Below are 57,671 nucleotides of genomic sequence, written 5' to 3'. Positions count from 1 at the left end.
GCTGGAATTCTGGGCTTTTTCCATTCTCAATACCGTAAAATTTTCGGTTGACAGCGACTGGTGTCGTACCTATAATAGGGCTTATAGCAAATGTGTACCAATTTAGGGTACCAATAAACCATGCTATAAGAGAAGAGGTATTACGTATGTCTAATGATGTGAATCAAGACCAGGTTCGCGAACAAGCCCGTGAAATCATTCACGGCAACAAAGGCCACAAAAACAGCCGCCAGTTCGCTCTTTGGATGGGGGCCCTGGTCATCGGCGCTATTTTAGGATGGATGGGAATTCCGGCACTGAATCAGCTCTTCGACTTCATTGCCACTGTATTCACGCGCTTATTCCAATTTATAGCTGTTCCTACCATCGCTCTTGCCGTTATTACAACCTTATCCGCACTGGGAGCTAAAAAAGAAACGGGCCGTATCTTTGCTCACGCCGTGACGTACACACTGCTCACGACAATCTGTGCTGCCGCTATCGGCCTGGCACTCTATCTCTGGATTGCACCGGGCAACCTGCCTATGGACCTGATCAACCAGGGCACAGCCGCTGTACCGCAGAAACTCGAAAAGGTCACGTATTACGACCATTTTCTTTCGGTTATTCCGAACAACATCCTCCAGCCGTTCTTGTCGGGCAACGTCCTTTCCGTCATGCTTATCGCCGCAGCTGTTGGCTTGGCTCTGGCATTCATGCCAAAAACGGAAAACCGGGACGTACTCCTCAAAGGCATTCAAGGCCTGCAGGAAGTTCTCTTTACACTCATTCGCGCCCTCCTGTGGATCCTGCCTGTAGGCATTCTCGCCTTCGCAGCCCAGCTGTCTGCCCAGATTGAAGCCGGTGTTATCGTCGGCGCAATTGGCAAATACACCCTCGTCGTCCTAGCAGGCAACCTGATCCAGTTCTTTATCGTCATTCCGCTCTTCCTGGCAGCCCGCGGTATGAACCCGCTCTACGTCTTCCGTAAGATGGCCCCGGCCGTAGCTGTAGCCCTCTTCACTAAGAGCTCTGCCGGCACACTGCCTGTCACCTTGGCTTCGGCTGAACGGAACCTCAAAGTCCACACGCAGGTATCCCGCTTCGTCCTGCCTATCTGTACAACGATCAACATGAACGGCTGCGCCGCCTTTATATTGGTAACGTCCCTGTTTCTCATGCAGAACGGTGGTATGGAGCTGACTCTCGGTGAAATGATCGCCTGGCTCTTCGTAGCTGTCCTCGCCGCCGTCGGCAACGCCGGTGTCCCCATGGGCTGCTACTTCCTCACCTTGTCCCTCATGTCCTCCGTCGGTGCGCCCATTGGCATTATGGGTATTATCCTGCCAATCTACACCATCATCGACATGATCGAAACAGCAGAAAACGTTTGGTCCGACTCTGCCGTCTGTGCTATGACCGACCACGACCTGGCCGCCGAACTTGACAAAGAAGACCATGCCAAAGCTGCCCTTGAAGCATAATGGGCCTTGGCATCGTAACGAACCGTACGGGAAACTTCCTGTACGGTTCGTTTTTTAGGAACAAATCCTGTTTTCTTTTTGGGGTCACAAAAACCACGCAGCGTCGACGGCTGCGTGGTTTTCTTATACGGGCTTTCGTATTCGTTTAGAGTTCCTGAACGATGATGCGGGAAATGGCGTTGGCTGCTGTGCGTATAGAGCCGATTTCACTAAAGTAAAGGCCCAGGGGGATTTCTTGTTCCAGTTGCCTCACATGGGTGTTGATATTTTGACAGGCTGCTATCATAAGGGCTTGGCCGCGTTTGGTCGCCAAGGCACTCATAATCTGGTAAGTTTCACTTTCTATGCGATTGACACACATAAAGACAGGTGACGTGATGCTGATTTCTGAGGCTGCCATCAAGGCAGCTTTGAGGCCGGTCGTATAGGCCAGGATTTGCTGGCACAGGTCTTTTATGTCGTCACGATATTGCTGACCTGAAAAGGCCCGGGCTTTGCCGAAAAAGCTGAACATTGGGAATCCCCCCATTTCGATTAGTTATTAGGCTTGCAGATGCTAAAAGTATAGTACAGCCAGTATGCCTTATTCAAGTGATTTTGTTCGAAATTACATGCATTTTACATACCGGCATTCGTATAACGTTTAATTGCATAAGGCCCTGTCCCGACACAAAAAGGAGGCCCCGAAAGGTCTCCTTTTTGTGCTGCGTTTATTGTATTTGATAAACCTATGAATACTCCTTAGTAATCTGGCTACGTGAGGAGTTGAAGGAGTATCTTTTGAATTTCAAGAAACGCCTGGATTAGAAAAGAGAATTCGAATATGCGTATGAGATCTCTCCTCTAGTATGTATTTGTGGGAGGAAAAAGCCCATCTGAGCCTACTCAGACGGGCTTTTACATTGATAAAATTAAATAGTAAATCCTTTGATATTACATTACCCAGGGTAATAAGTTGATGAGATGTTATCACCATACCAATCATTACTGACAGGTTGTGTACCTTCAATTATTTTCCAGCTATTGTTTTCTCTGATTGCGGTTACCTGCTCTACAGAAACCAGATAGTAGTGGTTATATTTTTGATACAAAAAGCCGTCAATATAAATGATGGAGTGATCCGATTTGTCTTCTTCTTGGTAAATGGTTCTAAAACGAATTTCTTTAGATTTCAGTTCCGAGAAGTTGCTCTTGGTTTTTAGGGATAATTGATTATAGGATTTCTTCGTAAAATAATCCTTGTAGTCAAAATTTTCGTATCCCGATTCGCTGTGTATGGCAGCGTTTATATAATTGTCAGCATGGATGTATGGCTGATAGGTTTTATGAGAGATGATATAGGTATTTATCGTGCCTTCTAATACCGAAAAACATCCTTCGGAATAAAGAAATAAAAATAAAAGTATAGCGAGTACGATGCAAGGTAATTTGTGTCTTTTCATATAATGGTCCTTTGGGAGCAGAAAGGATGCTAATCAGGCCACAAGATGCCTGGAGGGCGGTTACGGTGCATTTTTCTCTTCTAAAACGCTCTACTGATCGTTGCATAATAGGTGGCACCGTGTTGTTTGCCTGCCCAGCCGGTGAACCGGAGGTCGATGCCCCACGGGTTGTTCTGGGTGATCTTGCTGCGCCAGCCCAGTTCCAGGAAGCCGCTCGATCCCTTGACAGTCGGGCTTTCTGTACGCCAGCCTTGGTACGTGGCGTTGGCCTCGCTATCGAATTCATAATCCCAGCCGAGTCCGGTATAGAAGGCTCTTCGTTCGTCAAAGTTTCTCGTCCAGCGCATTCCCAGACGCGTGCGGTACGAATTGATGGAATCGAGGTCGTAGTTGGCATCGCCGTAGACGCTGTGGACGGTGGTGGTATCACTGCCCAGGTGAGACCAGAAGAATTTGCCGTAATAATCGTACGTATCGCGGCCGTGACCGATAATCTTGCCGATACCGGCCTGCGCTGCCAGGTACGGGGCATTTGTGTTGTACGACGCATGAGCGTCGGCAATGATGCCGCGGAAGTCACCGGAAACACGGCCGGCACGCAGGGCGCCTTCGTAGTAAAGGCCATCTTTTAAGTCGCGCCGCATCAGAAGACCAGCGCCTGTATAGTGCTGCTTGCCGTCTCCTCTGGCACCGTTGTCGAGGTGGCTGTCGTAGTGGCTCATGCCGTATTCAAAGAAGGGCATAATCGTATCCGTATGGCCTGTGTGGGCAATGCGGCGGACGAAGCCGATATTTGTAGCCATACCGTCACTATCGACGTAGGAGCCTGTTTCATAGCGCAGGTTGTGACCGCCGAGTACTGCATAGGGCACGAATTTCGCTTCAACGGAGTGACCTTCTTCCCAGGCTGTGGCGGCGGAGCGGTAGGCTTCATCCGTCAGGAGGTCCGCTGCGTTTTTGAGCATGTTGATGCTGTGTTCCCGGTCTTCCGGAATCACCTTGGTGCCCGGATCGAGGCTGCCCTTGTCTTCTTTAGGAATCGTAAGGACGATGGTATTGGCATCCCATTTCTTAGTAATGACTTTATGATTTATGTAGCCCTGCGAGGTAACCGTATCCAGGCCTTTGAGGACACCATATTGGGTATTCTCTGTGTTGATGGCGTTGGTGTCGTAAATGAGGTTGATAACATCGCCAGGCTGCAGCTTGGTCGTTCGTTGGACACCGCCGAGAACGGTGGCATTGGAAACGTCCGCTGTATCGGTGACGGTGAGCATCGTTTCACCTGCTGTAGTAGCTTCAGGGACGTAGAAATTAAGGTTTTGGAAATAGTCCAAATTCTTTACCGTATTGGGTTTCGTGTACAGGTTGAGCGTATTGCCTGTACTTTCGTTATCGCTAAAACCACCGTAGAGGCTCATCATGGAGCCTAGTGTGCCACCAGTAATGGTGACGGTGTTGTCGTTAGCTGCGCCTTCTACCGAAGCACCACCAACAATGTAGTTCGTCTCTCCTGCCGTCGTGCCAATAGTACCACCTGAGATAGTCAGGGTGTTGCCGATAGCATCGCCACTGACCGTCGTGCCGGCAGCTACATTCTGTGCGACTGTACCACCGGAAATAGCGACACTATTATCTGAAACAGTGCTTACACCATCGGCTTCAGCACCTTCCCCGCCTATGACATAGTAGGTAACGGTACCGCCGCTAAGGGAAACGTGGTTTCCTGAAATGGTCCCTTCATCGCCTAGAATAGTAGCGCCGCCGACGAGCCTTGCTGCGGTGCCGCCGCTCATGGTGGCTGTATTATCCTTGACGTTTGCACCGCCGTAGCCGCCGACAGCCACGGTGAGGTCGCCATCATAGACGTAGAGGTGGTTGCCGATAGCGTCCCCTTTCGGGAGGTTGACTTCATTGCCTTCTGTGTCGGTATATATCAGTCCATTGGCCCGGCCGGCGGCTGCAGTAAAGATAGTGCCGCCTTTGACGATGAGTGTATTGCCTGTGGCGTCACCGTTTTCTGTCACGCCAGATACGGCTGCATTGATGGATTGGTATTCGTTGGCTGAGCCTGTGGCGCCGCCGAAGACATTGAAATAGGATCCCTGATCGACGGTCACGCTGTTGCCCGAGGCGGTGCCGATGAGGGCCCGGCCGCCGACGATTTCTTGCATCTGGTTTTCGGCAGTGGTATGGGTGAGGGAAACGGTGTTATCTGAGGCTGTGCCGCTTTCGGTGTAACCGCCGTAGGCGTTGCCGGAAAGGGTCACGTCAGAAATCTTGACAGTGTTTTGGGACGCGTTGCCTATGGATGCAGACACCGCAGGCGCAGGTCCATAGGAGTCAGCAAAAAGGCTTACATAACCGCCATATACGTTGCCGGAAACAGTAGCATTGCCACTGATTTCCACGCTGTTTCCGGTACTATTCAAAGGACTCACAGTCCCGTAAACGGAAGTGTAATTTATTACAGCGCCACCAGCTACCCTTCCTCCCACGGTGCCGCCGGAAATTTTGACGGTATTGTTGGTCGCTGTGCCCAGCAGGGATCCACCACCGTAGACGTTTCCGTTCGTTACCGATGCCGTGCCGCTGATTTCTACACTATTCTAGTCAGCGTTGCCAAAGGGAGCCCAGCCGCCGCTGGCAGCGGGGTATTGACTATCACTATACGTAATTTCGCCGCCGGTGAGGCTGACATGGTTATTGGAAGACGTTCCTCCATACCCATTGGCATAGCCGCCTACGAGCATATATTGATCAGTCCCGCCACTCATGATGACACGGTTATTTGCTGTGTTTTTGCCACTGCCGCCAATGGCTTGATTCACGGTGCCACTTTTGATTTCCACCGTGTTGTCATTGGCATCCCCTCTTCCCAGGCTGTTCCCACCATGGGTCATCCCGACAGTGCCGGCTGCTGTGTCAATAAGGACATAGTTTCCATTCGCGTCGCCTGCATCCGTAAAGCCGCCGGAGATATTGCCTGAAGAACCATACATTTCCACCCGGTTATTCGTAGCCGTATTGTTAGCACCACCTAAGACGGAGCCAACTTTACTTGTACTCTCTATGATGACTGTATTGCTGTCAGCCACTCCGGATGAGGATCCACCAATAATTTCGGTGCCTTGAATGTTGCTGTTCGAGACTGTTACTGTGTTGTTTGCTGAGCTGCCCGCTTGTTCATCGGCGGTCTTGCCGCCATAAATGGTTGCTTTATCAATGCCTTGCGTGGCATTGGTCACGTTCAATGTGTTGCTGCTGGCTGAACCAGTGTCACTGTTACCAGTAGTTTCTGCCTGGGTAATAGAACCGGTTACCGTTACTTCAGCAAAGGCCGGCAGTGTTACAGTGCCACAGAGCAAACAGGAAATGATTAAGGAACGTAATACATTTTTTCTTGTCGTCATAGTAGACCCCCACTTTCAAAACACATGACCTTCGGGATTGGCAGTCGCCGTCAGCAGGCCCTTAGGCAGAAAAAATAGTTAGTCCATATGGTATGTCTTCCCCACATAGCATACAGACGTTAGCAGGTTATTCTCTACGTTTTGCCAGCTTCTCTTAATAATGCCGGATCCCATTACATTTTTTCGTTTGTACATGGTATTTCTTTCATAAGAAAAAACCAGTAATCCAATTTTATTTTATAATTAATTGTTTTCCTTTGCAAGTGATATTGGTTATTTTATGGTAATTCTATCTTCTTTTGAAATAGTATTTACTGCACGACATTCGTATAACGTTTAATTTCCTGACAGTTCTATACCTGCAAAAAGGAGGCCCCGAAAGGTCTCCTTTTTGTATCGCTTATATATGAGTTGGACGTGATTAGAAAGCTCTGGAAATCGTGGCGTAATAGGTGGCGCCGTGTTGTTTGCCTGCCCAGCCGGTGAGCCGGAGGTCGACGCCCCACGGGTTGTCCTGGGTGATCTTACTGCGCCAGCCCAGTTCCAGGAAGCCGCTCGATCCCTTGACGGTCGGGCTTTCTGTGCGCCAGCCTTGGTACGTGGCGTTAGCTTCGCTATCAAATTCATAATCCCAGCCGAGGCCGGCGTAGAAGGCTCTTCGTGCGTCAAAGTTTCTCGTCCAGCGCATTCCCAGACGCGTGCGGTACGAATTGATAGAATCGAGGTCGTAGTTGGCATCGCCGTAGACGCTGTGGACGGTGGTGCTGTCACTGCCTAGGTGAGACCAGAAGAATTTGCCGTAGTAATCGTACGTGTCGCGGCCATGACCGATAATCTTGCCGATACCGGCCTGCGCTGCCATGTACGGCGCGTTCGTATTGTACGACGCATGAGCGTCGGCAATGATGCCGCGGAAGTCACCGGAAACACGGCCGGCACGGAGGGCGCCTTCATAATAGAGGCCGTCGGCTTGGTCGCGCCGCATCAGAAGGCCAGCACCTGTATAGTGCTGCTTGCCGTCACCTCTGGCACCGTTATCGAGGTGGCTGTCGTAATGGCTCATGCCGTATTCAAAGAAAGGCATGAGCGTATCCGTATGGCCTGTGTGGGCAATGCGGCGGACGAAGCCGATATTCGTAGCCATACCGTCACTATCGACATAGGAACCTGTTTCGTAGCGCAGGTTGTGGCCGCCGAGTACGGCGTAGGGTACGAATTTCGCTTCTACGGAATGACCTTCTTCCCAAGCCGTAGCAGCCGAGCGGTACGCTTCATCCGTCAGAAGATCGGCTGCGTTTTTGAGCATATTGATGCTGTGTTCCCGATCTTCCGGAATCACCTTGGTGTCCGGATCGAGGCTGCCCTTGTCCTCTTTCGGTATCGTGAGGATAATCGTGTTGGCATCCTTCTGTTTAACAATGGCTGTATGGTTGATGAAGCCTGCCGACGTGACGGTGTCTAATCCTTCTATGGTGCCGTAGGTGGTACCGTCTGTGGTGAGGCCGTTGGCGTTATAGAGGAGGTTGATTTCTTCGCCTGGGTTCAGTTTCGTCGTGCGCTGAACGCCGCCAAGGACGGTGGCATCGGTGAGGTCTGTCGTGCCATCTGTGGTGGTCTGGTTATTCACGGCGAGGAGGGTTGTCGCAGCAGCCGCTTCAGTGTCTGCATTTCCTGTGACGGTGAGCATGGTTTCACCGGCCGTCGTGTTTTCCGGGACGTAGAAATTCAGGTTTTGGAAGTAGGCGAAGTCTTTGACGGTTTGGCCTTTGGTGTACATGTTGTACGTGTTGTTTTTGCTTTCGGTTGTGCTGTAGCCGCCGTAGAGGCTCATTTCCGGATTAAGCGTGCCAGCAAGAATATTGACCGTGTTGTCATCGGCTGCACCGGCGTCAGATTTGCCGCCGTAGATGCCGGTGTCAAGCGTACCGCCGGAGAAATTGACCGTATTTCCATTGGCATTTCCTGAGGAAGAACCGCTGGTCATAGCATACCCGCCCATGACATCGTTCTTGATTTCACCGCCGGAAATAGTGACTGTATTGGAAATGGCATCATTCCCCAGTATTGTAACGCCGCCTGCCACGCCGAAATACGTACTGCCGGTTGTACCGCCGGAAATAACGACTTTATTCCCGGAAGCCTTGCCACTGGCCATGGCACCCATAACCATTCCCGCGTCCCCGCCTGTGACGGTTACGGTATTGCCGGTCGCTGCAACCCCGGAAACTCCGCCGATAGTCATTGTGACCGTGCCGCCATTGACTTCAACGGTATTATTGACAGCGCCCTGCTTGCCATCTGTATGGCCCACAACGTTTCCGCCATACAGTGTGCCTGCTGTGCCGCCATTGAAAATGACCTTATTGTCCTGCGCTGTGGTTCTGCCCTTGCCGCCATCTACCTCAGACAGTGTTCCCGTACCTGTGGCATCAATGGTGACTGTATTGCCGGAAGCTGAACCCATTTCGGAGTCACCGCCAAAGACTCTTCCGGCAGTGTTCCCGGATTCTATGGTAACCGTGTTGTTATCCGCCTTGCCTTCGCCATTTGTGTCGTCGCCTGCCTGGCCGCCGTAGATATCACCACTGACGTCACCGCCTTTGATCATAACGGTATTGGAGACGGCATCTCCGTTTTCCGACTTTCCACCAAAAACGGATTCTGTACCCCCTCCGACTGTTCCGCCGGAGATGGTCACCGTATTTCCAGAAGCTCCCGTACGGCCATAGCCGGCAATGACTTCCCATGCAGTTCCGCCAGTCATGGAGACTGTATTGCCTGTGGCGTTGCCGTCTCCGCTCTGAGCAGCTGCAACGAGCGTGGACGTACCGCCGCTCATTTCTACGGTATTATGCGAAGCATCGCCTGTCTCGGCATATCCTGCGGTAATCGACTGCGCCGTTCCGCTGGTCATGATGACTTTATTGTCACTGGCTCCCGTCTGGCCTCTGCCGCCAACGGCGCTTGTGATGGAAGCAGTACCTGTGAGAGCCACTTTCACAGTATTGCCCGTAGCCGTACTGCCATCCGAGAGGCCTCCGTAAGCATTCCCGGAAACAGAACCGGATTCCAGGGTCAGTATATTGTTATCCGCTGTGCCTGTGCCAGATGCATGGCCCGCTATAATCTGTCTATTTCCGGCAATGCTTCCTGAATCGGATATGATCACCTGGTTTCCAGAAGCAGAGCCTGAGCCAGTGGAAAGACCGCCCGTGACTTCCCCATCGACCGTGCCGCCGGAGATCTTCACGATATTTCCATTGGCCGTGCCAGTGCCCGTTCCGTCCTTGTTTGCACTATCAGCATAGCCGCCGATCACATTGGCCGAAGCACTCCCGCCAGTCATAGTGACGGTATTGTTATTGGCGCTGCCGGACACGGATTCCCCGCCAATGACCTTGGCGCTCGTCGTCCCGCCAGACATTTCAATCGTCCCGCCTTGGATCGTGACGGAGTTGCCATTGGCATCCCCTTTGGCCGTGCTGCCGCCGTAGACGTTATTATTGATCGTGCCGCTTTCGATGGTGACCGCGTTGCCCGTGGCGTCGCCTTTAGGTGTGTAGCCGCCGTAGACTTCGCCAGGAAGAGTCACATTGGAAATCTCCACGGTATTGGAAGAAACGTTGGAATTGCTGTCCATTTCATCAGCATATTTGCTGACCCAGCCGCCATACACATTGCCGCCCACCTGGCCGCCGGAGATTTTTACACCGTTGTTTTCAACTGTCCCGACAAAAGCAGCACCGCCAAAAACACCTCCTTCATTTCCTTCACTCATCGTACCAGAAAGACTTATAGAGGAATCGGTCTGTCCGCCCGACATGATGACCTTATTGTTGCTGATTGTACCAAAAGCACCATAACCACCATAGGCAGCTCCGATAGTTCCGTCATTGATTGTCAGCTTATTATCATTAATTGTCCCCTGCTGCGCAAATGCACCATACACGATATTGGCTTTGCCGCCGTCCATTTCGGCACTATTATTTTCTGTGAGGCCGTCGCCTTCATTGTATCCGCCTGCCAGACTGTATACGGTTCCACCGGACATGGTCACCTTGTTGCCCGTGACATCCCTCATGCCCTGACCGCCATATGCCGCATTGCTTTTGCCCGTAAAATTCTTGGTAATGGTAAGTGTATTGTCTTTAGCATCGCCATAGGTCGTTCCGCCGGTAATGACCGTAGCTGCTCCAGTTACTGCATCCAGGGTAACGGTATTTCCGGAAACTGCCCCTGCGCCATTTGCGCTGTAGCCGCCATGAATTTCATTGAAGGTTGTTCCCGCTTTGACATTGACAATATTGCCGGATGCCACGCCTGAACCCGTGCTGCCGCCAATGATATTATAAGCAGGCCCCCCGTCGAACTCGACCACGTTTCCTACGACATTTCCCGTTTCAGATGAACCGCCTCTGATACTGGAATTGGATTTTTCATCAGAGTTGGATACATATACTTTATTTCCCTCAGCCTGACCGTTTTTCGTGTTACCGCCAACTATTAAAATGGAAAGGTTGCTGTTCTTCAGTGTTACGGTATTATTGCTGGAGTCATCTGCGTCATTCACATATAAACCTCCATCCAATTCCTCCAGGCCGCTCGATGAAATGCCATCGCCAGTCACCGTATTCCCGCTTGGCGTCCCTGTGTCACTATTGCCGGTAACCGTTGCCTCCGAAACTAAACCCTCCAGCGTCACAGCCGTAGCAAAGGCTGGTACGGCTGCGGTGCCGCAGAGGAGACAGGAGATGATCAAAGAGCGTAGGATTGTTGTTCTTTTTGTCATAGTAGACCCCCACTTTCGAAATACAGAACCTCTGGGATGGGTGCTGGCCGTCAGCAGGCCTTTGCATAGGGACAACCGGTTATTCCAAACGGTACGACTTCCCCACGCGGCGTACGGTCTTTAGCAGGTTCTTCTCTCCGTTGTGCCAGCTTGGCGTCGTAGCGCCGATCCCATTACATTTTTTCGTTTGCACATGGCGTGCATTATGCAGACTTCTTCTTTTATAAGAAAAAAGCAATGATTCAATTTCATTTTATAATTAATTGTTCTTTCTTTCAAGTAATATTTTTTATTTTTTAGTAATTTTATTGTTTTCAGATATAGTATCTAATAGAATAATTACGTATTACGTTTCACTTCCTCAAAAACAGTCATACAAAAAAGAGACCCGTCAAGGTCTCCTTTTTGTATAGCTCCTATAAAGCTGTGGCTAACTATTTAGTAATGTGCGAACCATATACATCACGGTATTCATTTTGTGCTTTGTTGTCTTGGTCGTTGACCCGGACACGTTCCACCTTATTGCGGTCGTTATCTTGACCAGAGATACGGTCTACGCGGAAGCGGTCGATATTCTGTACTTTAACCAGTTCCGGTCCGAATTCGTCTACAGAGCGTGTCATATAGCCATCAGAAGGTGCGCCATTCTGCAGGGCTCTATAGATGATGGCTGCGTATTCGTAGCGTGTCATCGTGCGGTCGCCTTTGAATTCGCCATCAGGATAGCCTTTAAGATAGCCTCTTGCTGCCAAGGACTTCACATACTGGTACGCCCAATGATTTTCCGGCACATCCGGGAAGTTTACTGAGCCGGTTGCCGGTGCTGTAGCTTTGGCCGGCTGGCCTGTTTCATAGGCCGCTAATTTCTTCGTCAATACTTCAATCTGCTGCTTCATCGCCAGAAGATCTTTCGCCATGGAAACGCGTGACCGGGAGACGCGGTTCGTCTGGCCAAATTTCCAGCTGACACCGACGTTGACCATGTTTTCACCACCGGCGAAGGAACCGCCTACGCTAAACATGGTGTCTTCGTTGGGACGATAGTAGGCACCGATAGCTACGGCATTGGCATTCTTGTAGTTGCCATAACCGGCAGCAAAGTCCCACTTGTCGTCCGGATCAAAGTCCAGGGGATGGAGGGCAGATAAGGCAGCCGCACTGGCGCCGACGCGATTGATCTGCGTGCCCAGACGGGATTGCAGCCTATAGAGCTGACCGCCATTTACGGCATCCGTCGAGGTAGAAGAAATATCGCCATTCTTCAGGTTCGTAATTTTCGTGTCGCCCATGTCAATGCCCTGGTTGTTGATAGTGACCGTATCACCGGCGTGAATGGTGTCGCCGTTGATGATCGTAGAGGTAACGCTATTGAGGCCTGTCAGGTCTTTAGAGAGACGAACCTTGAGGTTGCTATTGCCGTCGGAGACAACGCCGATGTTATCTGCAGTAGTCAATTTGGCTTCGTCCGTAATGCCGCCTACGACGTTTACTTGTTCGTTCAGCTTCTTGTTAATGACGGTTCCTGTATCGCCACCGTATTTCATGCCATCATTTAAGGTAGCTACGGTCTGGGTATTGCCATTGTGGTCTTCGTAAACGATACGGTCGATGCCGTCCTTGCCGTTATAGCCGTCAGTACCATCGACACCGTTGGCACCTTTGACGACGTGAATATCTGCAGACGCACCGTCCTTGCCGTTGATGCCAATATGGCCGTCTGTACCGTCTTTGCCATCCTTGCCGGCGGAGGAAATGGTTACGCCATCCTTGCCGTCCTTGCCTTTTACGCCAATAGAACCGTCGACGCCGTCCTTACCGTCTGCCCCTTTGCCGCCAACGGTGAGGGAGTCGGCCTTGAGGTTCTTATCCATGGCGATGATCAAATCGCCCTGATCGACGATGGTTTTGATGTTTTCCGAGCTATAGGCGCTGTCTTCTTTTGTGCCCGTACCCTTGATGGTCATGGTTTCGTTCAGTTTTTTGGCTGCACTGCCGGTGTTGCCGGCAAACTTCAAGCCGTCGTCGAGGGTAGCTACCTGATGGTTCGTTTGGTTACCATCGACGTAGGTAATGCGGGTCAGGCCGTCTGTGCCCGTCACACCGGCTGCACCTTTATCGCTCTTCAGTGTCAAGGCATTGGCGCCGTTAGCACCGCTCAGGCCGATGGCACCGTCTTTGATGGAAACGGACGAACCGTCTTTGCTATGGACGTCGACGGAGCCGTCAATACCGCTCGTGCCTGTTTCGCCGAGGACCAGATTGTCATTGACGTTGACTTTGAAGGGATCTGCCGCCGTGCCTGTACCCGTGACGTTGGTATTCTTGCCATTGGCCATCTTCGTGGCGTTCTTGGCAATTTCGTCCTTGAGCTGGCTGACGTTGACGGCATCTGTACCGGCTGTACCGGCAGAGACGTTGTGAATCTGGTTGCCGCCGTTATCGAGGCCACTGCCGGTCAGGCTGACAGGCGTCTTCCCTGTGCCCGGATTCTTTGGCGTGATCGTTATGCCCTGGGCGTTGATGACGGTCTGATTTCCTGTTGTATCGGTCATGGTCGTGCCTGCGCCGGTCGTAACCGTCTTGTTGCCGGCAGCGTCGGTAGTCGTCACGCTGGTAACGGAAATGTCGTCATTCAGGGAAACTTCTACCTTGCCGTTATTGACCTTAGTGGAAATGTTTTTGCTGTCGCCGACGACTTCGACGTTTTCACCGAGGTTTTTGTGCACTGTATTGCCATCTTCTGCTGTCAGGCCAAAGCCCTTTGTCGTCAGCGTATTCGTAATATTGGTAGTGGCCGTATTGATGGCAGCCTTAATATCGCCGATGTTGGCGCCGTTCGAATCTACCGTGCCGCCACTGGCTACGTTAGTGATCTGCTTGCCACCTGCGTTGATACCGGTCTTGGTAATAGACGGGCCGCCCGTGATGGTCAGGCCATTCGTTGTCAGCTTCGTATCGCCTGTAGTGACGCTGGTAAGGCCGGTCAGGTCTTTGGCCAGTTTCACTGTCAGGGTATTATCCGACGTATTGGAAATGACGCCAATATTGTTGTCGCTCAGGTTGCTGACGCTGGCACCGCCGACGATAGACATGGCCTGGTTGGAAGCACGGTGGATGACATTCTGGTCTGCTTCAGCTGTAGCGCCGATGGTCGAGTTGTCCCCGGCAAAGCGCAGGGGCAACGTGCGCAGATAGAGCTGGCTGCCGTTGACGGCATCCGTACTGGTTTCGCTGACGAGACCGGAGGCCAGGTTTTGCAGGCGCCGTTCGTGGCCGACGCTGCCGATCGTAACGACACCATCGGCTTTCTTAGCGGCTACGCCGTAGACATCATTATAGGTACCTGCGCCTGCCGTTTGGGCCGTTGCGCCGGCTACGGCAGTGGAGCCTGTGCCCAGGTATACAGAATTACCCAGCGTGGCGGTTACGTTAGAGCCGAGGATCTGAATATTGGAGAGGGCTTTGGCATTTGGATCATGTTTTAAGGGCGGTGCTATCATATTGCCGTTCCCCATAATGGTCACGTCTTCGATAGGCAGGCCATTGTTGCTGAGAGTTACAGTGTTATTCGTACCAGTAATGTTGATTTTATCGATCTTAGCTGCATCGGCGGCACTGCTGTCATCAGAAATCCCTTGTACCGTATTGGTGTTACCACTGACGGTAACATTGGTAATCGACTGGGCATCGTTTCTGGTGATTTTGTTGCTGTTGCCGATGAGGCTGTTGTTGTTTACGGTGTCATCGTCCTTCCCATTGGTAACGGAACTGCCTGTGCCAAACACATTGGCATTGACCGCATTGGTAGCAGCCGAACCATTGCCGATGACGGCAGCGCTGCTGCCTTTTTCTACAGTGGCACTGGTGCCCATGGCGATGGAATTGGTAGAGAGCGCATCGACGGCTTTGGTGCCGATGGCAATGGAATCGATGCCCGATGCGTTTGCCCGGTCACCAATGGCATTGGCGCCTTTGGCTACACTCCTGGCTTCTGCCCCCATGGCGATTCCCCGCGTATCGGACGTTTCCGAAAGGTAGCCAATGGCAATGGATTCCTTACTGCTGTTGGCAGCCGAGCCGTTTTTCTGCTTAACGGCCGCACGCGTGCCGATAGAGAGGGAATTATCGCCGGCAGTCTGGGCACCGGCACCGATGGCCGTATTATACTGATAGCCCGTTTCTGCTTTCGTTTCGCTCATCGTACCGTCTGTATTCTTATAACCAACACCGACGGCAATGCTGCCATCGCTTTCGGCTGTGACATTATTGCCTACGGCCATGCTCCGTTCATTGGTCGCTTTGGCATTAACGCCCATGGCCAAAGAATCGGCCCCTACGGCACCATCATTGTTGTAGTTATTTTTTGGCGTCTGCGTATCATCCGTTTTTACGGAGTAGTAATGGACCTTGGCATTATCGACAGCCTTGTCCAACTGCCCCTTATTCACAGCATCGCCTGCATCGACGCCATCTTTTACATTTTGAATCTGTACGGCATTGCCATTCGTATCCTTGAGTTTGACATATTCATTATTGCTGCCAGAATAGGTCACAGCGTTGCCACTCGTCGTACTGGGATCGTGTTTCTGGATTTCTGTAAAGAAATTGGACTGTAAGGCTTTCAGCTGTTTTACCGTAACGGCATCCTGATCGGCAGCGCCGTCAGCTACGTTGACGATGCGGCGATACCCGTAATCGCTCATGGATGCACCATTGCCTACAGAAACGACCTGTGTCGCCGTCGTATTCGTCAGGAAGGCATTACCCGACGCCATAGCGGCTGTAGCCAGGGCACCACCGCCGATGGCTACATTGCCTGTACCACGGGCAATGGATTCTTCGCCAAGGGCCATAGATTTTTCCCCTTCTGCCAGGGACGTAAAGCCTACGGCCGTCGCTCCATTGGCAGTGGCTTTCGACGTAGCGCCTACAGCTGTACCGTGTGTTTTCGCTACCGTATTGGCACCTAAGGCTGTGGCTTCAGAAATTGCCGTGGCGGCACTATAGTTATTCGCATGATAGCCCAGGGACACGTTATAGCCAGCCAGGGAGTTATCTGTTGAGCCTGCCGTATTATCGCCCAGGAAGGTACCGGCTGCAGAACCGATGGCGATATTATAATTGCCTTTTACATTACTACCGGCATCGACGCCTAAGGCGATATCTTCAGAGCCGTTAATATTCTGGCCGGCCCGTCTGCCGATAACCACATGGGAACCATTGACGTGGTTGGGGTCACCTACCATGCCTGCGCCAGCCGTTTCCCCTATGGCTACTGAAAATTCCGCATCAGCAACGGCTGCATGGCCGATGGATACGACGTTATCTGCGTTAGCCGTCGTGCCACTGCCCAAGGCAATGGCCTGATTCCCTTTAGCGAGGGTATTTTTACCAACTGCAACGGTTTCAATATATGTCGATTTTGCTCCGGAACCGATGGCCAAACTATCGCCATAGGTCGCCTGTGCTTCAGAACCCAAAGCCAAGGCATTGGCTTTTTCTGCCAGAGCCTTGTTACCGATGGCCATGGCAGCCGGGCTGTTTCCTTTGACCTTCGCTTCGTTCCCCATGGCTACGCCGTTTTCCGAGACGGTCATGGTCTTCGTGCCGATGGCAATGCCATTATTGGTAATCTTGTTATTACCTAAGGCATCGTTCATGACGACGGCATTATCCCCTAAGGCAATAGCCGAGTTGCCACGGGCATTGGCACTATTACCGATGGAAACGCTATTTTCGCCGCCGCCTACGATAATGACCTGGGAGAGCCGTCATCTGCCGTCATACCGGCGCGGGAGCCTGTAATCGATCCCGTTCCCAGGGCAATGCCATTTTTCGCCTGTGAAACGACCTCTGCCTTGGCACCGAGCGCTACAGCAGCGGCAGACTGGGCTTTAGCTTCTTCACCCATGGCGACAGCGTTTTCTGCTGTGGCTTGGGCACTTTCGCCAATGGCAATGGCCTTATCACCCGTTGCGGTTGCATCAGCGCCGCTGGCCTTGGTACGGAAATATTTTATGCCTTGTTTATCCGTATCTACGCCTAAGGCCGTATTGGCCGCCTGCAGTGTAGCAATATCTTCTGCGTTCGTATTGATAGCTGACGTATTCGTGTTAATCTGTGTGGTATTGGCATCAATCTGCTGTTTATTTGTAGCAATATTGGTTGTATTGGTGCTGATCTGTTTTTTGTTGGCATCGATTTGTGTCGTGTTTGCTGTAATATCCGTCTTATTCGCATTCACGTCAGCCGTTGTTGCCAAGCCCGTCGCAGTGATGACAATATCGTTTGTTGTATCATCCTTCGTGACCGTAATATTCGTACTGCCCGTCAAGGTGTCCCCATCATGGACCGTTGCCGCAGTAACCCCGTAACTGCTCCCCAACAAAAGCAGGGCTAATACGACGCTCTTGGTTAGTTTCCCACCAGAACCAACCATCGTTGTGAAGAAAGAATGGCCTGAGGCTTTTCCCCCATTTTTTGCTAATTCGGAAACAACCTCATATCTTCCTTTCACACGGTTAAAGATAACCTTGTAAACTCTATTCATTTTTTCCTCCTTGCTGATGCTCGCTAATAGTACCCACTTATAAACATATTGCATTGTAAAATAAAATATGTTTATTCCAGTATAATAATCCTCTACTATTTCGTTTCATAAAACGTATAAACTTATTACTGCCGGGTCGTTTCCATACTTACATACTACTTGGGATTCCTCTTATCCCAGTGCTGTACGTAAGTCCGTCAGATTACACTTCCTACACCTAACAACGGGTTTGAATACCCCGTCAGCCCCTTAGCCAGGCATTCCTGCGTAGCGCGCAACCTGCGGCCAGGTGTACGTTCCGGCCCTTGCTGCATACGCCCCATCAAGCAGCTGCCATTGGCCGTGCCCGCGTCTGCACGGGTTTGTTTCTATTTGTCATCATGGGTCCCCACTTTCAAAAAACAGAACATTCCAGAGCTGACACACATCACCTTCACTGTGGAAACGGACTGTCAAATGCGCCTCCCAAGCACCTTTCCAGTCTTAGCAGGTTTTTCCACGAAAATGCTGCTGCGCTGCTCCAGATACATCGAATACGTACCTTTTCCTTTTGCAGGGTATTAATCATTATAGATATTTACTCTTCTTTTCTTATAGATAAATATTCTTAATGATTGATTAAATTTATTATAGAATAATTTATATTAACTTACAAAAAGATTTAATTATTATTTATTTCTTATGAATGAAATGAAAGCAAAAAAGAGCTATCTTCTCCTTATTTTAAGGAAAAGATAGCTCTTTTTTAAATCAGTCTAGATCATACGGAGGATGCAAACCTCTACGTATTGAATACGCGAAGCAATATCGGTCAGCTCTTTACGGGCTTTCTTGTATTCGCTAATATCGAGGGAATTGGCAAGTTCCATACGGATGCTCTGCAGCTTGCTCTGAATGCGGCTGCATACAAGGTCAATCGAATCGAGCCCCGTCATAGTTGTCAGGGATTTTTTTATATCCTGTACCTCATCTTCTATATTCGTGATACTGAAAAATACGGAAGCCCGCGTTTCCGCATCAAAGACGGAAAAAAGCGAAGCTTTCAATTGAATCAAATCCTCTGCTATCATGGCACACGCCGTACGAATACGGATGACATACCGCTGGGCATGTACAGAATATGGCAGCTGAGAAACCGGCAGAGACTGTTGTTGGGACAGTGCTGATTGCTGCATAGGAAGTGCCCCCTTTCAACGTAGGTAAAGATGAGTTATATGGTGTACTTTATACTTTTATTATAATATAACAAAATAGAATTTTCAATTATGTTGTGATATCTCTTTCGCATGATTTGTATTTGCAAAGGAGATTGACAAACATTTTACAGAAAAGAGCTACCTCAGCCGCCTTGGTTTATATCATTTAGATTTTTCCATCTATGGCAAACAAAAAAACGCAAGGCCAGGCGCCGTGCCCGTACTTGCGTTTTTGCGTGTTTTCTTATTTCGTTGCAGCCGGTTGTGCCGTTTCCCAAATGGATTGGTACAGTTCTTCGGCTATACCCGGTTTGATCGGCTTCCATTCGATTTTCTTGGCTCCTACATTGCGTGAAAGAATGCGTTTACCTGCAGCATTGTAGACTTCGTATTTCATGAGGGCAATTTCTTTTTGTTCGTGCAGGATAGCCCATTGGTCAAGGGTATACGAGCCGTCCTTGCGGACGATTTTCGTCCAGATGACAGCCCGTTCCGGAGTCTTGACGGCAGTCTGGTTATCGACGTAATATTGCAAGCCTTCTGCATCGGTGTTCATAAAATCCCAATCTGCGGCCAGGGCCGGCATGGTGCAGCACAGGCTAAGAGCCAGAGCGATGATCCATTTTTTCATAATTATCAATTCCTTTCTTGTATCTTTATATGATATACCTTTTTGGGAAAAGTGACAATCTTTTTTCCCGCCCCGGTCCATAGCAGGATTTCCCCTTTCTCATGTCGAATAGCTATGATAAGAGGTGATGTATCATGACGGAAGAAACGAAGAAAGATATAGAAACGACTGTCGTACCGAAAACGGCGGAAGCTACGGAAAACACAGCGGTGCTCGATGATACGGCGACAATCGTCACACCGCCGGCAGGTATTATTTTGGACGGCGACAAAAAGCAGCTCGTCCTGACCAATCCTGCCCCCAGCGCCTGGGGAAGACGACGAGGAAGATCCGGAAACGCCTTATTTGGCATCTGACATGTACGCCCGCGTTGTCACGCTGATCAATAAGTTTGAAGAAGATCTGCCCGATGATTTACAGGCCGGGGGCCGCCTCGTATCGGCAGGCAACATTACCTTCTCCATTCAGGATGTCGGCTATTGGGATCCGAACATGATCGTCTTTTACGGTGAACTGGAAGACGGATCACGCGTAGAGCTCTTGCAGCATCTGTCCCAGCTCAATTTGCTCCTCGTTGCCGTGAAACGGCCGCATCCGGAAGAGCCGCGGCGTGTCATTGGCTTTACGACGAGCCCTGAACCGGATGTCGAAATGGAAACGGCACCGGTAGAAGAAAATAAAATTCTAAAAAAAGCAACGAAATAATAGAAAACCTTTTCTCTGCCAAAAAAACAGGGAAAAGGTTTTTCTATTCACGGCTTGACTATTTCTTTTTTGTCTTCCAGTTCCGGCACGGCGTCTGGCAATTGCTGCTTAAGGGCCGCAATTTCGCCTTGCAGGGCTTTGTTTTCTTTGGTCAGTTTTTGGATCTGATCGTTGAGCTTATGTGTACGCCAAGCGGACTGGGTCTTGAGCTTGAGGCCCCAGCAGGCAGCGATAACCAGGCCGGCAAGGACGGAAATGATAACGACGATGATCAGGTTGGAATCAAAGGTCCACGTAAAGAAGGACAGCTGGACGGCCATAGAGTTTTGGACAGCCAGGACAGCGACGAAGAAACTGATAATGCCAATCAGAATGATAAATAACATAGAAATCACCTCTTTCGTATGCGCGCCAGGAGGGCTTTTCTTTTATGATAGGCTATGACAAGCTATTTTGTCAATTAATTCTCTTTTCGTATTGCTATCTATAGAGAATACATATTATAATAAGTATATATGTTTTTAAGGATGTGATCTTCTGTGTCTATGTCAAATTGGAAAGAAGTGCTCGATATACGCAAGGACAGCGCGCCTATCAGTGAAATTGCCGACCGTATTGAAGCGGATTCGTCTGTCACCGGGGCCAACCTGATTATCTTGATTATGGCCATACTCATTGCTTCCATTGGCCTCAACATGAACAGCGTAGCCGTCATCATCGGCGCCATGCTCATTTCGCCCCTCATGGGCGGCATTGTCGCAACCGGCTACGGCATGGCTACGTATGACCTCCACTTCCTCAAACGGTCTGTCGTCAAAATGTCTTTTCAGATTGTCTTTGCTCTCATTACGTCAGGCCTTTATTTTTCCCTGACGCCCCTTACGACACCGTCACCGGAAATGCTGGCCCGCACGGCACCGACGGCGTGGGATGTCCTCATTGCCCTCTGTGGCGGCATTGCCGGTGCCATTGGCAATACGCGCAAGGAAAAAAGCAACGTTATCCCCGGCGTAGCCATTGCGACGGCCCTCATGCCGCCTCTCTGTACGGCCGGCTACGGCCTGGCTATGGGGTCGTTCAAGTTTTTTACAGGTGCCATTTACCTCTTTTTCATTAACGGCTTCTTTATCGCCTTTTCGAGCTTCCTCATTTTTAAGGCCCTCAAGGTGCCCATGGCCCATGATATTTCTGAAGCCCATTACCATTTCCAGCAGCACGTCCTCATTGCCGTTGGCTTTATCATCACCATTCCCAGTATTTACATGGCCTACCTTACAGTAAACGACAATATCCGCGATTCCCAGGTACAGGCCTTCGTTTCCCAGGATATGGATCTCGATTCGGCCAACGTCGTCGCCTACAATCTCGAAGACGGTACGCTCAACGTCGACGTCGTTGGCATGGCGTTGTCAAAGGCTGATATGGAAGATCTGCAAAAAAAGCTGAACCACTACACATACCTGAAAGACGTAAAGCTGCGCATCGTTCAGGGTAACGTCAATTCCATCAACCAGGACCAGGTACAGGAAATCGTCAATGCCCGTCTGGCCAATGCCGTAAAGGACAGCGACGGCCATTCCTATAAAGACCTGGCCACACAATACTACGATTCGTACAAGCGGGAAGTTGCCGATCAGAGCGTTCTCCAAAATCTCAATAAGGAAGCGCCGGTGCTCTTCCCGGACGTACAGGAAATTACAGGCAGTACGCTCCTGCACGTAGATGTAGAGAAAAAGGTAATGACGGCAACGGCCTTCCAGGCCTATGTCTCGGTACACTCGCCAATGAGTCCGGCTGACGCCAGCCGCCTGCAGCGCTGGATTTCGACACAAACCTCCCTGCCGGTCATCCTTACGGTCCAGCAGGCCAGTACGCCGAGCAGCTTTTATGGCAATGGCATCGATTGGAATGAATAAGTGCTACAAAAAAAACAGCCCGCACGGGCTGTTTTTTGTATGCCGGCTTCTGCCTACACCGGAGCAAACTGGCTATTATAGAGGGCCGCATAAGCGCCACCTTTTTGCAGGAGTTCCCTATGGGTCCCCTGTTCGATAATGGCGCCGTGGTCCATGACCAGAATCTTGTCAGCATCGACGATGGTCGACAAGCGATGGGCAATGATGAAGGCCGTGCGGCCTGCCATGAGGTCGCGCATGGCGTGGTTGATTTCCATTTCTGTCCGTGTATCGACACTGGACGTCGCTTCGTCGAGAATGAGAACCGGCGGGTTGCGCAGGACGACGCGGGCAATGGTCAGGAGCTGGCGCTGGCCCGTGGAAATATTTTCATTATCGTTTTCGACGATCGTATCGTAGCCCTTGGGCATGGTACGGACGAAGAAATCCACACGGGCGGCCTTGGCAGCAGCGATGATCTCAGCCCGCGTAGCGGCTGGTTTCCCGTAGGCGATATTTTCGGCAATAGTACCTTCGAAAAGCCACGTATCCTGCAGGACCATGCCGAAGTTTTCCCGCAGATCGTGGCGCGTAAGGCTGGCCGTATCGACGTCGTCTAAGTAAATGTGGCCGCTCTTGACATCGTAAAAGCGCATGAGGAGGTTGATGAGTGTCGTCTTGCCGGCTCCTGTAGCGCCGACGATGGCGATTTTCTGGCCCGGGGCGACGGCAAAGTCAATGTCTGCCATAAGGTCCGGCCCGGCCGCATCGGCATAGCCAAAGCGTACGTGGTCGAAAACGACTTTTCCTTTAGCCTGCGTGAGTGCTACCGGTACGGCCGGATCGGCACTCATTTCCGGTTCATCCAACAACGCGTAGACCCGTTCGGCCGAGGCCAGGGCAGACTGCATGGAGTTGATGACGTACGACGCCTCTGTTAAAGGCTCAGAGGCCTGATTGACGTATTGGAAAAAGGCCTGGAAGGCGCCGACTGTGAGACTGCCGCCAATGAGGAGATAGCTGGCAAAAAGAGCAATGACCACCTGCCCCAGCCGGTTGATGAGGCGGATGGCCGGGTCGATAGCGTTGATGGCAAAGTCTGCCTTTTCTGTCGCCCGGGCCAGTTCTTCTGTAGCTGCATGGACCTTGGCAGCGCTGCGCCTTTCCTGCGTAAAGGCCTTGATCAAAACCTGTCCGCTGTAGGCTTCTTCTATGAGGCCTGTGACGAGGCTGAGCTTTTGCTGGCGTGTGCTGGCCCGTTCCAGGGTCACGCGGGAAAAGAGGCGGGTGACGACGACGGCTAGCAGGGCAAAGGCAATGAAGACAAGCGCCAGGCCGGCGTGAAACTGAAACATCATGACCACAGAGCCGATGAGGAGACCTGTCGACGTAAAGAGGCGCAAGATACCATTTTGCAGGGCTTCAGATACCTTATCCAGGTCATTCGTAAAGCGGCTCAGGACAGCGCCGGTCCGCTGGCCATCGAAATAGCACAGGGGCAAACGGTTGAGCTTTTCACTGAGAGCCGTGCGCAAACGCAGGTTCAGTCCTTCGGCAAAGGTGAGCATCATGTACGACTGAAAGGTATAGAAAAGCCAGGCGCCAAAATACAGGAGCGCCAAAAAGGCAATCTCCTCTCCCCCTTGGTGCCACGTCACCTGGAAGGCTGCGCCTACGCTTTGACTGGCTTTGATATTATCCCAAAGGAGGTTGACAATGCCGGCACTGTACCAAGGGGCAGCAATCATGAGAGCTGTATAGATAAGGACCGAGCACAGGACGAGGACCAATCGGCCATGGGCATAAGCCGTGGTCTGCCAAAGACGTTTCAAGGTCTCACCGGCTGCCTGGGGCCGTTCGATGCTGTATTCATAATCAAGCTGTGGTTCTGCGTCGCTGCGCTGGGGAACCTGTTTTTCATCAGCCATGGAGGCCGCCTCCTTTCGTCTGTGAGCTTACGATATGGCTGTATACCGGGCACGAGGCCACCAGGTCTTCATGCCGGCCCAGACCGGCCATTTTGCCATCGTCGAGGACGAGAATCTGCGCTGCCTGGGCGATGGTGCTGACGCGCTGGGCAATGATCAGGACGGCACTCTTGCCTACTTCCTTTGCCAAGGCATGACGCAAGGCCGCATCAGTCTTGAAATCGAGGGCCGAAAAGCTATCGTCAAAGATATAAAGATCCGCCTTTTTAAGCAGGGCCCGGGCAATAGCCAGACGCTGTTTCTGGCCGCCTGAGAAGTTGGTTCCCCCTTGGGCCACAGGCGCGTCGAGACCGCCGGGCAGGTTTCGGACGAATCCGGCCTGGGCGACATCCAGGGCATGCCACATGTCAGCCGGCGTCGCGTCTTCGTTTCCATAGCGCAGGTTGGCCGCAATCGTACCGGAAAACAGCCAGGCCTTTTGCGGCACATAAGCAATGTGCTGACGCAGCTCTTCCTGGCTCAAACGGCGTACATCGACACCGTCTACAGCAATGGCACCGCCTGTCACGTCGTGGAAGCGCAGGATCAGCTTGGCAATGGTCGACTTGCCGCTGCCGGTACTGCCAATGATGGCGGTTGTCGTGCCACGGCGCAAAGCAAAGGTCAGGTCCGACAAGGTTGCCGCTTCAGCGTCGGGAAAGCGGAAGGATACGTGGTCAAAGCGGCACACTGTTTCTGTTCCGGCAAGCACCGGTACTGTCGTCGCAGCATCGCTGATTTCCGGCGACTGCTGCAGGACTTCATGAATGCGTCGCAAGCAGACACGGGAGCGTGGCAGGACGATGACAACCATTTGGGCCATGATGATATAAAAGAGGATGAGCAAGGCATATTCCGTCACAGCCGTAATATCGCCGATAGCCATGCGTCCCAGGCCGACTTGGTTGCTGCCCAGCCAAAGGATGGAAACGATGCAGGCATTCATGACAAAAATAGCCAGGCTTTCCAAGCCGAAAAAGAGGCTGTTCGCCTTAATAGCAGATAGGGCGTAATCTTCAAAGGTCTTACGCAGCCGTTTTTCTTCGTACTGCTCCTTATTGAAGGCCCGGATGACGCGGATGCCCGTGACGTTTTCCCTGAGGACCAGGTTGATACGGTCCAGGAAGCCTTGCATTTTTTCATAAATGAAGGAGGCTTTGTGCGTAATGATGATGGCACCGCCTAAGACGATGACCGTGACGCCGATCATGACCAGACCCATGGTCCGGTTGATGGCAAAAGACATGATGACGCCTAAGGCACACATGGCCGGTACGGGCAGGATCATCTGCAGGGACCAGATGAAGGCCTGCTGGACGACGCTGACGTCACTAAGCGTACGCGTAATCATGGAACCTGTGCCAATACGTTCAAAGTCACTCGTCGAAAAGGTCAGGGAGTGGTCGTATAAGGCGTTGCGCAGGTCCCGGCCCAGGAGGGCTGACAGGCGGACGCATAAATAACAGGATAAGAGTGCCGCTGCTGCAGCGACGAGGGCGACGGCAAACATGAGAGCCCCTTTCTGAAGGACCAGGGCCAGGTTGCCACTGTAGACGCCAATGTTAATCATGTCTGCCACGAGGGTCGGAATATAGAGAGTACCGCCTACGTCGACGATAGTAATGACCAGGATGAGCAGGATAAGGCCTTTATAGGGTTTGAGAAATGGAATGAGTGTACGCATACTAGTTCCTTTCTTAGGACTTATCGAGAACCTTCTGAGCGGCAGCAATCTGCTCTGCAAAGGCAGCCTTCAGGCGGCCATTGAAGTATACCAGGGCTTCGATAAATTCCGGTGAATAGAAGGCTACCGTTTCGGCCAGGGCCTTGTTCTCTGCTTCGTAAATGGGAGCCAGAACAGCATGGGCGTAGGCCTCGCCGGCTGCCGTAAGATGGATGCTCATTTCCCGGCGCTTGCCTGGAATGGGCGTCAACGTCAAATAGCCCTTGGCTTCAGCCTGCTTGATTGTCGAATTGAGTGTCGATTTGGGAAAGCCCCACTGAGCGCAGATTTCCCGCTGCGAATGGGCTTCGCCATTGTCGAGGGCATAGAGAAGCCACAATAGAGACTTGCCCAGACCCATTTTAGCCACATCTGTGTAGTAGATTTCATCGATATTGTTAAGAGCCATGCTCAGCTTGCGCATAATAGCGCGTATATCTTCCATTCTATCACTCCTTAAAAATCCGAAATCGTACATTAATACATGTCTAGTATAGTACGATTTCGGATTTTTAGCAAGAAAAAAAATAAAAAGACGCCATCTGCACGATAGCGTCTTTTGTATGCAATTGGATGAATCTGCCTATTAGGCGTCAGGCCAAACCTTTTCAGCTGTTCTCTTAATGAGACGCAGTTTGTCCCACTGCTGTTCAGCCGTCATTTCGTTGCCTTCTTCTGTCGAAGCAAAGCCGCACTGCGGGCTCAGGCAGAGCTGGTCCTTTGGTACGTACTGCGAGGCTTCTTCAATACGGGCGATGAGGTCGCTTTCCTTTTCAAGCTGCGGGAACTTGCTCGTTACCAGGCCGAGGACAACCTTCTGGTTCTGAATGAAGCGCAACGGTGCAAAGCCGCCGGCGCGGTCTGAGTCGTATTCAAGGAAAAACCCGTCGACGTGGCAGCCACCAAAGAGGATTTCTGCAACCGGTTCATAGCCGCCGGACGAGAACCACGTAGAGCGGAAGTTGCCGCGGCAAATGTGCATAGTCACGGTCATATCAGCCGGTTTATCGGCAATGGCGTAGTTAATGACTTTGACGTATTCCCGGGCAATGCGGTCCAGGTCGAAGCCACGGGCTGCATAGGCCTGGCGTTTTTCTTCGTCACAGAATTCACCCCACGACGTGTCGTCGAGCTGGAGATAGCGGCAGCCTGCATCGTAGAAGGCATGGACGGCCTTGCGATAGGCTTTGGCAATGTCTTCAAAGAGGACGGCTTCGTCTTCATAGCGCGGAATGGGCTGGTATTCCTCAGCGCGGACGCAGCAAATGAGATGCAGCATAGACGGCGATGGGATAGTAAATTTAGCTACGGCCCGGTCTCCAGCTGCGGCTTTGACAAAGGCAAAGTCCTTGAGGAACGGGTGGTCACCAAAATCTACTTTATCTGTAATTTGCAGCGTTGCTGCCTTAGGCTGATGGCCTTTAAAGGCGACGGACCAGTGTTCGGCTTTAATGTGCTCTACCCCTTCGAGCTGTTCCAGAAAATCGAGGTGCCAGTAGCTGCGGCGGAATTCCCCGTCCGTCACGGCTTTGAGGCCAATTTCTATTTCTTTATCGATCAGCTTCGTAATTTCTTCGTCTTCAATCTGACGCAGACCGGCTGGGTCCAGTGTGCCTGCCGTTGCTGCCTGGCGTGCTTCTTTGATGCGATCTGTCCGTAAAAAGCTGCCGACCACGTCATAACGGAACGGGCCTTTTTTGGTTTCTGTTGTCATCTGATATATCCCCCTTTGCTACGAGCTATATTTATTAATAATTACTATTTTATCATACTTGTTTTCATTATTCTTGTCAATACAGCCCTGCTATTCACATAGAGAATAGCGACGTGTCATGCCCGCGTGGCCAGGACAGACAGGGTTTCCAAAAGGACGTTGGCGCCACGGCACACGTCTTCATCTGGCGTGTATTCATCCGGGCTATGGCTGATGCCGCCAATGCTGGGGACAAAAATCATGGCCGTCGGGCAAATGCGGGCCATCATTTGCGCGTCCTGGCCGGCACCGGAGACGAGGCGCTGCGACGAATAGCCCCGTTTTTGCGCTGCATCTTCGACGAGCTGGATCAAACGGTCGTCGAAATGGACCGGATTGAAAGCGGTCATATGCTCCACGCTGATCTGCACGTGGTCCGTTTGGTGCAGGCCTGTATAGAACTCATCGAGAGCCTGTTCGACAGCAGCGAGCTTGTCTGTGTCAGGATGACGCAGATCGATCGTAAAGACAGCCTCTCTGGGAATAACATTGACGGCATTCGGTTTAAGCGCCAGCGTACCGATGGTAGCGACGCCGCCGTAGGTTTCGGCCAGCGTGCGGGCGTAGACGTTGACCTTAGCAGCTGCCAGGCCTGCATCATGACGCAGGTTGATCGGCGTCGTACCGGCATGATTAGCCTTACCTTCTATGGTGACACGCTGCCAGTGGAGGCCTTGAATGCCTTCGACAATACCGATTTGGATGCCGGCAGCGTCGAGGACCGGGCCCTGTTCGATGTGGAACTCCAAAAAGGCATAGGGCCTGATGGCCGTCGCCTCTGCCGTGCCCAAATAGCCAATGCGGGCCAGTTCATCACCCAGGCGCAGGCCATCTTTATCGATGCAGGCATAGACCTGGGCCGGCGTAATGCCACCGGCGAAGGCGAGAGAACCGGCCAGGTCCGGCTGGAAACGGACACCTTCTTCGTTCATAAAAACCGTGACCCCCAAAGGACGGCGTGGCTGGAAGCCCTGTTCCTGTAAGGTCTGAATCACTTCGAGACCAGCCAGGACGCCCAGACAACCGTCGTAAGGGCCGGCGTGGATGACCGTGTCAATGTGGGAGCCCGTAAGAACCGGTGCCTGGTCCTTGTTTGCAGCTGTTTCCCAAATTCCTGTTATATTGCCTGCCTGGTCGATGACGATGCGAAGCTGGAGCTCGCGCATCCATGTCACGACCAGGTCGCGTCCTTCCTTATCGGCATCGGAAAGGGCCAGGCGCGTGCGGCTTGCCGGACCGTCGTGACCGATAGTTCCCAACCTTTGTATATGGTTCAAAAGCCGTTGTCCGTTGATCTGTAGCATAGGTATATTCTCCCGTGTTGTGATTTTGTAAAAAAAACGCGGCACAGTGGCCGCGTTTTATGGAATTCTTAGAGTTCGCGAATGAGGTTGACCATTTCGATGGCACTGGTAGCCACGTCAAAGCCTTTGTTGCCGGCTTTTGTGCCTGCCCGTTCGATGGCCTGTTCAATATTTTCCGTCGTAATAATGCCGAAGAGAACAGGAATACCGGATTTCAGGCTGACCTGGGCTACGCCCTTAGCAGCTTCGTTGCAAACGAGATCGTAGTGGCTCGTAGCACCGCGGATGACTGCACCGAGGCAGATTACGGCATCGTATTTTTTTGATTCAGCCATTTTCTGGGCGATCAAAGGGATTTCGAAGGAGCCCGGAACCCAAGCCGTCGTAATATCTTCTTCGGCTACGCCATGACGTTTCAAGGCGTCGTACGCACCGCCTAAGAGACGGCTGCAGATGAATTCGTTGAAACGGGCGACAACGATGCCGACCTTTATACCAGAACCTATTAAATTGCCTTCTTTAATTTGTACCATAATGACACTCTCCTTATCGTATTAGGGATTTAAAATCCGTTTTCCAGCAGTTTTTCCAGCGTCAGGGTGCTCCCCTGATGACTATAGCCTACTGTAAAATTGTGTATATATTTTCCTATCACATCTGTTTCCAGATTGACAATGGAACCGGGTTGTTTAGTCAGCAGCGTCGTGTTCGACATAGTGTGCGGAATGATGGACACCGTGAACTGCGACGGGCCGACAGAAGCGACGGTAAGGCTGATGCCGTCGATGGCAATGGAGCCTTTTTCGACGATAAACGGCGCCATATCGCTGGGAATACCGACGGTAATGAGGCGGGCAATGCCGTCGTTGGCAATGCGCGTAATGTGGCCTGTGCCATCAATATGGCCGCTGACGATGTGGCCGCCCAGGCGGGAGCCTACGGCTACGGCCCGTTCCAGGTTGACCTGGGAGCCTCTCGAGACTTCGCTCAAGGACGAGCGGTTCATCGTTTCGTGCATGACATCGGCCGTAAAGGCCTTGTCTGTCAGGGATGTAACGGTAAGGCAGACGCCGTTGACGGCAATACTGTCGCCAATCTGCGTGCCTTCCAGTACTTTTTCTGCCTGAATTGTCAGGCGGATGGAATCGGGCCGGCGATCCATAGCGCCGATGGTGCCCAGTTCCTCAATGATGCCAGTGAACATATGCACCCTCCCTTTGTGTATTATAAGCTGTAATCAGGATGTTGCCATCGTGGAGCTCGACCGAGTCATACGCCAGTGGCATGCATTCGCCCAGCTCATCTACGCCGACGCCGCCTACAGAGGGCAAGGCACCGGTGCCGCCGATAACCTTATTGCCCAGGAAAGCATAGATTTTATCGACGAGCTTGTGGTCGAAGAAGCTGCCCTGAACGGTACTACCACCTTCGACGAGAATGCTGCGAATGTTTTCCTGCCAAAGGAGGTCGAGCATTTGCGGCAAATCGATGTGGCCATCACTGCCCAAGGGCGCCAGGATGACGCGAGCTCCCATATCCTTGAGGCGGCGCATCTTGTCTGTATCGCAAAGGGTCGTCGTGACGACGATAGTGGGCGACGTCTTATCCGTCAGGACCAGAGCCGTTTCGGGAATGCGTCCGTACGTATCGAGGACAATGCGTACAGGCTGGTGCGGCGCGTCGTGGGCTTCCCGTTCGATACGGCACGTAAGAAGCGGGTTATCCGTAATGATCGTGTTGATGCCGACGAGGATACCGTCGTAAATGGAACGCAGGTAATGGCCCTTGCTGCGGGCCCAGTCGTTCGTAATCCACTGGGACTTGCCGGTCCGCGAGGCAATACGGCCGTCCAGGCTTTGGGCCAATTTGGCCGTAATGAAGGGCTTTTCGACCATCATATTTTTGATAAATACTTCGTTCAAGCGGGCTGCTTCCTTCGAGAGAAGTCCTACCTCTACGGGAATACCGGCCTGGCGAAGGATGGCTGCCCCTTTGCCGGCTACGAGGGGATTCGGATCAAGCATGGCCATGACGACCTTGCCGACTTTGCGTTCGACGAGCGTCCGCGCACACGGCGGTGTACGGCCATAATGGGCACACGGTTCGAGAGTGACGTAGACCGTAGCGCCTTCAGCCTTGTCCCCTGCTTCGCGCAAGGCCCATACTTCAGCATGAGGTGTACCGGCCTTACGATGATAACCTCGGCCGACGACTTCGCCGTCTTTGACGATAACACAGCCGACGGCCGGATTGGGCGCGGTGTAGCCTAAGGCCAGCCGGGCCAGTGAAAGGGCTTCCCGCATATAATCAATGGGTTTCACGTTCTTCCTTCCTTTCCGTTTTTTCTTATTCAATAAGAAAAAGGCTATGGGCAACAGTACATGCCAATAGCCTTTTTGAGCACAGTAAACAAAGGTACTTGTCTTTTCCCATCCAGACTTTACTGTCGGTACCGAAATTGCATCGGTTCAACCCCCGCGAGGGTTAGCGGACTTTACCGCCGGTCAGGAATTGAAAGCCTACACCTTCTCACCTTGCCCCAAAGACTATCTTTATGTATGTATTCATTTTTTACATTGTTAATTGTATCACAAGGAGTGAATGATGACAAGTCATCAGCTGGTCAGCGTAAAGCGGCAATAGCGGCAGCCCGGTCTGGCGCACCGAAAACAGCACTACCGGCGACGAGGAAATCAGCACCAGCTTCTTTGACGGCAGCCACGGTCTTAGCGTTGACACCGCCATCCACTTCGACAACGGCCTGGCAATTGCCAGCCTGGTCGAGGAGTGTCCGGGCAGCACGGATCTTATCGAGAGCATAGGGAATGAATTTCTGGCCGCCAAAGCCAGGGTTGACGCTCATGACGAGGATCATGTCCAGCTGGCTGGCCACGCACGACAAGGCGCTCACAGGCGTAGCCGGATTGAGGGCTACACCAGCCTTCATACCGGCTTCATGAATCTGCTGGATGACGCGGTCCAAGTGAACGCACGCTTCCTGATGGACCGTGACGTACGTGACGCCGGCTTTGGCCAGGTCTTCAATGTACGTTTCCGGATGTTCCACCATGAGGTGGGCATCAAAGGGCAGCTTGGTATGGGATCGCAGGCTGGCTACGAGAGGTACGCCAAAGGTCAGGTTCGGCACAAAGTGGCCGTCCATGAGATCAAGGTGCAGGCAGTCGGCGCCGCCTTTTTCTATATCCTGTACTTCATCAGCCAGGCGGGAAAAATCAGCCGATAAGAGGGAGGGACAAATAGTTACCATGAGTTTCGTTTCCTTTCTAAAATGGAGTCGAGTACTTTGCAGTACGAGTCGTACCGCTCCTGCTGGATTTTCCCCTCTACCAGGGCTGCTTTGACACTGCAGTCCGGTTCACTACGGTGCAGGCACGAGGAAAAGCGGCAGCCGCCGCTGTAGGCCAGCAAATCCGGGAAAAGGCGCAGGAGCTCGCGCGGCTCGAGCTGTTCGAATTCGAGGGCACTGAAGCCCGGCGTATCGACGACATACGTGCCTTCATCGAGGAGCATGATTTCCGAATGGCGCGTCGTATGACGGCCACGGCCAATCTTTTCACTCACCCGGCCGACCGTCAGAGGACGACCGAGAATCCGGGCCAAGAGGCTCGATTTACCGACACCGGACGGGCCGCCGAAGGCAGTCATCTGCCCGGGCAGGAGATCTTTGATGACATCAATGCCGTCGCCCGTGGCGGCCGAAACGAGATACACATCGTAGCCGCATTTGGCATAGAAATCGCGGTACTCTTCGGCACGGTCACGGTTGAGGTCGCACTTGTTGAAGCAGACTTTAGGATGGATACCGGCGTATTCGCAGGTCATGAGCATCTGGTCGAGAAGAAAGTAGTTCGGATCCGGTGACTGGGCGGCCATGATGATAAACATCTGGTCGATATTGGCTATGGCCGGCCGCCGCAAAGCATTGCGCCGTGGCAAGAGGCCTTCAATGACGCCCTTGTTGTCACCCAGCTCCGTAATTTCCAGCTCGTCGCCGACGAGAATCTTCGTCTTCAGCTTGCCCCGGCGACGGCATTCCGTCAGGTTGGCCGCGCCTGTATCTACGTAATAAAATCCGTTGTAATTCTTAATTACCCTGCCTTTTGTCATGTTCCTCCTGTGCACCTCTCTAGGGTGTTAAATGTACTGGTCCTGGACCAGGGAATTGTTGATGTATACTTTGACCCGTGTCTTGCCGACGCCGCTGACAGACTTGCTGATACTGTCGCCGCCGGACTGGTTGCGGTCGTAGACGACACGCGAGCCGTTATCATCGGTAACGACGATCTGTACGTGCTGGCTCGACGCGCCGGACGGTACGCTGATATTGACCGTACCGGAATGGGTCGTTCCAGCCGGTTCCTGATTATTGGCATTAGCATCGGCTGCAGCGCTGGCCGGGTATTCGACATTCAAGTCGACTGTGTCACCGGACTGGCTCTGGCTGGTGACCTTGGCCTGGCTCTTATCCTTACTGCTGTCGAGGTTGTTAATGTTACCTACCTGGTAGCCCGCATCCTGCAGGGCCTTGACGGCTGCATCGAGGGTCATCCCCGATGTATCCGGTAAGGGCTTCGTCGTCTTCGTTTCTTCACTCTTACGGCAAATGACGAGGTCAACCTTCGTCCCCTTCGTTACCTTATCCGGTGATTTCGGCGTCTGCCTGATGATTTGGCCGTTTTCGTAGGTACTGCTTTCCTCATAGGTGACCTTGCCAATGACCAGACCGATTTCCTTCAGAATCTTTTCCGCCTCGTCACGACTGAGACCTTTGAGGTCCGGTACGAGGACTTCTTCACCCTTGTTGCCCTTGCTGACGGTCAGATAGATCGTACGCTGGGCTTTGACGACAGAACCGCCGGACGGCGTCTGGCTTATGACTTCCCCTATGGGGACCTCTGAGCTTTCCGTCTCTCGTACAGACACGTCGAGGTTCTTGTCCTTCAAAATATGCTTGGCTATTTCCACCTGCTTGCCCGTTACGTCAGGCACAGTGATTTCTTCGTTGCTCCAGAAGTTGCCAAAGGAGAAAAAGGCCCACGCAAAGGTAGCCACGAAAACGGCGGCCATGACGATGATAATCGATTTCTTCGAGTGATTGCTCACAGAATCGACAAAGCGCGTAAAGATGCCCCTTTTCTTCTCTACCTCCCGTTCCTTGAGAGGCTGTATTTTCTGGGTATTAAAATTATTCTTAATAATGGGCATGGCGCCCTTATTGGTATTGACGAAGCCTTGGGCCAGGCGTAGTTCGGCCATCATTTCGCCCACCGATTGGAAACGGTCGTCCGGGTTCTTTTCCATGGCCTTCAAAATGACCCGTTCGACGAGCTGGGGAATGCGCCGGTTGTACTTGCTCGGCAGGGGAATATCATCCTGCACGTGCTGCAAGGCAACGCTAATGGCCGTGTCCCCTTCAAAGGGCAGGACACCGGTCATCATTTCGTACATGACGACGCCGAGGGAATAAATATCCGTCCGTTCGTCAATCTTGCTGCCGCTGGCTTGTTCCGGTGAAAAGTAATGGACCGAACCGAGAACCGAGTTATCCCCCATATTGGAGGCCTTGGAGTTAATGGCCCGGGCAATACCAAAATCAGCCACCTTAATACGTCCTGTTTCGGTGACCAGGATATTGTGCGGCTTGATATCGCAGTGAACAATGCCGTTGGCATGGGCATGTTCCAGGGCTTCGCCAATATCGAAGGTAATCTGGATGGACGTATTAATCGGCAAATGGCCGTGTTTTTCAATGTACTCTTTCAGTGTTTCACCACGCACGTATTCCATGACGATATAGTGCGCGTTTTCGTCGTAACCGACGTCATATATATTGACAATATTGGGATGTGAGAGCTTGGCAGCCGCCTGTGCTTCCTGCCGGAAGCGCACGACGAAGTCATGATCGCTGGCGTACTTGCTGTGCAGGATCTTGACCGCTACTATGCGGTCCAAGAGGATATCCTGCGCTTTGTATACGCTAGCCATGCCGCCGCTGCCCACTTTTTCCAATATCTTATATCTGTTATCTAAGATATGACCAATCATCGTTGATTTCCACCACTTTCATAGCAGTTATCCATTATTCAATAGTTTTCAGCACGGCTGTCACGTTATCTTTAGCCCCGTTTTCATATACTTGGGTAAATAAATCATTGATGATTTCCCGTTCGCTGAGGGTGTAATCATCCAGCACGCGGTGCAGGTCTTCTTTGCTCACAAAGGACGTAAGCCCGTCTGAACAAAGAAGGATTCGATCCTTGGGCTGTACCTGGAACATGCCGCTGTCGACGACGACGTCGCGGTCTACACCGACGGCCCGTGTCAAAACGTGGCGTTTCGGATGTTCCAGTGCTTCCTCTTCTGTAATTTTCCCCTTCTCCAACAGGACCTGAACAATCGTATGGTCCGTAGAAATTTGTTTTAACTCGTGGTCACGGTATAGGTAAATGCGGCTGTCCCCGACGTGACCCCAAAAGGCCATGCCCCGGGCCAGTGTGACCAGGGATACAGTCGTACCCATCCCCTGGAGGGACGGGTCGATCATCGTCTTGCTGAGTATACAGGAATTGGCATATTGTATGGCCTTTTCCAATTGTACAGGTGCCGCATACGTATAATTCTCAAAATAATAGGCAATGGCCTTGACGGCTGTCTTGCTGGCAATTTCGCCACCGACGTAGCCGCCCATGCCGTCAGCGACGGCCAGGACATCCCTGTTAGGGCTGATATAAAAGGAGTCTTCGTTGACCTTACGTACCAGTCCTATTCTCGATTCACCGTATGTTCCCAAAACCTCACGTCCTCTCGACGGTGCTCTACTCTGATACTCTCCTAATTCATAACATATCTGATGGTACCTGTCAATCAGATGTATCGGAATTCAGATGTTTGATGCGCAGCTGGCCACAGGCCGCCTGGATTTTGCTGCCCATTTCCCGGCGCAGCGTCACAGGGATCTTGTGGGCCTGGAGGGTGTCTACGAAGGTTTGTATTTCCTTCTTCCCCGGCCGTACCAGACCCGGTGTCAGCGTATCGTTAATGGGGATGACGTTGATCAAAATGTTTTTACCCGCCATGAGACGGCTCAATTCTTCGGCGCAGGCGCGGCTGCAGTTGATATTCTTGATGAGAATATATTCAAAGGTAACACGCCGGCCCGTTACGTCAAAGTAGTGCTGGGCTGCTTTGAGAATATCCGGCAAGGCATAGCGTTCGGCAATCGGCATAATCTGCCGGCGAATCGTATCGTTTGGCGCATGGAGGGAAACGGCCAGCGTAATGGGCATGCCGGCTGCGGCCAGGTCATACATACGCGGTACAATCCCCGACGTAGACAGGGACATATTGCGGTAGCCCAGGAAGAACGTGTCTTCCCCATGGATAAGCTGCATGAAGGCGATGACGTTGTCGTAGTTGAGCAGCGGTTCGCCTGTGCCCATGAGGACGATAGAGTGCAATTCCGGATCGACGTATTTGCGAAAAGCCAGGAGCTGCGCTACCATTTCGCCGACGCTCAGGTTGCGGACGAAGCCATTTTTAGCTGATGCACAGAAGGCGCAATTGACGGCACAGCCGACTTGTGTAGAAAGACAGATAGAATTGCCGTAATCGTGGCGCATGAGCACCGTTTCAACGGTGTTATTATCAGCCAGGCGCAAGAGCAATTTAACTGTTTCGCCGTCAGGTGCGTCCAGGCGCGATACGACTTCCGGAATATACAGGGAGGCTTCAGCTGCCAGGATATCCCGGTCTTTCTGTGGCAAGAGACGCATATCCTGCCAGTCCCAAATGTTTTCCTGATAGATATAATGAAAAATCTGGCTGGCCCGGAAAGGTTTCATACCCTTTTCCATAAGCCACGTGCGCAGTTCCTTCTGGGTCATGCTCAACATGTCGATCATTCGTTGTCCCTCCTAAGGCGGGCGATAAAGAAGCCGTCCAGCTGGTCTTCCTGCGGCAGAAGCTGGATATACGGGCCCGGCTTAGCCAGGCCGCAGAGGCTGCCGATGTTTTCGGCGTGAAATTCCGGATGTTTTTCCAGGAAGTGGGTGACGACCTTTTCGTTTTCATCGTCGTTCATCGTACACGTACTGTATACCAGGACGCCACCGGGACGGACGCAGGCCGACGCGCTTTCGAGGATCTGCATCTGCAGGGCCGGCAAGGTGCGCAGGTCGGCTGCTTTCTTGCGCCAGCGCAAGTCGAGCTTGCGGCGCAGGACGCCCAGGCCCGAGCAAGGTGCATCGACGAGGACGCGGTCGGCCCGGCCGGCGTAGGACTGGCCAATAGTGCAGGCATTTTGCAGGAGCGGCCGTACCTGGGACAAGCCCAAGCGCTGGGCATTATCTTTAATGAGCTTTAATTTGTGGTCGTAAATATCACCGCCGTACACGATGCACGACGGGCCGCCCAGTTCTGCCAGATGCGTCGTCTTACCGCCCGGTGCGGCACAGACGTCGAAGATCATTTCGTGGGGCTGAGGGTCGACGGCGTGAGCGACGAGCTGGGACGGTTCATCCTGAATGATGGCCAGGCCCTGCTGCAGTTCCTTCAGGGTGTGAATGCCCGGATTGTCGTCGAGGTAAATACCTTCCGGCGCATACGTTGCCGGCCGGGCAGCGAGCCCCCGGTCGCGGAAGCGTTGTAACAGCTCATCCTGGCTGATGCGCGTCGTATTGGCCCGCAGGCAGAGGACGGGAATGGTTTCAAAATACCGGCAAATGGATTCCGCACCTTCTGTCCCGTAGTCAGTAAGCCATTTTTTAATGAGCCACTTGGGCTGATGGTACGTCAGGGACAGGTGCAGAGGCAGGTCTGCTTCGGCAGAAGGAATAACCAGGGAATTGCGCTGGCGGATGCTGTTGCGCAAGAGAGCGTTGACAAAGCCGGCCATACCGCCGTTGCCAAAGCGCCGTGCCAGCTTGACAGCTTCGTTGCAGGCTGCCGAATCGGGTACCTTGGACATGCCAAAAATCTGATACAGGCCCAGGCGGACAATTGCCAGGCATACGGGATCGAGCTTGTTCAGCTTACGCGTACTCAAATTATTAATGATCCAATCCAGATAATTGAGAGAGCGCAAGGTACCGTATACCAGTTCCGTATAAAAACGGCGGTCCCGGTCTTCCATAGGGTGTTTTTGTATGGTGTGGGACACCACGATATTGCTGTAGCCTTCATCCTTGCAAATAGTCAGCAAGCTATGGAAGGCTAGTTCACGTACGTTCATATGATTCTCCAGTCAAGGTTTCTAAAAGGACGCGCAACGCGTGAAGGTCCACGTCCGTATTAAAGCAAGGGCCGTTGGGACGGCGGTTCAAAAGACCCAGCACGGGCAAGGGCATGACATCCTCCATGCCGCTGATAAGGTCACGTTCACAGGCAATGGCAACGATGGCCTTAGGCCTGAGATCGCGCACGATTTGCCGGGCCAGGGTGCCGCCTGTAGCGACGGCAAAGTGGGCGCCAGCGGCCTGGCTCAGGGCCAGGATGGCACCGACGGGACAACGGCCGCACTGATGGCAATTGTGTATATCCCGCGTAATTTTATGGGGACACTGATCCCACTGCAGGCAGTGAGGTGTCAAAATCAGGATCTTATCCGGGCGAACGCGCAAATGGCGCCGCAGAACGAGCTGATTGAGGTAGTCAATATAGGCGTGGGCCAGGCGCTTTTGCCATTTTTTTCCCGGCACGACGTGGCGCAGGAGGAAAAAAAGGAGGCGCGCATAGGTCCGTAAAAAAGGCTGTATGCTCTGCCCTGCCCGAGCTGGCACGGGGGCCAGAAAAAAGAGACACAGCAGGACATAGGCCCCGACGTCTGTGGCGATGAGCAAGGCAAAAAACCAGTCGGCCGGCCGCACCAGAACAGGTGCATACAACGCCAGCCCAGGCTGGAGCAGCAAATGGCACAGGCCTGCCAAAAGGGCCAGCAAAAGGGCTGCCAAGGCAGCGCCGGCCAAAAAGATAGACGTACTGCTGCGGGCGTTCATAGGCGCTTACAGGCTATCGCCCGGCGTCATATGGCTGCCTTGCAGGAATTGTGCCGTCGCCATACGTTTGCGGCTTTCCGGCTGTACTTCCCGGATGCATAAAGCGTCCTTACCGGTCTGGACCGTAAAGGTCTTCTTCGTCACAGCGATAATCGTACCGGGAGCTGCGTCCGTACCGGGCACGACGTCGGCCGACCAGATTTTGAGACGCTTGCCTTCGTGCATGACAAAGGCACCCGGCTGGGGATCGAGTGTACGGATGAGCCGTTCGATGACAACGGCATCCTGCTTCACGTCGATTTCCGTCATTTCCTTCGTAATCTTTTCGGTGTACGTCGCTTCTGCTTCATTCTGGGCTTCGGCGTTAGCTTCATAGGTTTCCAGGTCGTTTAAGACGGGAATGAGCGTTTCTGCACCGATAACAGAGAGCTTATCGAAAAGAGAGCCTGTCGTTTCTTTAGCATCGAGAACGACTTCTGTCTTCTTCAGCATCTTGCCCGTATCCATGCCGGCATCGAGGAGCATGATCGTCACGCCGCTCACAGGCACGCCGTCCTTGATGGCGAACTGGATCGGTGCGGCACCGCGGTATTTCGGCAAGAGCGAGCCATGTACGTTCAGGCAGCCATAGGTCGGAATATCGAGGACTTCCTGCGGCAGAATCTTGCCGTAGGCAATGACGATGATAACGTCAGGCTTTAGGGCCCGCAGCTCGGCAACGGCTGCAGGATCACGGAAGGTCTGGGGCTGGTAGACAGGAATTTCCAGCCGTTCGGCCAGTTCTTTTACAGGCGACGCCGATACTTTCTTGCCCCGGCCCCGCTGCTTATCCGGCTGCGTATATACGCCGACGACGTGATAGCCGACGGCGTGCAGCATTTTCAGGCTGGGCACGGAAAAATCAGGCGTACCCATAAAGACGATACGTAAATTATCCATTTACTCCTCTACTTTCCGCAGGTTTGTCGCTTTTTCGATAAAGAGCGTGCCTACGAGGTGATCCATTTCGTGCTGAAAAATACGGGCCAAGAATCCTTCCGGTTCGTAGATGACGACTTTGCCGTGACGATTGAGGGCCCGGACTTTAATGCGCTGGTAACGGTTGACATCACCGTAATAGCCGGGAACACTCAGGCAGCCTTCAGGACCGAATTGCATCTCTTCCGATGTTTCCAGGAGTTCCGGATTGATCAGCTCGATCAGACCGTTGCCGTCGTCGAGGACGATAATCTGTTGGGATTTGCCGATCTGCGGTGCTGCCAGACCGACGCCTTCGGCTTCATACATAGTCTGCGCCATGTCATCGAGGAGCCGTTTTATATTTTTTGTGATCGTTTTTACAGGAGCTGCCGTTTCCTTCAAAATAGGTGCGCCAGCCTTGACGATTTTCAATATTGCCATTTTCATTCACCTCAGTCAATCTAGTTCTTTCTTCGTATATCAGTGTATATAGCGTATTACACTAATTTTTATTATACCAGCTTTTCCCGTAAAGTCATAGCCCTTTACCCGGCGCTGTCCACGTCGAGGAGGACACCGGGACGGCGGAATTCGGCATGTTCACGGATGAAAGCCTTGGCCTCTGTCAAATCCTTTCCCTTGACGAGCAGGATGATGCGGTACTTATTGCGCACCTTTTTGATAATGTCCACAAAGGGGCCGATAATAGCCGTATCGCTGGCAGACTCTTTTTTCCACGTCTGCAGCAGGAGTGCCAGTGTATTGCCTGTATCCCACAGTGTCTTTTCATTTTCGTCGACAATGACTATTTTCAAAAGCTGGTGGAAGGGCGGATACAATAATTCCTGGCGATAAGCGATTTCTTGCTCATAAAAGGCTTGGTAGTCCTGCTTTTGGGCGCACTGGATGACGTAGTGTTCCGGTGCGTACGTCTGCATGACGACCTTGCCCGGTATGTCGCCGCGGCCAGCCCGGCCAGCAGCCTGTGTGAGAAGCTGGAAGGTCCGTTCGCCGGCCCAGTAGACGGGCAGGTTGAGAAGACTGTCTGCCGAAAGGATACCAACAGCACTGACGTTGGCAAAATCGTGGCCTTTGGCTACCATCTGCGTGCCCAGGAGAATATCGTATTCTTCACGCCGGAAGGCTTCGATAATGCGGTCACCACTGTTCTTGCGGGCCGTCGTGTCCTGATCGAGACGGGCAATGCGGGCCTGTGGAAATTGAAGCTGAAGCTGCTCTTCTACTTTTTCCGTACCGGTGCCAAAAAATTTGATGTACTTACTGCCACACGACGGGCAGACGAGGGGCACATCCTTTTCGGCGTCACAATAGTGACAGCGCAGGCGGTGCTGGTTTTTGTGGTACACCATAGCTACGTCACAGGTATTACACTTGACGACGTAGCCGCATTTGCGGCACATAACAAAGGTAGAAAAACCGCGCCGGTTCAAGAGGATGATAGCCTGCTGTTTTTTTTGCAACGTCTCCGTCAGGAGAGCTACCATGGCGTCGGACAGAACGTTACGGTTGCCCCTGGCCAATTCTTCCCGCATATCGACGACGGCTACGTCCGGCAAAGGCCGGTGCAGGACGCGCTCGCGCAGCGTAATGAGGACATATTCGCCCTGCAGGGCCTTGTAGTAATCACCGACAGACGGCGTAGCACTGCCAAGAATGACGGGACAGCCGTAATAGGCCGCCCGGCGCCGGGCTACTTCCACCGTGTGGTAACGTGGTACATCGTCCTGCTTATACGAGCTGTCGTGCTCTTCGTCGACGATGATCAAGCCCAGATTGTGGAAGGCCGTAAAGACAGCCGAGCGGGCACCGATGCAGATGTGGCTTTCACCGTTGGCCATGCGCAGCCAGTTGTTGCGCCGTTCGCCCTTAGAAAGCTGACTGTGCATGACGACAGCGTCGTTACCAAAACGGCGCACGAAGCGGCGCACAATCTGGCCGGTAAGGGCAATTTCCGGCACCAATACCAGCACCTGGCCGCCCCGGGCCAGCACGTCGGCTGTAAGCTTCATATAGATTTCCGTCTTGCCGCTGCCTGTGACGCCGTGCAACAGATAGGTCTTGCCGCCCTGATCGCGCTGGATCGTCTCTACGGCGGCCTGCTGTTCTTCCGTCAGCTGCCACGGTGTATCTGCTGCCAAGGCATGCGTAAAGTTAACGGTACGGCTCGGTTTTTCTGTCAGGCGGGCAAAGCCGTGGGCGCAAAGGTGGCGGATCAGATCGTGACTGTAGCCTTTTTGTACCCACGCGCTTACAGGCTGGGGTTCACTCTGGGCCAAAGCCTGTAAGAGTTCGGCCTGCCGGGGACTGCGTTTTAACGTCCCCTCCGTGTCGGCATGGTCAAAGGAAAGCCACGTTTCCAGCTTATCGGCCACGTTATTTTGCTGGTACAGGTAGTCCCGCAGGGCATGGCGGCTGTACAGGCCGGCCAAGACATCCGGGGCAAAGTGTTTTTCCAGTGTTTTCTTCTCGACGTGGCTGTGACGGCTCACATAGTCGAGCACCAGGGCTTCTGCCCCATCAAGGGCGGCGGCATCCGGCACGGCTTCGACACAAGTCCGCTGGCTGATACCCTTCTTTTCGATCATGAAAAGGCGCAAGGCATCGGCCAGGCTGCACAGATAATACTGGCTGATCCAGAGTGCCGTTTGGATCATTTCTTCGCGAAAGCCTACCTGATCGGACAGGACCGCCAAAATGGGTTTGAGTGTGAACGTGCGCGTTGCCGCTTCCGTATCCTCATGAATGGAAAGGACAATGCCTTCTTCCTTGCGGCTGCCGAAGGGAACGAGAACGCGGGAGCCGGCGCGGACCTTCATACCTGCAGGAATGATGTAGGAAAAGGTCTGTTGCAGCACTTTAGCCGTAATATTGATACTGATTTCAGCGAGCATGTCTGCCTCCTGCCGTCACTGCGGCAACAAAAAAGCCGCCCTGTCTTTACCGGATAAAGCGGCTGAATACATAATTACCATAGGCCAGGCCTTTTTCAGTCAAGGCATAGCCACGGCGCGTCTGCTGTAAGAGTCCTTGTGTCACCAAAGGGGCAAGCACCGTGCCGAATTCGGCCTCTACAGTCGTACCAAACTGGTCTTTAAAGGCCTTAGCATCGATGCCGTCACGCATCCGCAAGGCGAGGAAGCAATAATCCTCCGGGCCGCGCTTGGCATCGATTTCAACACATTCCCCTATAAGTGACGCCTGACCGGCCAGGCGGATATATTGGGGAATGTTGGCAATATGGGCCTGGCGGCAGTTGTGCCAAAAGGAGTGAGCCGACACGCCGGCACTCACATAGGGCACGTACTGCCAGTATTTCGTATTATGCCGCGACCGGTTCCCCGGCCGGGCATAGCTGGAAATTTCATAGTGTTCGAAACCGGCAGATTCCATGGCCGCGTGTACGGTCTGGCCCATAGTTTCGACGAGGTCCTCCGGCGGCAGCTCCAGCGTTCCTGTCGTCACGTCGTGGTAAAAGGGCGTACCTTCTTCCAGAATGAGACTGTAAATGGAAGCGTGCGTAAGGGGCAGAGCCAGGAGCTCTTTTAGGTCAGCATCGACATCGCGCAGAGTCTGGCCCGGAAGGCCGTACATGAGGTCTGCCGAAAGGTTATCAATACCTGCGTCTTTTGCCGCCCAAATGGCCGCCTTCCCTGCGTCTGCCGTGTGGATACGGCCCAGGGTCTTCAGGAGGCCCGGCTGAAAGGACTGGATACCGATACTCAGACGGTTGATGCCGAGTCCGGCCAAGCCTTTAGCATAAGCTGCCGTCAGGCTGTCCGGATTGGCTTCAAATGTAATTTCTGCCCCGCCGGTGACGACAAAGTGACGCTGCACAGCCGTCATGATCTCTTCTACCTGGGAAAGGCTGAGGAGCGACGGCGTACCGCCGCCGAAGTAAACCGTATCGAGAGCCGTGCCGGCACTGCCGGGATGATCCCGGCCGCTGTCGGCGATTTCACGGCACAGGGCTTTGACGTACGGCGCCATGTAGTTTTCTACGCCGCCGTACGATGGGAAATCACAGTAACGGCATTTCTGCCGGCAAAAAGGAATGTGGATGTATAATCCTGTCATTATTTATCATCTACCTGAAGAACAGCCATGAATGCTTCCTGCGGGATTTCCACGCTGCCTACCTGCTTCATGCGCTTCTTCCCTTCCTTCTGTTTTTCCAGAAGTTTACGTTTACGGGAAATATCGCCGCCGTAGCACTTGGCCAGGACGTCCTTACGCAGGGCTGCTACGTTTTCACGGGCAATAATCTTATTGCCAATAGCTGCCTGGATTGGGATCTGGAAAAGCTGGCGCGGAATAAGGCTGCGCAGTTTTTCAACAAGGGCACGGCCGCGGCGGGCAGCAAATTCTTTATGAACGATGACGCTCAGGGCATCGACGACTTCGCCGTTAATGAGGATATCCATCTTCACCATAGGCGACGTCTGGTAGCCGTTGAGCTCGTAGTCCAGGGATGCATAACCGCGGGTCGACGATTTGAGGACATCGAAGTAATCGTAGAGGATTTCGCACAAGGGCAGATCATAGATCAGGGATACACGCGTTTCATCGAGATAGTCCATGGTCAGATACTGGCCGCGGCGGTTCTGGGAAATTTCCATTACCGTGCCGACCATATCCTTGGGGATGATGATAGTCGTCTTGACGAAAGGTTCTTCAATGTGATCGACCTTGGTCATATCCGGCATGAGAGACGGGTTGTCTACTTCCACCATTGTACCATCTGTGCAGTAGACGTGGTAAATAACGGACGGTGCCGTCGTAATGAGGCTCAGGTTGTATTCCCGTTCCAGTCGTTCCTTGACGACGTCCATGTGCAGGAGGCCGAGGAAGCCACAGCGGAAACCAAAGCCCAGAGCCGTCGACGTTTCCGGTTCAAAGAGGAGTGCTGCATCATTAAGGTGCAGTTTTTCCAGGGCATCGCGGAGGTTATCATATTCGTTCGTTTCCACCGGGTAAAGGCCGCAGTAGACCATAGGCGTAGCCTTGCGGTAGCCCGGCAAGGGGGCCGACGCAGGATTTTCGGCCAAGGTCACTGTATCACCGACGCGGCAGTCGCGCACGTTTTTCATGCTTGCGGCAAAGTAACCAACACTGCCGCATTCGAGGCTGCCTGTAGACCGCATTTGCGGAATAAAGACGCCTGTTTCCGTCACTTCAAATTCCATGCCCGTCGCCATCATGCGGATGCGGTCACCTGTTTTAAGGCTCCCTTCCATGATGCGGATGTTGGCAATGGCCCCTTTGTAGGAATCGAAATGGGAGTCGAAAATGAGGGCCCGCAAGGGTTTGTCGGCTGCGTCTTCCGGTGCCGGAATGCGCTGCACGATGGCTTCGAGCACTTCTTCAATGCCGTAGCCCGTCTTGGCGCTGACTTCGATGGCGTCGCTGGCGTCGAGGCCGATGACGTCTTCGATTTCCTTGCGTACCCGTTCGGGGTCGGCGCTGGGCAGGTCGATTTTGTTGATGATGGGAATGATTTCCAGGTCGTGCTCGAGGGCCAAATAGACGTTGGCCAGTGTCTGGGCTTCTACGCCCTGCGTGGCATCGACGATAAGCAGTGCGCCGTCACAGGCGGCGAGGCTGCGCGATACTTCATAGTTAAAATCGACGTGCCCCGGTGTGTCGATAAGGTTAAGGATATACTGATGGCCGTCTTTGGCGTCATAAACCAGACGCGCCGATTGGGCTTTAATGGTAATACCCCGTTCCCGTTCGAGATCCATCGTGTCGAGCAGCTGGTCTTCCATTTCCCGTTTCGAAACGGTGCCGGTCTTTTCCAGCAGGCGGTCGGCCAATGTCGATTTACCATGGTCAATATGAGCGATAATGGAAAAATTACGAATATATTTAGTTGCCACGTTTACCTTACTCCTCTACAACAATCAGATGATAACACCGCCACCCAGGACGCGTTCGCCTGTTTCGCGGTCATATAATACGAGGGCCTGTCCGGCCGTTACAGCCCGCTGGGGCTTTGCAAATTCTACGCGCAGGCCGCCTTTTTCCGGGTAAACCGTGCACGGCGCTTCCGGCGCAGCATAGCGGATCTTGCCCAGTGCTTCAAAGGGTCCTTGCGGTGCCCCTTCGACCCACGATACGTCATCGGCCTTCACTTCCGTGCGGAAGAGGTCCTGTTCCCCTCCGACGATGACCCGGTTGTGCGGCACGTCGAGGGCGACGACATAATAGGGGCCGCCGGGACCGCCCAAGTGGAGGCCGCGGCGCTGGCCGATAGTATAGCAGGGAATGCCTTCATGACGGCCTACGACGTGGCCTTGCAGATCGACGAAATCGCCGGGCTTAAAGGTCTGAGGTACCCGCTTTTTCAGGAAACCCTTGTAGTCGTTATCGGGGATGAAGCAAATATCCTGGCTTTCCGGCTTATTGAAAACGGGCAGGCCGAATTTCTTGGCCAGTTCCCGCGTTTCTGATTTTTCCAGAGCCGCCATGGGCAGCATGATGTGAGGCAAGAGGTCCTGCGTCAATTCATAGAGCACGTACGACTGGTCCTTGCGCCGGTCTGTGCCGCGCAGGAGCTCGTAGAGTCCTTTTTCTTCGTTGAAAACAATGCGTGCGTAATGGCCTGTAGCCAGGCTGTCAGCGCCAAACTGCTGGGCTTGCTGCCAAAGGAGGCCAAATTTGATGTACTTATTGCAGGCAATGCAGGGATTCGGCGTCCGGCCCAGCGTATAGGATTGAACGAAGTAGTCGATGACATCTTTGCGGAAGGGCTGACGGAAATCCAGTGTATAATGGGGTATGCCGATGACCGAAGCGACGGCTTTGGCGTCGTCAACGGCCGAAAGGGAACAGCACGAATGGACGTTTTCGACGGCCGGGCAGGAAGGGTCTTCTTCCCACAGGCGCAGGGTAATGCCAATCACATCGTAGCCCTGTTCTTTAAGCAGCGCTGCCGTGACGGAGCTGTCTACACCGCCACTCATGGCAACGGCAATGCGTTTAGTCATGGTTTATCTCCTTTTTGTAACGGGGTCAAGAATCTGTTGCAGCGCCTGGACGACTGTATCGATCTGGTCCGGCGTATTTTCTGTGCCAAAGGACACGCGGATGCTGCTGCGCAGCCACTTTTCGTCGACGCCCATGGCCCGCAGGACGTGCGACGGTTCGACGGCGCCGGCTTCACAGGCCGAGCCGGCAGAAACGGCAATGCCCTGCATATCGAGGGCAATGAGGACGATGGGGCTTTCCATGCCGTCGACGCTAAGGTCGATAATATTAGGCAAGGAACCCTCTAAGGTCCCGTTCAGGCGAAAACGGTCATCATCTTTGATGAGGCTGTCGTAAAAGCGTTGCTTCAGCTGTGCTGCTGCAGCTATGCGCTGCGGCCGTTCTGCTTCCAAAAGGGCTACGGCTTCACCGAAGCCGACGATAGCGGCGACGTTTTCCGTGCCCGCCCGTAGCCGGTGTTCCTGGGGCCCTCCGTAAGCCTCTGACGTAAGCTGCAGGCCATGGCGGATATATAAGGCACCGATCCCTTTCGGACCGTAAATCTTGTGGCTGCATAAGGTAAGCAGATCAATGTGTTCAGCCAAGGGCTGAATGGGTACGTAGCCAAAGGCCTGGACGGCATCAACGTGAAAGGCAATGCCCTTGGCTACTGCCAGTTCACCAATGGCCTGGATGGGCTGGATCGTACCCGTTTCGTTATTGGCATACATGCAGGAAATGAGCACCGTATCGTCACGAATCGCAGCGGCTACATCGTCCATCCGGACGCGGCCTGCTGCATCGACTGGCAGCACAGTCAGGCTGTAGCCCTGCCGGGCCATAGCTTCAAAGGTATGTAAGACGGCCTGGTGCTCCACAGCGGTCGTAATAAGATGGCCGCCTTGAGGGAAATTAGCCCGCAAATAGCCGCGAATGGCCAGGTTATCCCCTTCTGTACCGCCACTGGTAAAGACCATATCGGCTGCTGCCACACCCAGGCAATGAGCTACCTGCTGGCGTGCGCGCTGGACTGCCGCCCGGGCCTCTTGCCCAAAATAGTGCAGGCTCGACGGGTTTCCATAGGCCGTTGTCAAATAAGGCATCATGGCATCTAAGATGCGCCGGTCAATAGGCGTCGCTGCAGCATGATCCAAATAAATGCGTTCCATATATATTCAACTCCAACTTTCAATCTAAACATATTGAGTCTATTTTATATAATAGCATATATGGGACTGCATTGCCACTGTATCTACTATAGGAAGTGCCTGATTTTACGAATTATTTCACAAGAGATCTATAAAACACCTTGAATTTATTTTTCATATGTGCTAATATATTTGAGTACGTTATTGATATGCGCCTATAGCTCAGGGGATAGAGCACCGGTCTCCGGAACCGGGTGCGAAGGTTCGAATCCTTCTAGGCGCACCACAGTAAATAGGCGGTTTCACAGCAATGTGAGGCCGCTTATTTTTTGCTTTGCCGCTTATTTTTGCCGCTTATTACGATAAAATTACATAAAAACCAATGAAACTATATAAAACCATTATAATTATAGGGATAAAAAACAATCCCGCCGAGCAGATGCCCGACGGGATTTTCTTATTTCACGATATATCCGACTAGTAATGTACCGGCGATAACTGCCCAGGTATCACGTTGCCTTTTAATGATTGCCTGTTTGTGCTCCATGGCTTTTATTTGCCTGGTCAACGTCTGCAAAGATTGACTTTGCCTCTGCAATGTTTCGTCTGCTTTCGTCAACGAGTCTCTGGCACTCGCCAAGTTGAGCCGCGTTTCCTGCAGCTGACTCCTGCAGTCTTGTAACTGTTCCTGCAGCTTGATCAAGAGCTGTTGTTGCTCCGTCGAGCTGCTCTGTAGCACGGTCAATCGAGCCTGCAGCGTGTCCAATGTCACTTCTTGCTGACTGATTATCGCTTTCAATCTGCTGTACTGTGTCAGTGACATTTCGATAGTCTGAGGCGGCTGAGCGGTCGTAGTATCTGCACCATAACCAGGCGCCGAAACAAGCAAGAATACCACACAACACAATAGCAATGATAACTGTTTTGTTCTTTTTAACAAAAGCATCGACCTCCCCTTTGATTTGCGGCAGATAGGACAAAAGGATCACCTCCTACAAACGCGACAATGCATCATGCATTTCACTGTCAAAACGGTTGTTCAAGCTGTCCCGGAGCGACGAACTATTCCATTCCGGGGTCTTGCATACGCTGTATACGGCAACGATAAAATCATAGTCGTATTCAGGGGAATCAATGTAGCTTAAATTAGGATAGCCGTCATGCTCACCACTCTGAGCATTGTACATGGAGTGTACCGCCTCGGTCCACATGTCGAGGATGTTGCCGACTCCATACTGCACGGCTCGGCTCCAGACGACGTCCTGCATAACAGCGTTGTGGTTTTCAATGTGCCAGTAGTTTTCCGCCAGAATCTGCACAGTCGGGTCGTAGTATGTAGCCTTGACGTACTCATGCTGAGCCTGAGCAAAGCCGTCATAGTCATTGGCCGCGATATTCTTCCAGGCCTCGTCAAAGCTCACACTGCACAAGGGGTAGGCCGTGAGCTGCTCTGCGTACTGCGGGTAGTTATAGGTCAGCCAGTTGCAAAACTGCTGGAGGCTCCCGGCGTTGCTGCTAAACTGATACGCGCCGTAGCTCTTGCCGCCCGGGTCGCCGTAGCCACTGGATATGCAGCCGGGGTCTCCATTTGATTCATATTGTGCGCTTAAATCACCTAACATTAGTATTACCTTCCTTTTCAAATTCATCCGGAATGCCATCATGATTGCTGTCTACCATTGCCTTGCCGAAAAAGCCGACGGCTGCAACAAACGACACCGATGTAATCGCCGTAATAAACTGGATCATAATAGCCAGGTCCGCTTTGCCGGTCGTCTTCCACTGCCAAGTCCACGCAGCTATAAACAATAGAATACATATAATCACCAGCAATAAAAAAAGATATACCATCAATCTAGGCATACCTCGTATCTGCAGCTTATCTGTTTTGGATAAGGCTACGACTAACATATTTTGTATTTTTTTCAACAACTCACATCACCTCCCTCCGCTGGATCAGATATGGGATCACCGCCTTTCTACTTTCCAAAAAGTTTAAAAATAAGGGTAACGAAAAACGAAATGACTGCTCCCAATAACATTGCATCTGTTTTAATTCCGTCAATGCGCTTATGTGCTGACTTTGCCGACGTCAATGCATCCGTAGTGTCTACACTCGATTTCTTCGCGTCAGCCTGTAGCGAGCGTAACTCTTCGTACATAATGTCTATTTTAGATTCCATGCTGCTGAGCCGCCCCAGCAATTCTGTCTGAAAATCATGTTCACCCATGATTCACCGCCTTTATCTATAAATTTACTGCTCCTTTACGCTGTACGTTCCCAGCAATAATATACTTGATACGGAGGCATATTGTTGTGGGCTGCACCACCGCCAGTATTATCTATATTAAGGCTATGCTGATGATTTCCGGCTGTACTAGTAGTTCTATCGGTACTGCCAATACAATAGCCATCATAACTGTTCCCGTTTATTTTCCCAAAACCATTAAAGGTTGTAACAGTATGGGAATGATCACCATTTGTGCTGGTTGATCCTGAATGCCCATGGGATGGCATTTCACTTGTAGTTAAGACGTGATTGGCCTCTCCACCGGTATTTCCTGCGGAGTAGGTATCTCCGGCGGCTAGTATAAATTTATCCTTAACCTGAGCCCATGTGCCGCCAAACAAGGTAGACGGATTCGTGTTGACACTACTCCAATATAGTGCTCCTACCGGATAGGCGGCTAACAGAACCGCTGCCAATACCGTTGAGTCAATACCCTTTACTGTCGTGTTGAAGCTTACATCTCCACTTCCATCTATAGCGGCACTCCCAGTGACATTGCCGGTTAACGCGATGTTCCGTGCTGTCTGCCATTTTGTGGCCGTCGCTGAATTTCCAGTACAAGTTGCCGCATTGGTCGCATTAGGAACCGTCCCTGATACAGCGACGGTCAATTTATCATTGCTGGCATCCGCTGTAATCGTAATATTGGCACCTTGCGCAATCGTCAGCGTATCTTGCTTGCCATCTGCCTGAATCGTAATGCTGCCGACAGCCACATTGCTAAACGCATTTTGATTTACTTCCGCGCCTGTTGCCACACCGTCCAGCTTGGTTTTGTCGGCTTTGCTCATAAACCCGTCGGCATTTTGTGTGGCATCAGAGTGCACATGCGTAGACGGTGAAAAATAAGAGGCATCTCTCCCGTCTACCTGATCCGCATTTAAATTTGCATTAACATTGCCGTTACTGACAGGCAGTTGCCCAGACGCATTGCCAGGAACCAATCCCTGCAGCTTCAAGGCATTGACAATCTGATCCTCAATGATAGCCCGCAGCTGTTCTCGCGCCTCCGCAGGGAACGCGGATAAATACCCGTCGTCTGCCGGTTTTGTGCTGTCATATGCCATATCATCACGCTCCTTTATTTAAAAAAACGCCCTACGGCGTTAGTATCCTTTGATACGGATATCCGCGGTACCGCCGACGTCTGTATTGGATGCATTTTTAATTTTGATTACGCAATCACTTAAGGTCTTACTGATCAATTCGGCATGCAGGTTTTCCCCGATCGCTGCCGGAACGACCGCTGGAATCGCGTAATAGGTATGACCATATGATACCGTTGTCCCGCCGGTGCTGATCGTCGCTGTTAAGGCAATATCGGTGTCCGGCACATCAATTGACACGATACATTGATTGACTTCCGGCGTCTTCGTGATATCTGTCGTTTCCAGCAGGATACGGAACTGAATATACCGAAATGTCCGTTGTATCGGCTTAAATCCTTTCCAGTCCAGCCATGTCGTCCCATCCTGTGAAGTACGCACCTGCAGTGCTGCACTGCCGCCTTTCAAATTGACCGAAGATGTGAATAGTGTGGTGACATTACAAGTAATAATGGATGCAATATCAATAACCGCTGACGTATAGATGCCTGATGTGGCATAATTTCCATTTGAATCCTTTGCCAGCTTTAGCACGCTGCTGCCGCCGACTTCACTGAATTTTGTCGTCGGATAATCGGACCACTTGCCGCCGATCGTCTGGAAATTGATCAGTGATGTCCCAAATTCTGTATTGTCGTGCGTACCGCTGGCCAACGCAATTTCATCGAACGTTTGGATTACATTGCGGGGCGATAAGTTGCTGACAGTCAAAGAAACACTGGCCGCCGTTTTACTGTATTTCCCGCTGCTGTTGATTGCTTTGACAAAATAGTGATAAAAACGGGCCGTATCAATGGCCATGGTGTAGTCTGTATTCGCTACCCCGGTCGATACTAACGCCCCGCTGTCAAAACTGTACCCTTCCCGTATTTCATAACCTGTCACATCATTGTCCGAGCTTTTATCCCAGTAAAGTTCCACCGTATCGCCATTCTGGTATGCCACCAAGCCCGTCACATTGGATGGCTCGACTTGCACCGTGCAGACAATGGATACTTCGTCCGAGTAATACCCGGCAGCATTCATGGCTTTAATCATCACTTTAAAAGTGCCCGACGCTATTAATGTATAGGTGGCATACAGTTCCCGCGTGAACGGTAGTGGTTCCCCGGCATCCCAGTTATCGCCAATCTTTACCTGGTATCCGGATAAGTCGCCGTCCGTAACTTCGGCCCAATTGATATTTAAGATGGATCGGTTGTTGCTGTCCTGCGACGCCTGAATACTGGCAACAGGATTGGGGCGCAGGTCATAGATACCGCTAACGCTTGCGGCATACTGGCTTTCATTCCCAGCTATGGTGACGGCCTTGATCAACCAGGTGTGCTGCGCTTCGTCGTCAACCACCACATCATACAACGTCCCCGCAACCCGGGGAGAAACGATCACTGCCGAATCCCAATTGCTGCCTTCTTTGATAATATAATACGCCACATCCACTTCTGCCGGTGCGTCCCATGTCAGCGTGATCCGGGTCCGGTCTGTAGCAGACTGTATGGCTTTGAAATTCGTGATGTCCAGGGGCTGGATGGATGCCGTAATGTCTGTACTGGCAATCGTACTGGTATATCCTGCCACCGTAACTGCCTGTACCATATAATGCCAGGTTCCGTTGCCGGGCAGTGCGACCGTAAGCTTGATTTCTTTCGTTTTAGCCACCAACGTGCCCGCATCCCAGGATGTTCCGTATTTCACCGCATAATAGGCAATATCGCCTCCCGCCGGTGCCGTCCAGGACAGCGTCGCTTTGGATTTATCCTGTGTGGATTGTGTCATAGCCAGACTGGTGACCGCATCCGGTTCCAGCGTGACTTGTTCCACCAGTTGAGCCGCATTGGCACTGTAAAACCCTTCGGCATTACTGGCTTTAATCCAAAACGTATAACTACCAGAAGCTGGCAGCGTATAGCGTGCCGTAATCGCTTTTGTTTTGGTAACAAGTACTGTCCCGGTATCCCAGGAATCGCCGACTCGTATTTCATAGTAAGACAGATCGACTTCTTTATTCGCCGCCCAGTTAAATACGGCAATGGATCGGTCCGCATCACTCTGCTGTATGGTAAATCCCGTCACGTCAGCAGGTTCGCAGGTAATCACGTCTGTTACCGTCGCATGGTTTGCGGATTCATTGTCACTGTTATCCACGGCCACTACAGCAAACGTGTACTGTCTGGATTGATCGGCGGTATATGTATAAGTCGTATCTGTCAAAATATTGCTATGCAGGACGCCATTGACATACACCCGGTATCCTTTCAGATCGATATCCGTATTAGCTTCCCAGGACAATTTTACCTGTGTGGTATTGGATGTGATTTTTGTTGCCGTAAGGCCGGTAACGTCATTAGGTGGTGCATCCCATCCTGTCATATCTAGACTTTTTTGTGCATATGCGGAGTTTATGCCGCTTTTTGATGCACACACTTTCACATAATACGTTCCCGGAGGATTTACATCTGTAATAGCAGCTATCATCGCCTCCGTAGATCCCCATAGTTTCCAAGTATTCCCATCTTCCGAATAATACACATAAAATTTATCAACATGCTGCCCCGCCACAACATCCCAATTGGCAGTTAAAATATGAATTTTTGTCCCATCTGCCATACAATAATTTGATTCCGTAAGGGCTAAATTTGTGGGCGCATCAAATACAGTAGGATTAGTGTAGTCAACAACTGGATATTTTTCATAGTCGATATCATAGATAGCCTCATCATATTCAATCCCTGTCAAAGTAACCTGATTATCTCCAGTCCGTTCCGTTTTAACCACGCGGAATGGCTTTACTACCTTATCCGTAACTCCAATAGCGTATGGATCGTATTGTGTTGGCATAGTAGTCGCATCAAAAGCGGAAGCGATTGTAAGAGTATCCGTGGTCGTCTCTTCGCTCACACCTACAATAGCCTTTGTTAAAATCATATCAGACGTCGATAAACTAACCATCATAGCGTATGAAATTCCCGCTTCTAAGGTTATTGCTTTATCCAGCGTCACGGTTGTTCCATCGACAGATACAATTCTTCCGGAAGCAGTACCAAGTTGGGGGACCGCATGATTTAATCCCACTATATCTCCATATTGGCATACGATACCTGAAATATCACACCCCCAACTTACAGTTTGCAACTGTCGCTCATTCGTCGCCAAATAATAATAAGCTTCCCGATATGCCTGAGACCGGCGTTTTACCCCAAACAGCGTAACCTTTGCAGTATTATCCTGCACGGTCGTATCTGCCGCATACTTGGGACTGTATATTTTCATTAAGGTATTTTTAAAATCATTGTCGGTATCATTGTATGTGACTTCTACAGCTTTAGCCCGATCTTCAATAGATGCAAATTCGCCCTTTACTGTTGATACCGTCGTCTGACCTTCTCCAAAAATTTGACATATCGTTCCCGGTTTATCAACAGATATCCCATATTGTGTGCCATGCCGTATAACCGTCGCATGACCTACTGCCGCTGCTTTTTGCGCCGCATTCCACGCCGTTTCTGTACTATTATAAAAAGCATCAAACTCAAATCTGGCTTCTGTTCCATTGCTGGCATCTGGATTGCTTACAAGTTCATCCGCATACTCAGCAGCTTCTATCCAGTCATCATAATATTGAGTAAAATTAACAGCTGCACTGCCTTCCACTACATATTCATATTTATTGGTATTAACATTTTTTATATACTTGCATTTATGTAAAATTGCATAGGCCGCCCAAATTGGATTCCTGGCGCTTTTTTCTTCATATTCCGAGGTGGTTGGATTCCACACATATACTGTATTGCGCCATTGCCGCCAGTTTATATTAGGCAGACTGCCAGATAACTGGTTTGTGGCCTTAATTCGCAGGGATACTAATACCTTTCCTGGCCGTGATCGGGCGCCATCATAGATATAGGCAGATAGCGTATCCCATTGTGCATACGATTGATATCGGGTACCTGTAGGAAGTTGTGTTGCCGTAACGCTGACATCATATTGCCCCGCATCCAAATTAGGAATAACATATGTCCGACGTACTGCTGAATTGGTTCCTTTTGTAATACTATATGTGCCAGAACCCGTGCGAATCGTCGCATTTCCCAATCCATTAAGATAAAATGAAATATACCCATTATTATATGTTTTACCGGGCGTTGCATATCCCATCAGACCATGAATGCTGCCCGTAACAGAACATCTAAGAAAACTACGTGCAATTGTCCACACCTCTTGTTCTGATTCGTTGGCAGATAAATTCTGAATCATATCTGTATTATCCGTAGTGGCCCCATTAGCCCCATTCGGAGTTAGCCAGTTTGTTGTACCTGTTTTGCGATATAGAATATTAAATACGCCTGTCGCATTTTTATAATTCCCTTTGTCGTCCACATAGTACAATCCATTAGGGAATTCCTATGTCACCTCTAATTTTTTCGCTTTATTAGTTTCTGTTGTACGGATAATTGTCTTTCCCTGCGCCAATTCCATGCCTACATTTTGATCCAGCACAGTGTCTGGGAACAAGGAAATGGGACTTTGATCATTTGTTCCTAACCTTGTTTCAATTTGCACATCGCTGAAGTTTCCAATAGGAGTCGTATCAATGCGAATATCATCAATGCTGTCCACTGGCCCCCATCCGCCGCAAAGTAGCATGTTTAAATATTGGACATTACTATCCTGATCGTCACTGTTCACCGTTTCCACATGTTCCATGAGTAATTGCGGAGTCGGCATTACTTCGCCGAAGGTTTCACCAATAACGCCACCTTCTGTTGTTTGTACAGTTGGTAAGTTCCATCCATAATTTGTTTCTGAACTATTATTTTTTTGATCAATATGAAATACGCTGTTAATAATCCGTCCACCTAAATACAAAATCGCTCCAGATACTAACGCTCTACCAAGTGCTCCTCCAACTGTCGCACCAAATAATCCTTTAGTCCACACCCCTGCATAGTAGGATAACGCAATCATCGCTACCCAACCAAATATTTTTCCAATGCTTTTCCCTATATGCGGCATGACAATAAGCTGACCACCGCCTTGAGGATAAAATGCGTCTGGATTTGAAACATAAAATCCATTATAATAAATATCTTTTCCTTCCGGATTTAGGTATGAAAAAACCGTCCCATTAGTAAGTGGAACGGTTTTTGTTTCTTTCTTTGGTTCAAACGGATTTTTTATTTCTATAATTTGCAATGTATCCGTTGGAATATTTATAACTTCATGTTTCATACGCCGCCTCCATTGGCCAGTAATATCCTATAATTCGCGGCCCCCATCTCTTAATCCGGTCAATTACAACGCCCGTTTCTTCACTGTACGCATGAATAAATTTATCATGAGCCAAATAGATTCCGCAATGATTCGCCCATCCTTCATCGAGCATACGAATCATGACAAGTGCTCCTGCTTCCGGCTTATCTAATTTCTGCCAATCTAAAATACCAGTAGACATGCAGCGTGCCACTTGCTTTGTTGCTTCAGAACTGCATTGGTAATCATGTAAATGCATTCCCTGTCTGCAAAATAATTCCATTGCCAGCCCCCAACAGTCATAGACTTTCGGGCCGCGGCCGCCATCTTGAAAAGGCAAGCCCACCAAATCCTCATATTTAAACACTGTTCATACCTTCTTCCCCGCCGAATCGAGTAGGTATTCGGCATGTATCGGCAGTATTGTTACAAGCACTTGCAGTTCCCGCATATCCACATCGTACAGATTTAAATTTATACGGGCAGTACTTTGCAGCATATGAAAACATGGGGAACTGGTAATGAATTTCCGGAGACGCCGATAATTTAAAAGTCACCCACTGCTCATCATAGGAGGTGCTTGCAACCATAAAATCAAACTCATCTAAAGGGGTTGTATTATCCAAGTATTTAGCATGGACAACATAAATGGTAAGGGCAGCTCCTCCGAATCCATTGTATTCTTGCAAATATTTCTGCAGCAACCCTCCAGCATTGCTAACGGTAATGGATAAGCTGGGTTCTTCTTTATTATCCACCGTATTGTTTCCGACATTTAACGGATATGCAGTCCATACTTCCCCATTCCAATTTACATCCTCATTATTTCTTACTATATAAATGGGATCCAGCGATCCATATACCATTTTTACCAATACCAAAAATGGTGCATCACTGGCAAGTTTATTTTTTTCAAGTATTGCCGCATTCGGCCATTTCAGCATCGGTTATACCTCCTCGAAAGTAAGACTTACTACATACCCATCGGGTGGCAACTTGTTAGTGTATGCGAATTTACCTGTAAATCGGGGAGTGTAAAATAGTTTGTGTAAATCGGTATTGCATGAATCTACTTTATGCCCCAT

General features: G+C 51.5%; 45 protein-coding genes, 1 tRNA gene, 1 pseudogene and 1 riboswitch. Of the genes and pseudogenes, 5 read left to right on the top strand and 42 right to left on the bottom strand.

What is annotated here, in order from left to right; genetic code table 11:
- Window positions 1–146: 146 nt before the first annotated feature.
- Window positions 147–1,463 carry a dicarboxylate/amino acid:cation symporter gene (locus PGX44_RS06515; RefSeq protein ID WP_498854712.1) on the top strand — a complete coding sequence of 439 codons (1,317 nt, stop codon included), beginning with the start codon at window positions 147–149 and terminating at the stop codon, window positions 1,461–1,463.
- A 145-nt stretch (window positions 1,464–1,608) separates the two neighbouring features.
- On the opposite strand, the gene PGX44_RS06510 is transcribed toward PGX44_RS06515, so the two are convergent.
- The 10 genes and pseudogenes from PGX44_RS06510 to PGX44_RS06465 form a co-directional block, all read right to left on the bottom strand.
- A complete protein-coding gene (locus PGX44_RS06510) occupies window positions 1,609–1,977 on the bottom strand; it encodes a hypothetical protein (RefSeq protein WP_498854711.1) in 369 nt (122 codons plus the stop codon).
- Between the two features lie 424 nt (window positions 1,978–2,401).
- Window positions 2,402–2,905, bottom strand: coding sequence for a hypothetical protein (locus PGX44_RS06505; protein WP_498854710.1), 504 nt, complete (start codon window positions 2,903–2,905; stop codon window positions 2,402–2,404).
- A gap of 80 nt (window positions 2,906–2,985) precedes the next feature.
- Window positions 2,986–5,337, bottom strand: a complete 2,352-nt coding sequence (locus tag PGX44_RS06500) for a hypothetical protein (RefSeq protein ID WP_498854709.1) — start codon at window positions 5,335–5,337, stop codon at window positions 2,986–2,988.
- Window positions 5,338–5,514: 177 nt separating this feature from the next.
- Window positions 5,515–6,318 (bottom strand): hypothetical protein, encoded by an 804-nt coding sequence (locus PGX44_RS06495; RefSeq protein WP_498854708.1) that lies wholly within the window; start codon window positions 6,316–6,318, stop codon window positions 5,515–5,517.
- A gap of 421 nt (window positions 6,319–6,739) precedes the next feature.
- A complete protein-coding gene (locus PGX44_RS06490; RefSeq protein WP_498854707.1) occupies window positions 6,740–11,107 on the bottom strand; it encodes a beta strand repeat-containing protein in 4,368 nt (1,455 codons plus the stop codon).
- A 434-nt stretch (window positions 11,108–11,541) separates the two neighbouring features.
- Window positions 11,542–16,767: a YadA-like family protein gene (locus tag PGX44_RS06485; protein ID WP_498854706.1), complete on the bottom strand. Its 5,226-nt coding sequence runs from the start codon at window positions 16,765–16,767 to the stop codon at window positions 11,542–11,544.
- A 15-nt stretch (window positions 16,768–16,782) separates the two neighbouring features.
- Window positions 16,783–16,860, bottom strand: a pseudogene (locus PGX44_RS06480) (hypothetical protein); the annotation flags it as partial.
- Window positions 16,854–17,657, bottom strand: a complete 804-nt coding sequence (locus PGX44_RS06475; protein WP_498854705.1) for an ESPR domain-containing protein — start codon at window positions 17,655–17,657, stop codon at window positions 16,854–16,856. The gene PGX44_RS06475 and the pseudogene PGX44_RS06480, both read right to left, overlap by 7 nt.
- Before the next feature lie 755 nt (window positions 17,658–18,412).
- Complete coding sequence (locus tag PGX44_RS06470) at window positions 18,413–18,832, bottom strand: hypothetical protein (RefSeq protein ID WP_498854704.1); 420 nt, start codon at window positions 18,830–18,832, stop codon at window positions 18,413–18,415.
- 265 nt (window positions 18,833–19,097) lie between these two features.
- Window positions 19,098–19,484, bottom strand: coding sequence for a hypothetical protein (locus PGX44_RS06465; RefSeq protein ID WP_186502705.1), 387 nt, complete (start codon window positions 19,482–19,484; stop codon window positions 19,098–19,100).
- Window positions 19,485–19,618: 134 nt separating this feature from the next.
- On the opposite strand from PGX44_RS06465, the gene PGX44_RS06460 reads away from it, so the two are divergent.
- Together PGX44_RS06460 and PGX44_RS06455 are read left to right on the top strand one after the other, a co-directional pair.
- Window positions 19,619–19,840 carry a hypothetical protein gene (locus tag PGX44_RS06460; protein ID WP_498854703.1) on the top strand — a complete coding sequence of 74 codons (222 nt, stop codon included), beginning with the start codon at window positions 19,619–19,621 and terminating at the stop codon, window positions 19,838–19,840.
- The gene (locus PGX44_RS06455; RefSeq protein WP_498854702.1) at window positions 19,830–20,189 is read left to right on the top strand and encodes a DUF6173 family protein; all 360 of its coding nucleotides are present in this window, start codon (window positions 19,830–19,832) and stop codon (window positions 20,187–20,189) included. Before PGX44_RS06460 ends, PGX44_RS06455 begins: the two co-directional genes overlap by 11 nt.
- Before the next feature lie 47 nt (window positions 20,190–20,236).
- Here PGX44_RS06455 and PGX44_RS06450 read toward each other — a convergent pair whose 3' ends face one another.
- Window positions 20,237–20,575: a LapA family protein gene (locus PGX44_RS06450; RefSeq protein WP_498854701.1), complete on the bottom strand. Its 339-nt coding sequence runs from the start codon at window positions 20,573–20,575 to the stop codon at window positions 20,237–20,239.
- 159 nt (window positions 20,576–20,734) lie between these two features.
- Between PGX44_RS06450 and PGX44_RS06445 the strand changes: the two genes are divergently transcribed.
- On the top strand, window positions 20,735–22,105 hold the full coding sequence (locus tag PGX44_RS06445; protein WP_498854729.1) for a DUF389 domain-containing protein: 1,371 nt from the start codon (window positions 20,735–20,737) through the stop codon (window positions 22,103–22,105).
- 53 nt (window positions 22,106–22,158) lie between these two features.
- Here the strand turns inward: PGX44_RS06445 and PGX44_RS06440 are convergent, their stop codons facing one another.
- The 22 genes from PGX44_RS06440 to PGX44_RS06335 form a co-directional block, all read right to left on the bottom strand.
- The gene (locus tag PGX44_RS06440; RefSeq protein ID WP_498854700.1) at window positions 22,159–24,012 is read right to left on the bottom strand and encodes an ABC transporter ATP-binding protein; all 1,854 of its coding nucleotides are present in this window, start codon (window positions 24,010–24,012) and stop codon (window positions 22,159–22,161) included.
- Entirely contained in the window at window positions 24,005–25,735 is a 1,731-nt protein-coding gene (locus tag PGX44_RS06435; RefSeq protein WP_498854699.1) for an ABC transporter ATP-binding protein, read from the bottom strand. The genes PGX44_RS06440 and PGX44_RS06435 overlap by 8 nt, the downstream gene beginning before the upstream one ends.
- A gap of 13 nt (window positions 25,736–25,748) precedes the next feature.
- Window positions 25,749–26,219, bottom strand: a complete 471-nt coding sequence (locus PGX44_RS06430; protein ID WP_498854698.1) for a MarR family winged helix-turn-helix transcriptional regulator — start codon at window positions 26,217–26,219, stop codon at window positions 25,749–25,751.
- Window positions 26,220–26,360: 141 nt separating this feature from the next.
- The gene (locus tag PGX44_RS06425) at window positions 26,361–27,488 is read right to left on the bottom strand and encodes a 5-methyltetrahydropteroyltriglutamate--homocysteine S-methyltransferase (RefSeq protein WP_289002252.1); all 1,128 of its coding nucleotides are present in this window, start codon (window positions 27,486–27,488) and stop codon (window positions 26,361–26,363) included.
- A 116-nt stretch (window positions 27,489–27,604) separates the two neighbouring features.
- The gene (locus PGX44_RS06420; protein WP_498854697.1) at window positions 27,605–28,831 is read right to left on the bottom strand and encodes a Zn-dependent hydrolase; all 1,227 of its coding nucleotides are present in this window, start codon (window positions 28,829–28,831) and stop codon (window positions 27,605–27,607) included.
- A 68-nt stretch (window positions 28,832–28,899) separates the two neighbouring features.
- Window positions 28,900–29,364: a 6,7-dimethyl-8-ribityllumazine synthase gene (ribH, locus tag PGX44_RS06415; protein ID WP_186502712.1), complete on the bottom strand. Its 465-nt coding sequence runs from the start codon at window positions 29,362–29,364 to the stop codon at window positions 28,900–28,902.
- A gap of 29 nt (window positions 29,365–29,393) precedes the next feature.
- Entirely contained in the window at window positions 29,394–30,035 is a 642-nt protein-coding gene (locus PGX44_RS06410; protein WP_498854696.1) for a riboflavin synthase, read from the bottom strand.
- Window positions 30,016–31,152 (bottom strand): bifunctional diaminohydroxyphosphoribosylaminopyrimidine deaminase/5-amino-6-(5-phosphoribosylamino)uracil reductase RibD, encoded by a 1,137-nt coding sequence (ribD, locus tag PGX44_RS06405; RefSeq protein ID WP_498854695.1) that lies wholly within the window; start codon window positions 31,150–31,152, stop codon window positions 30,016–30,018. The genes PGX44_RS06410 and ribD overlap by 20 nt, the downstream gene beginning before the upstream one ends.
- Before the next feature lie 96 nt (window positions 31,153–31,248).
- A riboswitch (FMN riboswitch) is annotated at window positions 31,249–31,382 on the bottom strand.
- Between the two features lie 72 nt (window positions 31,383–31,454).
- A complete protein-coding gene (gene rpe / locus PGX44_RS06400; RefSeq protein WP_498854694.1) occupies window positions 31,455–32,099 on the bottom strand; it encodes a ribulose-phosphate 3-epimerase in 645 nt (214 codons plus the stop codon).
- Window positions 32,093–32,959 carry a ribosome small subunit-dependent GTPase A gene (gene rsgA / locus PGX44_RS06395; protein WP_498854693.1) on the bottom strand — a complete coding sequence of 289 codons (867 nt, stop codon included), beginning with the start codon at window positions 32,957–32,959 and terminating at the stop codon, window positions 32,093–32,095. The genes rpe and rsgA overlap by 7 nt, the downstream gene beginning before the upstream one ends.
- 27 nt (window positions 32,960–32,986) lie before the next feature.
- Window positions 32,987–34,897, bottom strand: coding sequence for a Stk1 family PASTA domain-containing Ser/Thr kinase (gene pknB, locus PGX44_RS06390; protein WP_498854692.1), 1,911 nt, complete (start codon window positions 34,895–34,897; stop codon window positions 32,987–32,989).
- A gap of 34 nt (window positions 34,898–34,931) precedes the next feature.
- The gene (locus tag PGX44_RS06385) at window positions 34,932–35,642 is read right to left on the bottom strand and encodes a Stp1/IreP family PP2C-type Ser/Thr phosphatase (protein ID WP_186502718.1); all 711 of its coding nucleotides are present in this window, start codon (window positions 35,640–35,642) and stop codon (window positions 34,932–34,934) included.
- A gap of 70 nt (window positions 35,643–35,712) precedes the next feature.
- Entirely contained in the window at window positions 35,713–36,753 is a 1,041-nt protein-coding gene (rlmN, locus tag PGX44_RS06380; RefSeq protein ID WP_498854691.1) for a dual-specificity RNA methyltransferase RlmN, read from the bottom strand.
- Entirely contained in the window at window positions 36,750–38,081 is a 1,332-nt protein-coding gene (gene rsmB, locus PGX44_RS06375; RefSeq protein WP_498854690.1) for a 16S rRNA (cytosine(967)-C(5))-methyltransferase RsmB, read from the bottom strand. Before rsmB ends, rlmN begins: the two co-directional genes overlap by 4 nt.
- Entirely contained in the window at window positions 38,068–38,844 is a 777-nt protein-coding gene (locus PGX44_RS06370; protein WP_498854689.1) for a DUF116 domain-containing protein, read from the bottom strand. Before PGX44_RS06370 ends, rsmB begins: the two co-directional genes overlap by 14 nt.
- 6 nt (window positions 38,845–38,850) lie before the next feature.
- Entirely contained in the window at window positions 38,851–39,783 is a 933-nt protein-coding gene (fmt, locus tag PGX44_RS06365) for a methionyl-tRNA formyltransferase (RefSeq protein ID WP_498854688.1), read from the bottom strand.
- Window positions 39,784–40,245, bottom strand: a complete 462-nt coding sequence (def, locus tag PGX44_RS06360) for a peptide deformylase (protein WP_289002260.1) — start codon at window positions 40,243–40,245, stop codon at window positions 39,784–39,786.
- 104 nt (window positions 40,246–40,349) lie between these two features.
- Window positions 40,350–42,716, bottom strand: coding sequence for a primosomal protein N' (gene priA / locus PGX44_RS06355; protein WP_498854687.1), 2,367 nt, complete (start codon window positions 42,714–42,716; stop codon window positions 40,350–40,352).
- A 46-nt stretch (window positions 42,717–42,762) separates the two neighbouring features.
- On the bottom strand, window positions 42,763–43,899 hold the full coding sequence (gene hemW / locus PGX44_RS06350) for a radical SAM family heme chaperone HemW (RefSeq protein ID WP_498854686.1): 1,137 nt from the start codon (window positions 43,897–43,899) through the stop codon (window positions 42,763–42,765).
- Window positions 43,899–45,701, bottom strand: a complete 1,803-nt coding sequence (gene lepA, locus PGX44_RS06345) for a translation elongation factor 4 (RefSeq protein ID WP_498854685.1) — start codon at window positions 45,699–45,701, stop codon at window positions 43,899–43,901. The genes hemW and lepA overlap by 1 nt, the downstream gene beginning before the upstream one ends.
- 24 nt (window positions 45,702–45,725) lie before the next feature.
- Window positions 45,726–46,811, bottom strand: a complete 1,086-nt coding sequence (gene mnmA, locus PGX44_RS06340) for a tRNA 2-thiouridine(34) synthase MnmA (RefSeq protein ID WP_289002264.1) — start codon at window positions 46,809–46,811, stop codon at window positions 45,726–45,728.
- Window positions 46,812–46,814: 3 nt separating this feature from the next.
- Window positions 46,815–47,960, bottom strand: a complete 1,146-nt coding sequence (locus PGX44_RS06335; RefSeq protein ID WP_498854684.1) for a cysteine desulfurase family protein — start codon at window positions 47,958–47,960, stop codon at window positions 46,815–46,817.
- A gap of 190 nt (window positions 47,961–48,150) precedes the next feature.
- Here PGX44_RS06335 and PGX44_RS06330 point away from each other — a divergent pair.
- A tRNA-Arg gene (locus tag PGX44_RS06330) sits at window positions 48,151–48,225 on the top strand.
- Between the two features lie 235 nt (window positions 48,226–48,460).
- On the opposite strand, the gene PGX44_RS06325 is transcribed toward PGX44_RS06330, so the two are convergent.
- The 9 genes from PGX44_RS06325 to PGX44_RS06285 form a co-directional block, all read right to left on the bottom strand.
- A complete protein-coding gene (locus PGX44_RS06325) occupies window positions 48,461–48,919 on the bottom strand; it encodes a hypothetical protein (RefSeq protein ID WP_498854683.1) in 459 nt (152 codons plus the stop codon).
- Window positions 48,920–48,931: 12 nt separating this feature from the next.
- Entirely contained in the window at window positions 48,932–49,561 is a 630-nt protein-coding gene (locus tag PGX44_RS06320; protein WP_498854682.1) for a VgrG-related protein, read from the bottom strand.
- Window positions 49,551–49,850, bottom strand: coding sequence for a hypothetical protein (locus tag PGX44_RS06315; protein ID WP_498854681.1), 300 nt, complete (start codon window positions 49,848–49,850; stop codon window positions 49,551–49,553). The genes PGX44_RS06320 and PGX44_RS06315 overlap by 11 nt, the downstream gene beginning before the upstream one ends.
- Before the next feature lie 68 nt (window positions 49,851–49,918).
- Window positions 49,919–50,170, bottom strand: a complete 252-nt coding sequence (locus PGX44_RS06310) for a hypothetical protein (protein ID WP_498854680.1) — start codon at window positions 50,168–50,170, stop codon at window positions 49,919–49,921.
- 35 nt (window positions 50,171–50,205) lie between these two features.
- The gene (locus tag PGX44_RS06305) at window positions 50,206–51,297 is read right to left on the bottom strand and encodes a phage baseplate protein (RefSeq protein WP_498854679.1); all 1,092 of its coding nucleotides are present in this window, start codon (window positions 51,295–51,297) and stop codon (window positions 50,206–50,208) included.
- Window positions 51,298–51,336: 39 nt separating this feature from the next.
- Entirely contained in the window at window positions 51,337–55,713 is a 4,377-nt protein-coding gene (locus tag PGX44_RS06300; RefSeq protein WP_498854678.1) for a phage tail protein, read from the bottom strand.
- Window positions 55,714–55,737: 24 nt separating this feature from the next.
- Window positions 55,738–56,565: a hypothetical protein gene (locus PGX44_RS06295; protein WP_498854677.1), complete on the bottom strand. Its 828-nt coding sequence runs from the start codon at window positions 56,563–56,565 to the stop codon at window positions 55,738–55,740.
- On the bottom strand, window positions 56,555–56,953 hold the full coding sequence (locus PGX44_RS06290) for a C40 family peptidase (protein ID WP_498854676.1): 399 nt from the start codon (window positions 56,951–56,953) through the stop codon (window positions 56,555–56,557). The genes PGX44_RS06295 and PGX44_RS06290 overlap by 11 nt, the downstream gene beginning before the upstream one ends.
- On the bottom strand, window positions 56,946–57,530 hold the full coding sequence (locus tag PGX44_RS06285) for a phage minor tail protein L (RefSeq protein WP_498854675.1): 585 nt from the start codon (window positions 57,528–57,530) through the stop codon (window positions 56,946–56,948). Before PGX44_RS06285 ends, PGX44_RS06290 begins: the two co-directional genes overlap by 8 nt.
- Window positions 57,531–57,671 lie beyond the last annotated feature (141 nt).

The sequence above is a fragment of the Caecibacter sp. AF58-12pH5A genome (assembly GCF_027681725.1).
In the GTDB taxonomy this organism is placed as follows: domain Bacteria; phylum Bacillota; class Negativicutes; order Veillonellales; family Megasphaeraceae; genus Megasphaera; species Megasphaera hominis.
Note: the sequence above shows the minus strand (reverse complement) of the source record. Positions and strands in the feature narration are given on the sequence as shown.

Bases quoted from the DNA above. Each gene is read 5' to 3' on its own strand.
- PGX44_RS06515 (WP_498854712.1), top strand. From the start codon at position 147: ATGTCTAATGATGTGAATCAAGACCAGGTTCGCGAACAAGCCCGTGAA.
- PGX44_RS06510 (WP_498854711.1), bottom strand. From the start codon at position 1,977: ATGTTCAGCTTTTTCGGCAAAGCCCGGGCCTTTTCAGGTCAGCAATAT.
- PGX44_RS06505 (WP_498854710.1), bottom strand. From the start codon at position 2,905: ATGAAAAGACACAAATTACCTTGCATCGTACTCGCTATACTTTTATTT.
- PGX44_RS06495 (WP_498854708.1), bottom strand. From the start codon at position 6,318: ATGACGACAAGAAAAAATGTATTACGTTCCTTAATCATTTCCTGTTTG.
- PGX44_RS06490 (WP_498854707.1), bottom strand. From the start codon at position 11,107: ATGACAAAAAGAACAACAATCCTACGCTCTTTGATCATCTCCTGTCTC.
- PGX44_RS06485 (WP_498854706.1), bottom strand. From the start codon at position 16,767: ATGAACGATGCCTTAGGTAATAACAAGATTACCAATAATGGCATTGCC.
- PGX44_RS06475 (WP_498854705.1), bottom strand. From the start codon at position 17,657: ATGAATAGAGTTTACAAGGTTATCTTTAACCGTGTGAAAGGAAGATAT.
- PGX44_RS06470 (WP_498854704.1), bottom strand. From the start codon at position 18,832: ATGCAGCAATCAGCACTGTCCCAACAACAGTCTCTGCCGGTTTCTCAG.
- PGX44_RS06465 (WP_186502705.1), bottom strand. From the start codon at position 19,484: ATGAAAAAATGGATCATCGCTCTGGCTCTTAGCCTGTGCTGCACCATG.
- PGX44_RS06460 (WP_498854703.1), top strand. From the start codon at position 19,619: ATGACGGAAGAAACGAAGAAAGATATAGAAACGACTGTCGTACCGAAA.
- PGX44_RS06450 (WP_498854701.1), bottom strand. From the start codon at position 20,575: ATGTTATTTATCATTCTGATTGGCATTATCAGTTTCTTCGTCGCTGTC.
- PGX44_RS06445 (WP_498854729.1), top strand. From the start codon at position 20,735: ATGTCAAATTGGAAAGAAGTGCTCGATATACGCAAGGACAGCGCGCCT.
- PGX44_RS06440 (WP_498854700.1), bottom strand. From the start codon at position 24,012: ATGGCTGATGAAAAACAGGTTCCCCAGCGCAGCGACGCAGAACCACAG.
- PGX44_RS06435 (WP_498854699.1), bottom strand. From the start codon at position 25,735: ATGCGTACACTCATTCCATTTCTCAAACCCTATAAAGGCCTTATCCTG.
- PGX44_RS06430 (WP_498854698.1), bottom strand. From the start codon at position 26,219: ATGGAAGATATACGCGCTATTATGCGCAAGCTGAGCATGGCTCTTAAC.
- PGX44_RS06425 (WP_289002252.1), bottom strand. From the start codon at position 27,488: ATGACAACAGAAACCAAAAAAGGCCCGTTCCGTTATGACGTGGTCGGC.
- PGX44_RS06420 (WP_498854697.1), bottom strand. From the start codon at position 28,831: ATGCTACAGATCAACGGACAACGGCTTTTGAACCATATACAAAGGTTG.
- ribH (WP_186502712.1), bottom strand. From the start codon at position 29,364: ATGGTACAAATTAAAGAAGGCAATTTAATAGGTTCTGGTATAAAGGTC.
- PGX44_RS06410 (WP_498854696.1), bottom strand. From the start codon at position 30,035: ATGTTCACTGGCATCATTGAGGAACTGGGCACCATCGGCGCTATGGAT.
- rpe (WP_498854694.1), bottom strand. From the start codon at position 32,099: ATGGTAACTATTTGTCCCTCCCTCTTATCGGCTGATTTTTCCCGCCTG.
- rsgA (WP_498854693.1), bottom strand. From the start codon at position 32,959: ATGACAAAAGGCAGGGTAATTAAGAATTACAACGGATTTTATTACGTA.
- pknB (WP_498854692.1), bottom strand. From the start codon at position 34,897: ATGATTGGTCATATCTTAGATAACAGATATAAGATATTGGAAAAAGTG.
- rlmN (WP_498854691.1), bottom strand. From the start codon at position 36,753: ATGATCGACATGTTGAGCATGACCCAGAAGGAACTGCGCACGTGGCTT.
- rsmB (WP_498854690.1), bottom strand. From the start codon at position 38,081: ATGAACGTACGTGAACTAGCCTTCCATAGCTTGCTGACTATTTGCAAG.
- PGX44_RS06370 (WP_498854689.1), bottom strand. From the start codon at position 38,844: ATGAACGCCCGCAGCAGTACGTCTATCTTTTTGGCCGGCGCTGCCTTG.
- fmt (WP_498854688.1), bottom strand. From the start codon at position 39,783: ATGGATAATTTACGTATCGTCTTTATGGGTACGCCTGATTTTTCCGTG.
- def (WP_289002260.1), bottom strand. From the start codon at position 40,245: ATGGCAATATTGAAAATCGTCAAGGCTGGCGCACCTATTTTGAAGGAA.
- priA (WP_498854687.1), bottom strand. From the start codon at position 42,716: ATGCTCGCTGAAATCAGTATCAATATTACGGCTAAAGTGCTGCAACAG.
- hemW (WP_498854686.1), bottom strand. From the start codon at position 43,899: ATGACAGGATTATACATCCACATTCCTTTTTGCCGGCAGAAATGCCGT.
- mnmA (WP_289002264.1), bottom strand. From the start codon at position 46,811: ATGACTAAACGCATTGCCGTTGCCATGAGTGGCGGTGTAGACAGCTCC.
- PGX44_RS06335 (WP_498854684.1), bottom strand. From the start codon at position 47,960: ATGGAACGCATTTATTTGGATCATGCTGCAGCGACGCCTATTGACCGG.
- PGX44_RS06320 (WP_498854682.1), bottom strand. From the start codon at position 49,561: ATGTTAGGTGATTTAAGCGCACAATATGAATCAAATGGAGACCCCGGC.
- PGX44_RS06315 (WP_498854681.1), bottom strand. From the start codon at position 49,850: ATGTTAGTCGTAGCCTTATCCAAAACAGATAAGCTGCAGATACGAGGT.
- PGX44_RS06310 (WP_498854680.1), bottom strand. From the start codon at position 50,170: ATGGGTGAACATGATTTTCAGACAGAATTGCTGGGGCGGCTCAGCAGC.
- PGX44_RS06305 (WP_498854679.1), bottom strand. From the start codon at position 51,297: ATGGCATATGACAGCACAAAACCGGCAGACGACGGGTATTTATCCGCG.
- PGX44_RS06295 (WP_498854677.1), bottom strand. From the start codon at position 56,565: ATGAAACATGAAGTTATAAATATTCCAACGGATACATTGCAAATTATA.
- PGX44_RS06285 (WP_498854675.1), bottom strand. From the start codon at position 57,530: ATGCTGAAATGGCCGAATGCGGCAATACTTGAAAAAAATAAACTTGCC.